The 54,684-nt window shown below is 64.0% G+C and carries 54 protein-coding genes and 1 pseudogene (2 of these 55 cut by a window edge); 20 read left to right on the forward strand and 35 right to left on the reverse strand.

The features are described 5' to 3' along the window. The 7 genes from JAB4_RS15720 to JAB4_RS15750 form a co-directional block, all read right to left on the reverse strand. Positions 1-137 carry the 5' end (the start) of a peptidase gene (locus tag JAB4_RS15720; protein ID WP_070218732.1) on the reverse strand. The gene continues 742 nt to the left of window position 1, outside the view, so only the first 137 of its 879 coding nucleotides appear in the window; the start codon lies at positions 135-137; its stop codon lies beyond the left edge, outside the window. 92 nt (positions 138-229) lie between these two features. Further along, positions 230-1,039 (reverse strand): transglutaminase family protein, encoded by an 810-nt coding sequence (locus JAB4_RS15725; protein ID WP_070218733.1) that lies wholly within the window; start codon positions 1,037-1,039, stop codon positions 230-232. After that, positions 1,039-1,983, reverse strand: coding sequence for an alpha-E domain-containing protein (locus tag JAB4_RS15730; RefSeq protein ID WP_070218734.1), 945 nt, complete (start codon positions 1,981-1,983; stop codon positions 1,039-1,041). The genes JAB4_RS15725 and JAB4_RS15730 overlap by 1 nt, the downstream gene beginning before the upstream one ends. After that, a complete protein-coding gene (locus JAB4_RS15735) occupies positions 1,977-3,446 on the reverse strand; it encodes a circularly permuted type 2 ATP-grasp protein (RefSeq protein WP_070218735.1) in 1,470 nt (489 codons plus the stop codon). The genes JAB4_RS15730 and JAB4_RS15735 overlap by 7 nt, the downstream gene beginning before the upstream one ends. A 170-nt stretch (positions 3,447-3,616) precedes the next feature. After that, entirely contained in the window at positions 3,617-4,744 is a 1,128-nt protein-coding gene (locus JAB4_RS15740) for a HAMP domain-containing sensor histidine kinase (protein ID WP_070218736.1), read from the reverse strand. Between the two features lie 83 nt (positions 4,745-4,827). Next, the gene (locus JAB4_RS15745) at positions 4,828-5,700 is read right to left on the reverse strand and encodes a hypothetical protein (protein WP_139143635.1); all 873 of its coding nucleotides are present in this window, start codon (positions 5,698-5,700) and stop codon (positions 4,828-4,830) included. Positions 5,701-5,785: 85 nt separating this feature from the next. Further along, positions 5,786-8,002, reverse strand: coding sequence for a TonB-dependent receptor (locus JAB4_RS15750; protein ID WP_070218738.1), 2,217 nt, complete (start codon positions 8,000-8,002; stop codon positions 5,786-5,788). Positions 8,003-8,235: 233 nt separating this feature from the next. On the opposite strand from JAB4_RS15750, the gene JAB4_RS15755 reads away from it, so the two are divergent. From JAB4_RS15755 to JAB4_RS15765, 3 genes are all read left to right on the forward strand, one after another. Then, the gene (locus JAB4_RS15755; RefSeq protein WP_070308429.1) at positions 8,236-8,907 is read left to right on the forward strand and encodes a hypothetical protein; all 672 of its coding nucleotides are present in this window, start codon (positions 8,236-8,238) and stop codon (positions 8,905-8,907) included. 364 nt (positions 8,908-9,271) lie between these two features. Further along, positions 9,272-10,225, forward strand: coding sequence for a 2-hydroxyacid dehydrogenase (locus JAB4_RS15760; protein WP_070218740.1), 954 nt, complete (start codon positions 9,272-9,274; stop codon positions 10,223-10,225). Between the two features lie 51 nt (positions 10,226-10,276). Then, positions 10,277-11,467 (forward strand): low temperature requirement protein A, encoded by a 1,191-nt coding sequence (locus JAB4_RS15765; protein WP_070218741.1) that lies wholly within the window; start codon positions 10,277-10,279, stop codon positions 11,465-11,467. A 13-nt stretch (positions 11,468-11,480) separates the two neighbouring features. Here the strand turns inward: JAB4_RS15765 and JAB4_RS15770 are convergent, their stop codons facing one another. After that, on the reverse strand, positions 11,481-12,011 hold the full coding sequence (locus JAB4_RS15770; RefSeq protein ID WP_070218742.1) for a GNAT family N-acetyltransferase: 531 nt from the start codon (positions 12,009-12,011) through the stop codon (positions 11,481-11,483). Positions 12,012-12,102: 91 nt separating this feature from the next. On the opposite strand from JAB4_RS15770, the gene JAB4_RS15775 reads away from it, so the two are divergent. After that, positions 12,103-12,675, forward strand: coding sequence for an XRE family transcriptional regulator (locus JAB4_RS15775; protein WP_070218743.1), 573 nt, complete (start codon positions 12,103-12,105; stop codon positions 12,673-12,675). Here the strand turns inward: JAB4_RS15775 and JAB4_RS15780 are convergent. Further along, positions 12,672-13,568, reverse strand: coding sequence for a LysR substrate-binding domain-containing protein (locus JAB4_RS15780; protein ID WP_070218744.1), 897 nt, complete (start codon positions 13,566-13,568; stop codon positions 12,672-12,674). The two genes, JAB4_RS15775 and JAB4_RS15780, sit on opposite strands and share 4 nt — an antisense overlap. Positions 13,569-13,631: 63 nt before the next feature. Between JAB4_RS15780 and JAB4_RS15785 the strand changes: the two genes are divergently transcribed. From JAB4_RS15785 to JAB4_RS15795, 3 genes are all read left to right on the forward strand, one after another. Next, complete coding sequence (locus tag JAB4_RS15785; RefSeq protein WP_070218745.1) at positions 13,632-15,128, forward strand: MFS transporter; 1,497 nt, start codon at positions 13,632-13,634, stop codon at positions 15,126-15,128. Between the two features lie 92 nt (positions 15,129-15,220). Then, a complete protein-coding gene (locus JAB4_RS15790) occupies positions 15,221-16,774 on the forward strand; it encodes an EAL domain-containing protein (protein ID WP_070218746.1) in 1,554 nt (517 codons plus the stop codon). Continuing rightward, positions 16,771-17,124, forward strand: a complete 354-nt coding sequence (locus tag JAB4_RS15795) for a hypothetical protein (protein WP_070218747.1) — start codon at positions 16,771-16,773, stop codon at positions 17,122-17,124. The genes JAB4_RS15790 and JAB4_RS15795 overlap by 4 nt, the downstream gene beginning before the upstream one ends. A 2-nt stretch (positions 17,125-17,126) precedes the next feature. On the opposite strand, the gene JAB4_RS15800 is transcribed toward JAB4_RS15795, so the two are convergent. From JAB4_RS15800 to JAB4_RS15810, 3 genes are all read right to left on the reverse strand, one after another. Then, positions 17,127-18,479, reverse strand: a complete 1,353-nt coding sequence (locus JAB4_RS15800; RefSeq protein ID WP_070218748.1) for a serine hydrolase domain-containing protein — start codon at positions 18,477-18,479, stop codon at positions 17,127-17,129. 102 nt (positions 18,480-18,581) lie between these two features. After that, positions 18,582-19,976 (reverse strand): serine hydrolase domain-containing protein, encoded by a 1,395-nt coding sequence (locus tag JAB4_RS15805; protein ID WP_070218749.1) that lies wholly within the window; start codon positions 19,974-19,976, stop codon positions 18,582-18,584. Positions 19,977-19,987: 11 nt separating this feature from the next. Beyond that, the gene (locus tag JAB4_RS15810) at positions 19,988-20,974 is read right to left on the reverse strand and encodes a DUF535 family protein (RefSeq protein ID WP_139143636.1); all 987 of its coding nucleotides are present in this window, start codon (positions 20,972-20,974) and stop codon (positions 19,988-19,990) included. Between the two features lie 191 nt (positions 20,975-21,165). Here JAB4_RS15810 and JAB4_RS15815 point away from each other — a divergent pair, with 191 nt between their 5' ends. Genes JAB4_RS15815 through JAB4_RS15830 form a run of 4 tightly spaced genes read left to right on the forward strand, consistent with a single transcriptional unit; the run spans position 21,166 to position 23,077 of the window. Further along, positions 21,166-21,774, forward strand: a complete 609-nt coding sequence (locus tag JAB4_RS15815; RefSeq protein WP_070218751.1) for a hypothetical protein — start codon at positions 21,166-21,168, stop codon at positions 21,772-21,774. Positions 21,775-21,803: 29 nt separating this feature from the next. Continuing rightward, on the forward strand, positions 21,804-22,238 hold the full coding sequence (locus tag JAB4_RS15820; protein WP_070218752.1) for a DUF1801 domain-containing protein: 435 nt from the start codon (positions 21,804-21,806) through the stop codon (positions 22,236-22,238). Continuing rightward, complete coding sequence (locus JAB4_RS15825) at positions 22,235-22,786, forward strand: hypothetical protein (RefSeq protein ID WP_070218753.1); 552 nt, start codon at positions 22,235-22,237, stop codon at positions 22,784-22,786. The genes JAB4_RS15820 and JAB4_RS15825 overlap by 4 nt, the downstream gene beginning before the upstream one ends. Positions 22,787-22,789: 3 nt before the next feature. Continuing rightward, a complete protein-coding gene (locus JAB4_RS15830) occupies positions 22,790-23,077 on the forward strand; it encodes a hypothetical protein (protein ID WP_070218754.1) in 288 nt (95 codons plus the stop codon). 383 nt (positions 23,078-23,460) lie between these two features. Here the strand turns inward: JAB4_RS15830 and JAB4_RS15835 are convergent, their stop codons facing one another. Continuing rightward, entirely contained in the window at positions 23,461-24,483 is a 1,023-nt protein-coding gene (locus JAB4_RS15835; RefSeq protein WP_254670434.1) for a DNA-binding protein, read from the reverse strand. Between the two features lie 221 nt (positions 24,484-24,704). On the opposite strand from JAB4_RS15835, the gene JAB4_RS15840 reads away from it, so the two are divergent. After that, complete coding sequence (locus JAB4_RS15840; protein ID WP_083287104.1) at positions 24,705-25,721, forward strand: site-specific integrase; 1,017 nt, start codon at positions 24,705-24,707, stop codon at positions 25,719-25,721. A gap of 67 nt (positions 25,722-25,788) precedes the next feature. On the opposite strand, the gene JAB4_RS15845 is transcribed toward JAB4_RS15840, so the two are convergent. The 4 genes from JAB4_RS15845 to JAB4_RS15860 form a co-directional block, all read right to left on the reverse strand. Continuing rightward, positions 25,789-26,160 (reverse strand): hypothetical protein, encoded by a 372-nt coding sequence (locus JAB4_RS15845; protein WP_070218757.1) that lies wholly within the window; start codon positions 26,158-26,160, stop codon positions 25,789-25,791. 82 nt (positions 26,161-26,242) lie between these two features. Then, on the reverse strand, positions 26,243-26,605 hold the full coding sequence (locus tag JAB4_RS15850) for a hypothetical protein (RefSeq protein ID WP_139143637.1): 363 nt from the start codon (positions 26,603-26,605) through the stop codon (positions 26,243-26,245). Between the two features lie 223 nt (positions 26,606-26,828). Continuing rightward, the gene (locus JAB4_RS15855; RefSeq protein WP_139143638.1) at positions 26,829-27,155 is read right to left on the reverse strand and encodes a hypothetical protein; all 327 of its coding nucleotides are present in this window, start codon (positions 27,153-27,155) and stop codon (positions 26,829-26,831) included. 89 nt (positions 27,156-27,244) lie between these two features. Next, a complete protein-coding gene (locus JAB4_RS15860) occupies positions 27,245-27,583 on the reverse strand; it encodes a hypothetical protein (protein ID WP_139143639.1) in 339 nt (112 codons plus the stop codon). 116 nt (positions 27,584-27,699) lie between these two features. On the opposite strand from JAB4_RS15860, the pseudogene JAB4_RS15865 reads away from it, so the two are divergent. After that, positions 27,700-27,896 (forward strand): annotated as a pseudogene (locus tag JAB4_RS15865) (IS30 family transposase); the annotation flags it as partial. A gap of 184 nt (positions 27,897-28,080) precedes the next feature. On the opposite strand, the gene JAB4_RS15870 reads toward JAB4_RS15865, so the two are convergent. The 3 genes from JAB4_RS15870 to JAB4_RS15880 are packed head-to-tail and all read right to left on the reverse strand — an operon-like array spanning position 28,081 to position 30,282. Next, entirely contained in the window at positions 28,081-28,533 is a 453-nt protein-coding gene (locus JAB4_RS15870) for a PaaI family thioesterase (protein WP_070218760.1), read from the reverse strand. Between the two features lie 33 nt (positions 28,534-28,566). Beyond that, positions 28,567-29,055, reverse strand: a complete 489-nt coding sequence (locus JAB4_RS15875) for a MarR family winged helix-turn-helix transcriptional regulator (RefSeq protein WP_083287105.1) — start codon at positions 29,053-29,055, stop codon at positions 28,567-28,569. Positions 29,056-29,100: 45 nt separating this feature from the next. Continuing rightward, positions 29,101-30,282, reverse strand: a complete 1,182-nt coding sequence (locus tag JAB4_RS15880) for a citrate synthase family protein (RefSeq protein ID WP_083287119.1) — start codon at positions 30,280-30,282, stop codon at positions 29,101-29,103. Between the two features lie 100 nt (positions 30,283-30,382). Between JAB4_RS15880 and JAB4_RS15885 the strand changes: the two genes are divergently transcribed. After that, a complete protein-coding gene (locus JAB4_RS15885; protein WP_070218762.1) occupies positions 30,383-30,925 on the forward strand; it encodes a GNAT family N-acetyltransferase in 543 nt (180 codons plus the stop codon). Positions 30,926-31,093: 168 nt separating this feature from the next. Here the strand turns inward: JAB4_RS15885 and JAB4_RS30945 are convergent, their stop codons facing one another. The 7 genes from JAB4_RS30945 to JAB4_RS15915 form a co-directional block, all read right to left on the reverse strand. Continuing rightward, the gene (locus JAB4_RS30945) at positions 31,094-31,225 is read right to left on the reverse strand and encodes a hypothetical protein (protein ID WP_265334662.1); all 132 of its coding nucleotides are present in this window, start codon (positions 31,223-31,225) and stop codon (positions 31,094-31,096) included. A gap of 4 nt (positions 31,226-31,229) precedes the next feature. After that, a complete protein-coding gene (locus JAB4_RS15890) occupies positions 31,230-32,393 on the reverse strand; it encodes an MFS transporter (protein ID WP_070218763.1) in 1,164 nt (387 codons plus the stop codon). Between the two features lie 90 nt (positions 32,394-32,483). Then, the gene (gene vioE / locus JAB4_RS15895) at positions 32,484-33,065 is read right to left on the reverse strand and encodes a violacein biosynthesis enzyme VioE (protein WP_070218764.1); all 582 of its coding nucleotides are present in this window, start codon (positions 33,063-33,065) and stop codon (positions 32,484-32,486) included. 9 nt (positions 33,066-33,074) lie between these two features. Further along, the gene (locus tag JAB4_RS15900) at positions 33,075-34,193 is read right to left on the reverse strand and encodes a tryptophan hydroxylase (protein ID WP_070218765.1); all 1,119 of its coding nucleotides are present in this window, start codon (positions 34,191-34,193) and stop codon (positions 33,075-33,077) included. Then, positions 34,193-35,482: an NAD(P)/FAD-dependent oxidoreductase gene (locus tag JAB4_RS15905; RefSeq protein WP_070218766.1), complete on the reverse strand. Its 1,290-nt coding sequence runs from the start codon at positions 35,480-35,482 to the stop codon at positions 34,193-34,195. Before JAB4_RS15905 ends, JAB4_RS15900 begins: the two co-directional genes overlap by 1 nt. 1 nt (position 35,483) lies before the next feature. Then, positions 35,484-38,498 (reverse strand): iminophenyl-pyruvate dimer synthase VioB, encoded by a 3,015-nt coding sequence (vioB, locus tag JAB4_RS15910; RefSeq protein ID WP_070218767.1) that lies wholly within the window; start codon positions 38,496-38,498, stop codon positions 35,484-35,486. Continuing rightward, complete coding sequence (locus JAB4_RS15915; RefSeq protein ID WP_070218768.1) at positions 38,495-39,802, reverse strand: FAD-dependent oxidoreductase; 1,308 nt, start codon at positions 39,800-39,802, stop codon at positions 38,495-38,497. The genes vioB and JAB4_RS15915 overlap by 4 nt, the downstream gene beginning before the upstream one ends. A 544-nt stretch (positions 39,803-40,346) precedes the next feature. On the opposite strand from JAB4_RS15915, the gene JAB4_RS15920 reads away from it, so the two are divergent. Then, on the forward strand, positions 40,347-41,408 hold the full coding sequence (locus tag JAB4_RS15920; RefSeq protein ID WP_070218769.1) for an FAD-binding oxidoreductase: 1,062 nt from the start codon (positions 40,347-40,349) through the stop codon (positions 41,406-41,408). Positions 41,409-41,411: 3 nt separating this feature from the next. Here the strand turns inward: JAB4_RS15920 and JAB4_RS15925 are convergent, their stop codons facing one another. The 3 genes from JAB4_RS15925 to JAB4_RS15935 form a co-directional block, all read right to left on the reverse strand. Next, entirely contained in the window at positions 41,412-41,870 is a 459-nt protein-coding gene (locus JAB4_RS15925) for a hypothetical protein (RefSeq protein ID WP_227741966.1), read from the reverse strand. A gap of 32 nt (positions 41,871-41,902) precedes the next feature. Next, positions 41,903-42,118 carry a DUF6434 domain-containing protein gene (locus JAB4_RS15930; RefSeq protein ID WP_070218770.1) on the reverse strand — a complete coding sequence of 72 codons (216 nt, stop codon included), beginning with the start codon at positions 42,116-42,118 and terminating at the stop codon, positions 41,903-41,905. 87 nt (positions 42,119-42,205) lie between these two features. Continuing rightward, entirely contained in the window at positions 42,206-43,087 is an 882-nt protein-coding gene (locus JAB4_RS15935) for a LysR family transcriptional regulator (RefSeq protein ID WP_070218771.1), read from the reverse strand. Between the two features lie 98 nt (positions 43,088-43,185). Between JAB4_RS15935 and JAB4_RS15940 the strand changes: the two genes are divergently transcribed. Continuing rightward, positions 43,186-43,770 (forward strand): GNAT family N-acetyltransferase, encoded by a 585-nt coding sequence (locus JAB4_RS15940; RefSeq protein ID WP_070218772.1) that lies wholly within the window; start codon positions 43,186-43,188, stop codon positions 43,768-43,770. Positions 43,771-43,898: 128 nt separating this feature from the next. Continuing rightward, positions 43,899-45,377 carry an MFS transporter gene (locus JAB4_RS15945; protein ID WP_275527855.1) on the forward strand — a complete coding sequence of 493 codons (1,479 nt, stop codon included), beginning with the start codon at positions 43,899-43,901 and terminating at the stop codon, positions 45,375-45,377. Between the two features lie 39 nt (positions 45,378-45,416). On the opposite strand, the gene JAB4_RS15950 is transcribed toward JAB4_RS15945, so the two are convergent. From JAB4_RS15950 to JAB4_RS15960, 3 genes are all read right to left on the reverse strand, one after another. Further along, complete coding sequence (locus JAB4_RS15950; protein WP_070218774.1) at positions 45,417-46,238, reverse strand: alpha/beta fold hydrolase; 822 nt, start codon at positions 46,236-46,238, stop codon at positions 45,417-45,419. Positions 46,239-46,347: 109 nt separating this feature from the next. After that, positions 46,348-47,100 carry a LytTR family DNA-binding domain-containing protein gene (locus tag JAB4_RS15955; RefSeq protein WP_070218775.1) on the reverse strand — a complete coding sequence of 251 codons (753 nt, stop codon included), beginning with the start codon at positions 47,098-47,100 and terminating at the stop codon, positions 46,348-46,350. Then, positions 47,097-48,248, reverse strand: coding sequence for a histidine kinase (locus JAB4_RS15960; RefSeq protein ID WP_070218776.1), 1,152 nt, complete (start codon positions 48,246-48,248; stop codon positions 47,097-47,099). The genes JAB4_RS15955 and JAB4_RS15960 overlap by 4 nt, the downstream gene beginning before the upstream one ends. Positions 48,249-48,393: 145 nt before the next feature. Here JAB4_RS15960 and JAB4_RS15965 point away from each other — a divergent pair, with 145 nt between their 5' ends. Continuing rightward, the gene (locus tag JAB4_RS15965) at positions 48,394-49,377 is read left to right on the forward strand and encodes a formylglycine-generating enzyme family protein (RefSeq protein WP_070218777.1); all 984 of its coding nucleotides are present in this window, start codon (positions 48,394-48,396) and stop codon (positions 49,375-49,377) included. A 32-nt stretch (positions 49,378-49,409) separates the two neighbouring features. Here JAB4_RS15965 and JAB4_RS15970 read toward each other — a convergent pair whose 3' ends face one another. Both JAB4_RS15970 and JAB4_RS15975 read right to left on the reverse strand, forming a co-directional pair. Further along, a complete protein-coding gene (locus JAB4_RS15970) occupies positions 49,410-50,852 on the reverse strand; it encodes an alpha/beta fold hydrolase (RefSeq protein ID WP_083287191.1) in 1,443 nt (480 codons plus the stop codon). 84 nt (positions 50,853-50,936) lie between these two features. Next, positions 50,937-53,216 (reverse strand): heavy metal translocating P-type ATPase, encoded by a 2,280-nt coding sequence (locus tag JAB4_RS15975; RefSeq protein WP_070218779.1) that lies wholly within the window; start codon positions 53,214-53,216, stop codon positions 50,937-50,939. A 100-nt stretch (positions 53,217-53,316) separates the two neighbouring features. On the opposite strand from JAB4_RS15975, the gene cadR reads away from it, so the two are divergent. Together cadR and JAB4_RS15985 are read left to right on the forward strand one after the other, a co-directional pair. Continuing rightward, positions 53,317-53,757, forward strand: a complete 441-nt coding sequence (cadR, locus tag JAB4_RS15980; protein ID WP_070218780.1) for a Cd(II)/Pb(II)-responsive transcriptional regulator — start codon at positions 53,317-53,319, stop codon at positions 53,755-53,757. A 3-nt stretch (positions 53,758-53,760) separates the two neighbouring features. Beyond that, positions 53,761-54,684, forward strand: partial view of a hypothetical protein gene (locus JAB4_RS15985; protein ID WP_139143677.1) — the 5' portion only. It continues 120 nt past the right edge of the window; the window shows 924 of its 1,044 coding nt (coding positions 1-924); the start codon lies at positions 53,761-53,763; its stop codon lies off the right edge, out of view.

Below are 54,684 nucleotides of genomic sequence, written 5' to 3' on the forward strand. Positions count from 1 at the left end.
ACCAGCATGCGGTCGCCCGGGTTCTCGAACACGCTCATCTTGCGGAAGGTGCCCACCTGGTCCACGCCGGCGTTGGTGCGGGAGTCGGACAGGAAGACCAGGCCTTCGTTCAGGCGCATGCCTATGCAATAAGTCATCGTCGTAAATCAAATCCAAAAGGGGGAGCATTCTACACCAGCCGGGGCTTGAGTCTCGGCCGCAAGCCCCGGCCAGCCTCATTCCTGCCTATTTACACGGGCACGATCTGTACATCCACGTGCAGCGTTTCCGTGCCGCCGCCCTGGCGCACGCCGCGCACGGGCGCCGCCGAATCGTAGTCGCGCCCGATGGCCAGGCGGCAATACGCATCCGTCATCAGCCGCGCGTGGGTCACGTCGATGCTGACCCAGCCTGCGAAATCCGTGTCTTCCGTCCAGGCGTCGACCCAGGCGTGGCTGGCCGCGTGGCCCGTCGTGCCTGGGTCGATGTAGCCGGACACATAACGGGCCGGGATACCCCAGGCGTGGCAGCAGGCGAGGAACAGATGGGCGTGGTCCTGGCACACGCCGCGCCCCAGTGCCAGGGCGTCGCCGGCCGTGGTGGTGACCATGGTGGCGCCGCTTTCATACGCCACCTTGCCGACGATGTGCTCGGCCAGGCGCAGCAGATGGCCCGTGCCGGCCGTCACGCGGCGGTCCGGCAGGCTGGCGGCCGCCAGCTCCACGATGGCAGGGTTGGCCTGCGTCAGCGGCGTCGGCATGGTAAACAACAGCGGGGACAGGGTATCGACCAGGTTCAGTCGTCCCTTGTGCGGGTAGATGGTTTCCACCACGCCCTGGGCGACCAGGCTCAGCGACTGATGGCTGCCGTTAATGGTCAGCATATGCGACAGGTTGCCGTAGGCATCCGTATAGGCGTGGCACTGGCCCGGCGTCGTGATTTGCCAGGACAGGGCCCGCTGCTGCGGCTCGATACGCGGCGTCAGGTGCAGCTGCTGGATAGTGTAGGCCAGCGGCGCACTGTAGGCGTAGCGGGTTTCGTGGCGGATGGTGAGCTGCATCAGGCCGCCAAGGGAACGAGGAAGTCGCGGCTGACCCGGTTGCCCAGCTCATAGATGTTTTCCAGAAACTCCGTCAGGGTCACGTGCAGGCCCGCCTTCATGATGTCGTCAATATGGCCGAATTTCAGTTCCGCATGCAGCTTGCCGGCGAACCGCTCCGTATCGGCCGACACGTCGTTGCGGATATGTTTCAGATTTTCCACCACGTCATCCATGCAGGCAAGGAGCGACCTGGGCATGTCGCCGCGCAGCATCAGCAATTCCGCCACGCGCGCCGGCGTGATCACGTCGCGGTAGACCTTGCGGTAGATTTCGAAGCCGGACACGGAGCGCAGCAGGGCGGCCCAGTAGTAAAAGTCGCGCTGGGTGATGTCTTTCGAGGTGTCGCGCGCGCCATGGAACTTCACGTCGAGGATGCGCGCCGTGTTGTCGGCCCGCTCGAGGAAGGTGCCCAGGCGAATGAAGTGGATGGCTTCGTCCTTGAGCATGGTGCCCAGGGTCACGCCGCGCGACAGATGCGAGCGGTATTTGACCCATTCGAAGAAGGCGCTGGGGTCCGTTTCCAGCAGATTGCTTTTCAGGCGCTTCTGCATGTCGAGCCAGGTGGCGTTCTGGATTTCCCACACTTCCGTCGTCAACGTCCCCCGCACGGCGCGGGCGTTTTCGCGCGCACCCGTCAGGCAGGCCAGGATGGACGAGGGGTTGTTCGGGTCGCGCACCATGAAGTCGAGCACGTCGCGCGTATGGAAGCGGCCATATTGGTGGTCGTACGCGCTTTGCAGCTCGGAAATGCCCAGAGTGGCGCGCCAGCCTTGCTCCGCGTCCTGCTCGGACTGCGGCAGCATGGACGTCTGCATGTTGACGTCGAGCATGCGCGCCGTATTTTCCGCCCGCTCCGTGTAGCGGGCCATCCAGAACAAATGATCGGCAGTGCGGCTCAGCATGTTTTCTCTCCTGCAAAAGCTGCTTTTTCTTCTGATAATGTGGCTTCCAGTACCCAGGTATCCTTGGTGCCGCCTCCCTGCGAGGAATTGACCACCAGCGAGCCTTCGCCCAGCGCCACGCGGGTCAGGCCGCCCGGTACCATGGAAATGGTCTTGCCCGACAGCACGAACGGGCGCAGATCGATGTGGCGCGGTGCGATGCCGGCATCGACATACGTGGGGCAGGCGGACAGGGCCAGGGTCGGCTGTGCGATGTAGCCGCCCGGATTGGCCAGCAGGCGCTGGCGGAAGTCCTCGATCTGCGCCAGGCTCGACGCCGGCCCCACCAGCATGCCGTAGCCGCCCGCGCCATGCACTTCCTTGACGACGAGTTTCGCCAGATTCGCCAGCACGTAGGACAGGTCGGCCGCCTTGCGGCACTGGTAGGTGGGCACGTTGTTGAGGATCGGTTCCTGCGACAGGTAGAATTTGATCATGTCCGGCACGAAGGGGTAGATCGACTTGTCGTCGGCCACGCCCGTGCCGATGGCGTTCGCGAGGGTGACTCTTCCCGCGCGGTAGACGGACAGCAGGCCCGGCACGCCCAGCGAGGAATCGGAGCGGAAGGCCAGCGGGTCGAGGAAATCGTCGTCGACGCGGCGATAAATGACGTCGACGCGTTTGGGCCCGCGCGTGGTGCGCATGTAGACGGAATTGTCGTTGACAAACAAATCCTTGCCTTCGACCAGTTCCACGCCCATCTGCTGGGCCAGGAAAGCGTGCTCGAAGTAGGCGGAGTTGTACATGCCGGGCGTCATGACGACGACCGTCGGGTCATCGACGCCCATGGGCGCGACGGAGCGCAGGTTGTCGAGCAGCATGTCCGGGTAATGGTCGACGGGCGCGATGCGGTTGCGCGCGAACAGTTCCGGGAACAGCCGCATCATCATCTTGCGGTCTTCCAGCATGTAGGATACGCCGGACGGCACCCGCAGATTGTCTTCCAGTACATAGAATTCGCCCTGGCCCGCGCGCACGATGTCGACGCCGGCGATGTGCGCATAGATGTCGGAAGCGACGGCAATGCCCTGCATTTCCGGGCGGTACTGGGCATTCTTGTAGATTTGCTCGGCGGGAATGATGCCCGCCTTGATGATGTTTTGCTCATGATAGATATCATGGATGAACATGTTCAAGGCTTGCACGCGCTGCACCAGGCCCGTCTGCATCTGCGCCCATTCGGCGGCGGGGATGATGCGGGGGATGGTATCGAACGGAATCAGGCGTTCCGTGCCGGCATCGTCGCCGTAGACGGCAAACGTGATGCCGACGCGGCGGAACGTCAGGTCGGCTTCGGCCCGCTTGCGGGCGATGGTCTCGGGCGATTGCTGTTCCAGCCAGTTGTTGAATTCACGATAGTGTTCACGTACCTTGCTGTCCGTCCCCACGTCATCTGCAGTCATTTCATTGAAAAAATTTGCCATGTTGTGATTTCCCTTGAGCCGTGTCTGACTATAGCTCAGCAGGAAGCGTGCCAATGGCGCACACCCGAAAGTATGTAAAAAATGACCACTTTTGTGGCGTAAAACCGTCATCCGCACCGCTTTGGTGCGCTACGGCAGCGATTTTGCCGGCAGATGGGGCGTAGCTGCGATCAGGTGCCTGGCGTGACGAAGGGCCGGCAATCGATCGGCAGGTCGATGGTAAACGTGGTGCCCGTTTCCGGCGCACTGTCGACCAGCGCGCTGCCGCCGTGGCTTTCCGCCACGTTTTGCACGAAGGGCAGGCCGATACCCCAGCCGGGCGCGTTGCCTTCGTGCTCGCGGCGCAGGTATTCGAAGATGCGCTGCGTCTGGTCTTGCGCGATATTGCTGCCCGTGTTGTGCACGCTCAAGATCATGCGTTCGCGCAAACTGTCGATATGAATATGGATGGGACCGTCGTCGCCATACTTGACGGCATTGACGACGAGGTTTTCCAGGGCACGGCGCAGCGAATTTTCGCACCACCAGCCCGTCACGGAGGTGCCGCTGACCACGCATTTGCCCGGATGGCCGATATTGACGCTGTCGGCAACCTGCCGTGCCAGCGGCAGTACGTCGAGGCGCCGCAGGACGAGGGGCAGCTTTTGTCCCCGGTGGTAGCTGAGCGTATCGAGCAATTCCTGGATCATGTCGTCGAGGCGCTTGCCGTGCTCGATAATTTTCAGCGCCAGCGCCGCCACGTCCGGCTGTTGCGCGCGCCGCTGCAGCAGCTGTGCACTGTTGAGCATGACGGACAGGGGATTGCGCATGTCGTGCGACAGCCCGGCGGCGATGCGGCGCTGAAAACTTTCGTGCATGGCGGTAAATTCCAGGATGGCTTCGCGGATGCCCGTATCGATCGAGGCATTGATCACCTTCCAGTCCTTTCGCCGCAGCGGCACGCCCGCCTCCAGCGCGGCGGCGGCGAAGCAGTCGCGGAAAATCTGGTATTCCTGAATTACCTGTTCCGGGCCATAACTGGTCATGCGCGCCCGTTCGTTGCCATGCACGGCAGGCGCGTTGGTGTTGCTGGTGGCGTCGTCGCGCGGGTAGCCTGGCGTGAGCGCTTCGGCCAGGTTGTCGAAGAAGGCGGGCAAGGTGTTGATGAGGATGGGCGTGAGCAAGGCATCGGCGCCGCGTACCTTGGCGCGCACCTCGTGCTCCCACTGCGTCAGCACGGCATCGCGCATGCTGAAGATGCGCCGCGTGCGGGCGGGCATGTCCAGCGCAAGCATTTTCTGGTCAGAGGCATAGGTCATCGCGGCTCCCCATCGACATCCCGGCATCCGCGCGATGCAAGGCGGGAGCTAAAGTATCCTCCAAATCGGCGCGCAGGTGGCGTTCAATTTGACGCGTGGGCGCCCGTCATGACGGCGCTCAAATGGCTGAGGGCCGCATCCCATTGCTCCAGCGAAAAGTTTTGCGGGTCGTCATGACCGTTCGCAAAGCCCGTATCGAGCACGGCGTGGAAGGCGGGAATCAGCCACGTGCCCTTGCGCACGCTGGCGGCGATATACAGCAGGGCCAGGCGGTCGTATTGGGCCGGCGTAAAGCCGGGATCGGGCGCCAGGCCATCGTTGCCCTTGCCGCCGCCGGGCACGGAGTTGCGCGGCTGCACCAGTTCCACGTGCAGGAACAGACCCGTCAGCGACGGCTTGTCCTTTTCCAGCTTGCTGGCATAGCCGGCCGTGCCAAAGTCGCGCACGGCCAGGGAATCGCCGAGGCGGTTCACGTAGACATGGCCCTTCGGACCGCCGCCGAGCGCCGGATTGCGCAAGTTGAAATCGTTGAAATCCCAGCTGGCGTCGTTGATGTGATCGGGAATGGTTTCGTTGAGAAAATTCGGGTAGCTGGTGTCGTGGATGACGAAATAGCGGGCCATGGGCGCGGCCAGCCGGCCCACGGCGCGCGACAGCGGTGCATCGACGGCGCCGCCCGCGTCCGCCTCGGCGATGCCTTGTTCCGCCAGCCAGGCGCGCAGGGCGACGGGGGCGATGCCCGTGCGCTGGCCGACGTGGGCGGCAAGAAAGGCCGGCAGCGGCGCACTGTCGCCCAGACGCGCATACAGTTTCACGGGGCGCAGCAGACACATGGCTTGCGCCCGCGCATCGCCCTTGAAACCGCTTTTCCAGGCCGCGTAAGGGCAGGCGGCCTGCTTTTGGGCAGCGGCGGGCAGGGACAGGCAGAGCAATAACAGGAGGGCAGGGAGTTTCATGCGGGCATTGTCGCCCATATCCGGCCGTTGGCACAGGCGCGCACGCGAAGCGGCCCGGGGAAGGGGCAGCTTCGCGTCGGTCCGGTTAAAACGCCACGCTGCCCGATACGACGAAGGTGCGCGGCGCTGCCAGCACGAGGCTGCCCGCGTCGAACGAGGAGACGGCCGAGGCCCAGTAGCTGCGGTCGGCCACGTTGTCGATGCGCGCGCGCAAGGTCACGTCATGGCCCGCCACCTGCGTCAGGTAGCGCGCGCCGATGTCGACGCGGGTCCAGGACGGCAACTGTTTGCTGTTGGCCAGATCCGCATACTGCGTCGAGGTGTAGACGGTGCGGGCATTCAGGCTCAAGCCTGGCGCGTCGGGCACGTCCCATTCGCCGCCCACGCTGAGCTGTGTTTTTGGCGCGCCGATGGCGTTCTTGCCATTGTTGGCCGGCTTGTCCGTCTTGCGCTGTTCCGTATCGAGCCAGGTCAGGCCGCCCAGCAGGCGCACGCCCGCCATCGGCGTGCCGAAGACGGACAGTTCCAGGCCCTGGTTGCGCTGTTCGCCCGACAAGGTGGCGCGCGAGCCGACCACGGCCGGCAAGGGCTTGGCGGTCGAGAACAGCGCGGCGCTCATGCCCAGCCTGCCGCCGTCATATTTGACGCCGATTTCCTTCTGCTTCGACTTGTAGGGCGAGAAGACTTCGCCCTTGTTGCTCAGTGGCACGTCGTTCTGGCCATCGAAATAGGTACCGCTGGCAACGGGGCCCTTGACCAGCGCCTCGATGTAGTTGGCGTAGACCGACACGTTCTTGCCGGCCTTGTAGACGATGCCGGCCACGGGCGTCGTGGCGCTCTTGTCATAGCTGGAATATTGCACAGCCGTGCCATAGGCATATGCCGCATCGCGGATCTGCTGGCGGCGCAGGCCCACGGTCAGCAGCAGCCGGTCGTCGAGGAAGGCCATGGTATCGGCCACGGCGTAGCTGTTGAGGATAGTCTTTTGCGTCAGGCGCGGGTCGCTCATCACGCCGCCCGAGTTCGCGGGCACGGTGGGCGGCATGGCCACGTCCAGCGGATGGTAGATATTCGTCGGCAAGCCCGCGTAATCGCTGATCGCATACGCATTTTTCGCCTCGTTCCAGTGCCCGGACCAGCTGGCCACCAGGGTGTGGCGGACGGCGCCGGTATGGAGCTTGCCGCGCACGCCCAGTTCGCCCGTGCGGATTTCCTGCTTGCGGGCATTGTCGAAGCGGTACACGCTGGCATCGCCATTGAGCGCGCTCAACGTCGGTTGGGCCAGGCTGTTCGCTTCCTTCGTCGAGCGGCTGCCGAACGCGGCCCAGGCTACGACATCCTTGGCGAGGTCGACTTCGGCGCGTGCCGTGCCGAACACGTCATGCTCCTTCGAATAGCTCCATGGCTGGGCAAAGTTCTTCGACGCATCGGGTGCGCCTGGCAAGGCCGTCAGGCTGCCCGTGTTGATGGAAGGGCGCGGCGCCGTCAAATCGAAATTCTGGTAGCCAGCGTCGGCCGACAGGCGGTAGCCGCGGCCCCGGTAGTCGAGGCCGACCGAGAACATGCCCACGTCGTGGTCTTCGCGCTGGATGCCGGTTTCGCCCTGGCGCTTGGCGGCATTCACGCGCACGCCGAATTCCTGCTGCTCGCCAAAGCGGCGCGCCACGTCGATGGCCGCGTAGGCGTGGCCGCCCGATTCCACGCCCACGGTCAATTCCGTCAGCGGCGTGTTGCCGGCGCGCTTGGGCATCAGGTTGATGGCGCCGCCGATGCCGCTGCCGCCCGGCGCCGCGCCGTTGAGGAAGGCGCTGGCGCCGCGGAACACTTCCACGCGCTCGAGTAATTCCGGCGAGACATATTGACGAGGCAGGACGCCGTACAGGCCGTTGTACGCCACGTCGTCCGAATCGAGGGCGAAGCCGCGGATCACATACACTTCCTGGAAGTTGCCGTAACCGCGAGACATGCGCACCGCGCCATCGCTTTGCAGCAAGTCGCCCACGCTGCGCGCTTGCTGGTCGGCAATGAATTGCTGTGTATAACTGGTGCTGCCGAATGGCGAGTCCATCATGTCCACGGCACCGAGGATGCCCATGCGCCCGCCGCGCGCCACCTGGCCACCCGCATACGCTTTCGACAGTCCTTGCGCCGACGCGTCGGCCGAGGCATTGACGACTACCGTGGGCATGGTTGGCGCGTCGCCGGCCGCTGCTGCGGTGCTGGTTTGCGCGTGGGCGGCGGCGCTGGCCAGCAGGAAGGCGGCCAGGGCGAACGGGGTAGGGACGAGGTGGAAGGTGCGCATGGAGTTATCTGGATATTAATGAGAATGATTATCATTATATTCCAGCGCGGTGCGGCGCGTGGGAAAGTGTGAGAAAGCGATGAAAAAGTCGTCATTTGTGCAACATCCGATACCCCAGGGTGCCGGAATCTGGCGAGAAAAGGCGCGCCAGGCGATACCTTGTGGATTTATTAATGCCTATGGTCAAGTTTCGCTAAAATAAGCCATCGCGCCCGGCGCCCACAGGAAACCGCATGCCATTGCACCGCCATCTACAGTCCGCTTCCATGCGCCTACGGGGCGGCTTGAGCTTCAAAGGCGCGGCCGTCGCGCTGATCCTGGCCATGCATGTGCTGGGCCTGTATTTCCTCCTGCTGCCGGCGCGGCAGCTCAAGCAATATACGGAAGTGGCCTTCATGACCTTGCTGCCGCCCCGGCCCGCGCCGCAGGCGCCGCCGATGGCCATGCCGCCACCCATGCCGATTCCCGTGCCGCGCGCGCGGGCTCAGGTTCCGTCCGTCGTGCCTGACATGCCGCCCGTGACAGCAGAAGCCATCACCATGCCCACCGAGGAATTGTCCGTCGCGCCCCCGAACGCACCAGCTGGCCCCGATTTGCGCACGCGCGCCAGGCTGGCTGCGGGCGCCGCCGACAAGGCTTTGCGCGGCGAACTCAAGCAACAACAGCCTTGGCTGGCCGCGGCCGACCTCACAGGCGACAGCGCGTTCCAGAAACAGGTCGCCTCCGCCTGGCGCGGCGGCCCCGTCATCCGCGTAGAGGAATACCTGACGGCCGATGGGCGTCCCGCCACGCGCGTCGTCAACCCCGGCGGTGCCACGTGCTTTGGCATGGATGCGAACCCGGGCGCGGGCGCCGACCCGTTCAAGACGGGCGGCAAGATCAAACGCGTGCCTTGCCCTGGTTGAGCCGGATTGAATGCTATGTAGGTCAGATTAGCGCAGCGTAATCTGACAGTCTGCGTGGCGGCGCTTGTCGGCTTACGCCCTGCGGGCTAAGCCGACCTACGGCGGAATCGGGTCGCCCGACGCTGGCAAAGACCAGTTGTAGGTCAGATTAGCGCAGCGTAATCTGACAGGTTGCGTGGGAGCGCTTGTCGGCTTGCGCCCTGCGGGCTAAGCCGACCTACGGCGGAATCGGGCAGCCTGACGCAGGCAAAGACCGCGCGGCGTGCAGGGTTTTAGGGGGCGTATTAGGGTATGCCATCCCCGGCTGGGCCTCAAATATGCTAAGTTGCGTCTGCAAATCTTGTCGACACGACCCAGGACGCCCATGCCACCCGAACTCCTCATCCTCGCCCCCAGTCCCTCGGCTGCCGTCAACGCGCAGCTGGAACAGCAATATACCTGCCACCATGCCTGGCAAGTGCCGGCGGATGAACGCCGCGCCTGGCTGGCCGAGCGGGCGCCGGCCATCCGCGCCGTCGTCACGACGGGCGCGCTGGGCTTGAACGCCGCCGACATGGGCCTGCTGCCCGCATTGGAAATCGTCGCCGTCAATGGCGTGGGCCTCGATGGCGTGGCGCTCGACGTGGCGCGCGAGCGCGGCATTGCCGTTACCACCACGCCGAACGTGCTGACGGACGACGTGGCCGACATGGCGCTGGCCTTGCTGCTGGCCAGCGCGCGGCATGTCGTGGCACTCGACCGTTTCGTGCGCGATGGGGGCTGGGAACGCCGCGAGGCCATCGCCCCCGCATCTACCTTGCGCGGCAAGACGGCCGGCATCTTCGGTTTCGGCCAGATCGGGCAAGCCATCGCGCTGCGCCTGGCCGCCTTCGGCATCCATGTGCGCTACTTCCAGCCGCGCGCCATTGCCGGCACCGACGTGCCGCGCGCGGAGTCCTTGCTGGCCCTGGCGCAGGAAAGCGATTATTTGATCGTCTGCGCGCCTGGCACGCCGGCCACGCGCAAGATCGTCGACCGCACCGTGCTCGACGCGCTGGGGCCGCAAGGCACCCTGATCAATATCGCCCGTGGCGCCCTGATCGACGAAGACGCCCTGATCGCCGCCTTGCAGGATGGCCACCTGGGCGCGGCCGGCCTCGACGTGTTTGCGGACGAACCGCGCGTGCCAAACGCCTTGCGCGCCTTGCCCAACGTCGTGCTCACGCCGCACGTGGGCAGCCTGACCGTGGAAACACGCCATGCGATGGGTCAACTGGTCGTCGATAACCTGGCCGCCCACTTCGCCGGCTTGCCCTTGTTGACGCCAGTAAAGTTATAAATACCCACCCGGGACGTACCGTTTTAATCAAGCATGAATGAAAGAGTAGCTATGGAATTAAGTAAATCGCTGTTGCGCACGCGGGGCGGGCTGGACAGCGGCAAGGTGGGCATGATCGAGCTGTTCTTCGATCTCGTGTTCGTGTTTGCCGTGACGCAGCTGTCGCACGGCTTGCTGGCGCACCTGAGCGCCGTGGGCTGGCTGCAGACGGGCTTGCTGCTGATGGCCGTCTGGTGGGTGTGGATCTTCACCTCGTGGATCACCAACTGGCTCGACCCCGAGCGCATTCCCGTGCGCATCAGCCTGTTTGCGCTGATGCTGGGCGGGCTGATCATGTCGGCCTCGATACCGGAAGCGTTCGGCACGCGGGGCCTGGGCTTTGCGGGCGCCTACGTCGCCATGCAGGTGGGCCGGCCCCTGTTCGCCTGGTGGGCCGTGCGCCATGAAGCGCTGGCGCGCCGCCGCAATTTCCAGCGCATCGCCTTGTGGGCCGTGCTCTCCGGCATCTTCTGGATCGCCGGCGGCATCGCGTCGCCCGAGCAGCGCATCTTCTGGTGGGCCGCGGCCCTGCTGATCGACCTGGCCGGACCATGGATGCTGTTCGGCATGCCGGGCCTGGGCCGCTCGACGACGGCCGACTGGGACGTCGATGGCAGCCACATGGCCGAACGCTGCGGCCTGTTCGTCATCATCGCCCTGGGCGAATCCTTGCTGGTGACGGGCGCCACGTTCGCGGGCCTGGAATGGACGGCCGGCAACTGGCTGAGCTTCTTGTCTGCTCTGGTCGGCAGCATCGCCATGTGGTGGATTTATTTCGACACGGGCGCCGAAGCGGGCCACCACCGCATCGCCCACTCGAAGGACCCGGGCCGCATCGCCCGCAAGGCTTACACGTATATCCACGTGCTGATCGTGGGCGGCGTGATCGTCAGTGCCGTGGCCGATGAACTGGCCCTCGTGCATCCGGATGAAGCAAGCTTCGCCGGCATCAGCGCCTTGCTGGGCGGCCCGATCCTGTATCTGCTGGGCAATGCGCTATTTAAATGGGTCAGCAGCGACCGCACCGCGCCGCCGCTGTCGCATCTGCTGGGCATTTTGATCATCCTGGCGCTGATCCCGATGGCCTACGGCCGCCTGTATTCGCCCTTGATCCTGGCCTGCATCACGAGCTGCGTGCTGGTACTGGTGGCCGTGTGGGAGCACATGGCGCTGCGCCGCCCGCCGCCGGAGATCGATCCCTGATGCCGGCCTGACCTTATCCGGCCGGCGCGATGTCGTCCGGATCGCTGCGCGCATCGAGTTGCAGCTGTAAAAACGCCAGGTCCAGCCAGGCGCCGAACTTGGTGCCCACCTGGCGCATCAAACCCACTTCCTCGAAGCCCAGCTGCTTGTGCAGGGCGATCGAGCCGGCATTGCCCGCCTCGATGCCCGCCACCATCACATGCTTGCCCAGGCCGCGCGCCCGCATAATCAGTTCCCCCATCAAGGCCTTGCCGACCCCGGCGCCGCGGCGATCGGCGCGCACATACACGGAATGCTCGACCGTATGGCGGAAACCCTCGAACGGGCGCCAGTCGCCGAACGAGGCGTAGCCAGCCACCTTTTCCTCTGCATCGATGGCGACGAGCACGGGATAGCCGGCCCGCTCGCGATCGGCCAGCCAGGCGGCGCGGTTGGCCGCATCGACTGTCCGTTCATTCCAGATGGCCAGGGTATGGCTGACGGCATCGTTGTAGATGGCCGTGATGGCCTCGATATCGCCCGCGTGGGCATCGCGTATGCGCATGTTGATCTCCTTGCTAGTAGTCTACTATAATGGACAAATAATAGTGTGCCGCCCACGCCTTGTCCAATAAAATCCGAATGGAACCCGATATATGTCCACTAAACCAGACGAATTGAACCAGCGCATCGGGGCCCGGGTGCGCCTCGAGCGGGAAAGCCTGGGCTGGTCGCTGACGGACCTGGCGGCCCGTTCGGGCGTGTCGCGCGCGATGGTGCACAAGGTGGAACGCGGCGATTGCAGCCCCACGGCCACCTTGCTGGCGCGCCTGTCGGGCGCCTTCGGCCTGAGCATGTCCGAACTGATCGCCCGCGCGGAAATGCGCGAGGGACGCTTGCTGCGCAAGCTTGAGCAGCCCGTGTGGGTCGACCCGCAGAGCGGCTATGTGCGGCGCCACGTGTCGCCCGCGTCCGACATGCCGCTCGACCTCGTGCACATTACCTTGCCGCCGGGCGCCGTGGTGGCCATGCCGGCCGCCGCCTACGTGGCGCGGCGCCAGCTGATCTGGGCGCTCAGCGGCAGCCTCGTCTTCATCGAAGGCGAGACCCGCCACGTGCTGGACGAGGGCGATTGTCTGGAACTGGGTCCGCCGGCCGACTGCGTATTCCGCAATGAAACGGCCACCGCTTGCACCTACGCCGTGGCCGTCCTGAAGAACCGAGGCTAAGCCAGCGCCGCCGAGCGCAGCTGGGCGATGAAGGCGCGCGCGGCGGGCGCCTGTTCGTGGCGGCGGAAGGCCACGGCGATTTCCGAGCTGATCTGCGGCGCCGCCAGTTCGCGGAACACCACGCCGGGCAATTGCACGCTGGCCATCACGGAGTGGGGCACGATGGCGCAGCCCACGCCCAGCGACACTTCCGTCAGCACGGCCACCAGGCTGCCCGGGCGCGACACCACCTGCGCCGCAAAGCCGCCGCGCCGGCTTACCTCCAATGTTCCCAATTCCTGTTCCGGCACGATGAACGCCTGCTGCGCCAGCGCGGCCGGTGAAGCCGCGTTGACCCCAGCGAGCGGGCTGTCGGCCTGCACGGCCAGCACGAAGCGGTCGCGCAGCAAGATTACGCTGTCGATTCCTTCCGGCAAGTGCAGGGGCGGGCGCACGAAGGCCAGGTCGACTCTGCCCTGGTCCAGCAAGCCGGGCAGGGCATCCATCGCGTATTCGCGCGCGCCGATGCGGATGCCGGGGTGGCTGGCGCGAAACTGCGCAAACTGTCCCTGCAGCACGCCGGCATAGGCGGCCGAAGCCACGTAGCCGATTTCCAGCCGTCCCAGTTCGCCCCGTCCCGCCCGGCGCGCCACGTCCTGCGCCTGCGCCAGCTGCTCCAGCGCGCGCGCCGCTTCCAGCACGAACAGTTCTCCGGCCGCCGTCAGGGACACGGCGCGCTTGCTGCGCTGGAACAGGCGCGTGCCCAGCAGTTGCTCCGTTTCCTGCACCTGCTTGGTCAGCGCGGGCGGCGAAATGCCGAGTTCCGCCGCCGCCCGCGCGAAGTGCAGGCTGTGCGCCACGGCCAGCACGCAGCGGAAATGCCGCAATTCCATGTCTTTGTCTGTATTCACCATGGGTAAATTATAAGGCGCTTGTCTTATAACAGGAAATAACAGCAGCCTGCTTAAAATACAGGCATGAAGAATACCAACTGGACCCTCTATACCTGCTCGGGCGTGTGCGCGCTGATCATGCTCGACACCAACGTCGTCGCCGTCTCGCTGCCGTCGATCGCCCGCTCGCTCAACGCCAGCTTCGTCGACGTGGAATGGGTGGTCAGCGCCTACATGCTGGCGTTCGCCTCGTTTTTGTTGCCGGCCGGCAGCGTCGCCGACCGCCTGGGACGGCGCAAGGTCATGCTGTATGGCCTGGCCGTGTTCGCGCTGGCGTCCTTGCTGTGCGGCCTGGCGTGGACGCCGTTCGTGCTCAACGTGGCGCGCGCCATCAAGGGACTCGGTGCCGCGCTGCTGCTGACGTCCGCGCTGGCCGTTATCGGCCACACGTTTCACGCGGAAAAGGAAAGGGCACGGGCCTGGTCCGTGTGGGGCGCCGCCATGGGCGTGGCCATGACGGTGGCGCCGCTCTTGGGCGGCCTCGTTACGAGCGCCATCAACTGGCGCTGGATTTTCTACCTGAACCTGCCCGTCGTCGCCATCCTGATGTGGCTGGTAGGCAGGCACGTGGACGAGTCGAAGGACGCTTCCAACGCCAGTTTTGATCCATTGGGCGCGCTGCTGTTTTCCGCCGGCCTGTTCTGCATCATCTGGGGTTTGATCGACGCCAGCGTGGCCGGCTGGTCCAGCCATGCCACCATGCTGCGCTTTGCGGCGGGCGCCGCGCTGCTGGTAGTGTTCGTGCTGGTGGAACGGCGCCAGCGCGCGCCCATGGTCGATTTATCGCTGTTTGGCCGGCGCGTGTTCGTCGGCGCCGTGCTGGGCATGTTCGGCTACGCCATCGCCGCGCAAGTGATGATGACGTTTTTGCCGCTGTACCTACAGAACGCCTTCGGCTTTTCCGCCGTGCTGGCCGGCTGCGCCATGCTGCCGTTCGCCGTCGCCATGGTGGTGTTGTCAAGGCTGGCGCCGCGCGCCATGCGGGTGCTGGACGACCGCGGCATATTGGTGACGGGCTTGCTGATCGTCGCCGTGGGCAACGTCGCCACGGCGCTGGCCGCCGCCAGCCTGCAGTACGGCTGGGTGGCAGCCGGCATGGTCGTCACGGGCGCGGGCGCAGGATTACTCAACGGCACGACCCAGAAGGCCATCCTCGCCTGCATCCCCCGCGAACGCACGGGCATGGGCTCGGGCATCAGCACCACCACGCGCTTTGTCGGCATCGTGCTGGCCGTCGGCGCGCTGGGCGCCGTGCTGGCCATGCGCACGGCCGCCTCGTTCGAGAAACTGGCGTGGCTGCACGGCTTGAAAGCCTCGCCCGAGATGATAGGGCGCATCGTGGCCGGCAACGCGGCCGACGCTTTCGGCCAGCTGCCGCCCGCGCTGCAAGCCGTGGCGCAGGAAGCGGCGCGCCACGCCTTCATCGATGGCTTTGCCAGCGTGCTGTATCTGGCTGGCGGGCTGGCGGCCGTGGCGGCGGCGCTGGTGTTCGTGCTGGCCAGGCCGCTGGAAAAAGTGTAACTGTTCAGTAATATGCGCGTGCGCCGCCCGCACTTGTAATATGATGCCATCGAGAAATACATGGCAATCATATAACTATCGCAGGGAGTAGCATGCGCAGAAAACGCATTATCGTGACCAGCGTGCTGGTCGCCGTCATCGGCGTGGCCGCCCCCCTGAGCCTGGCCTTCTATTTGTCGTCCGTGCGCGCCGAGCAGGGCGAGCAGGAACGCCTGCGCCTGCTGGCCGGCTACGCGCTCGAGCGCGCCCACCGTTCCATCGCGTCGGCCGGGCTCGCCCTGCGCAGCGCCGATGCGCTGGACCTGGCGCCGTGCTCGGAGGCGCATATCCTGCAGTTGCGCCGCATCACCATCACCACGCGCAGCATCGACGATATCGGCTACGTGGAAAATGGCTTGCTCAAATGCACGTCCACGGGCATCGAAGAAGCGCGCATCGCCGTCACCCCTGCCGGTTTCACGCTGGCCAACGGCATGGGCATCGATTTCAACCTGCGGCCCGTCGTCAGCGGCGGCAAGCGCATGGTGGGGCTGTCCCACCGCGCCTACAAGGTGCTGATTGATCCCGTGCGCTTTTCCGACGTCATCGTCGACAGCGACATCCAGATGGCCGTGGCCATCGGCAAGCAGGGCGTGCTCGACACCCTCCATCATCCCGACCCGGCCGTGGTGCAGGCCCTGCTCGCCGGCCAGCCAGCGGCGGACGGCCACATCCATGCGACGCTGTACCGCGACGGCTTGACGGCCGTCATGATCGAGCCGCGCAGCAAGCTCAACGACAGGCTGCGGCGCGAACAGCTGCTGCTCTTGCCGCTGGGCCTGCTGATGGCCGCCTTCATCGTCGGCATCGTCGTGTGGCTGTCGCGCCGCCGGCTGTCCTTGCGCGGCGAACTGGAAACGGCGGTCGAGCGGCGCGAATTCTTTGTCCATTATCAGCCGATCATCGCGCTCGACACGGGCGTGTGCGTGGGCGCCGAGGCGCTGATACGCTGGCGCCGTCCCGAAGGCAGCATGATACGGCCCGACCTGTTCATCCCCGTGGCCGAGGAAAGCGACCTCATCCTGCCCATCACGGACCAGGTGATCGCCTGCGTCATCGCCGACATGCGCGCCGCGCTGCTGGCCGACCGCGAACTGCACATCGCCATCAACCTGTGCGCGAGCGACATCGAAACGGGCAGGGTGCTCGACGTGCTCGAACGCGCGCTGGCCGGCACGGGCATCGAGGCACAGCAGATCTGGCTGGAGGCGACGGAACGGGGCTTCATCAACGTGGAAGCGGCCCGCGCCACCATCGAAAAAGCCAGGGCACGGGGCCACGCCGTGGCCATCGACGACTTCGGCACCGGTTATTCCAGCCTGTCGAGCCTGCAAAACCTGCCGCTCGACGCCCTCAAAATCGATAAATCCTTCGTCGACACCATCGGCACGGATGCGGCCACCAGCAGCGTCACGCCGCACATCATCGACATGGCCCGCACCCTGAACATGCTGATCGTGGCCGAAGGCATCGAAACGCAGCAGCAAGCCGATTATTTGTTGGAACGCAAGGTCGAATTCGGCCAGGGCTGGCTATTTGCCAAGGCGCTGCCGGCCTTGGACTTCCTCGCCTTTTACGCAAGCCGCCGCCTGCCATCGCCCACATGAAACAGCCACGCTTTCCCTATTCCCTGCAACCGCTGCGCGTGCCGGGCGGCTGGCACATCACCGTCAACACCCTGTTCGAGGTCGAGCCTGGCCCGGATACCATGCAATGGTTCAGCAGCGCATTGCTGCTGTGGGGCAGTTGCCGCGACAGCGGTTACTGCTTCAATTCGCATTTCGAGCCGGAAGATGATCCGCAGGGCGAATTCGTGCTGGAAATGGGCAAGGTGGCATACGACCGCCACGGCAAGATCGTCCAGGGCAGCGACGCCTTCCTCGGTGAATTTCGCACGCGCAGCAAGGCGCAATTCGTCGCCCGGGTCGAGCAATTCATGCAGGACCCGGCAGCCTAGGGTTACTGCTTGCGCGGCAACACCACGTCCTGCCCGCCTTGCGTGAGCACGGCGCCGGCGATCTTGCCCGCGGCATCGCGCGTAAAGGCCAGGTCCGCCTCGATGGCGCGGAAGAAAAATTGATCTTTCGCGCTGGCAAACAAGGGGGCTGAGCCGACGCCCGTGCCTGCCGCTTCCAGTCCCTGCTTGCCCAGGGTCACCGTCAACGTGAAATCCTTGTCCAATGGATACTCGCCCACGTACTCGGCCAGCGCGGCGCGCGGCAATTCGATGGCGGCCGGCGGCTTTTTCAGCGGCGGCAAGGGCGTGCCGGGCAGCAGGGCGGACAAGCCCAGCGCGTCGATATCGCGCGCCGCGTTCGTCAACACCACCACGCCCCGCTTGCCGTCCGTCGTGAACGCCGCATAGCTGGTGTAGCCGCCCGTCTGGCCGCTGTGCCAGGCGTAGCTTTGACCCTGCCGCTGCTCCAGCAGCCATGCCAGGCCGATTTTCGTCTCGCTGTCCGGTGCCAGCTGCCGCTGCGGCTTGAGCGCCAGCGCATACGGGCGCAGCGGCTTGAACATGTACGCTTGCAGGTAGGCAACCATGTCGCGCGCGCTCGAATATACGCCGCCGGCTGGCGCCACCACGTTCAAATCCCAGGCGGGTGTCGGCTCGCCCGACAGCAAATGGCCGGGCGCCAGGCGCGCCAGCATGCCATGCGTGGGCGTGTTCGACGTCGAGCGCATGCCCAGCGGCACGGCGATGCGCTTTTGCAGCAGCGCTTCATAGCTGATGCCGGCCTGTGCGGCCAGGGCCGTGCCCAGCACGGCATAGCCGATGTTCGAGTAGTCAAATTTGGTGCCCGGCGCGCGGGGCAGATGGTAGGCGGCGAGAAACTGCCGCTGCTTCGCTTCCGTGTAGTCCGCATACGGATTGGCGGGGTCCTTGGGCGCGAAATTGTCGGGCAGGCGCGGCAGCGAGGAATAATGCGTGGCCAGGTCGAGCAGGCTGATCTGCTTGCCGTCGAAGGCCGGCATGGTGTACCCAGGCAATACTGCCGTCACCGGCGCGTCGAGTTTGACCTTGCCTTCGACGACGGCGTCGGCCAGCAGCAAGGCCGTCATGGTCTTGGTGACGGAACCGATCTGGTAGACGGTGTCGGCGCCCGGCTTGGTATTCTTGCCTGCATGCACGCTGCCAAAGCCGTAGACGGCGCTGGTCTTGCCGTCGATCACGGCGATGACGATGCTGGGGAGCATGCCCGTGCGCGTGAGTTCCTCGGCGCGCTGGCGCACGGCGTCGTCCAGGACGGGCGCGGCCAGGGCGGCGCCGCCGAGCAGGCAAAGGGGGAGAAGGGCGAAAGTGGGTGTCATGGGAACCTTGTCCAGGGTGGGCTGTATGCACGCCGGCACCTGGATAAGGTGGCTGGCATGCCCTGGGAAGCATACGGCGCCAACATGAAGGGCGCCTGAGTTTTATGCTACTTTTACCGCTTTGCTAAGGTTTGCGCTTGCCCGGCATGGCCTGGCCGTTCTGGTGCAGGACGACGCCCGTGATGGCACCCTGGGCGTCGCGCTGGAATACCAGTTGCGCTTCGACCACCTTGTAAAAGAAGGTGTCCTTCGCGCTGGCATATACGGGCGCTTCGGGCTGGCCCGTGGCGCCACCAGCAAGCCGTCGGGACCCTGGCGCACGCTGAGGACAAACGTGGGCGCCAGCGCATACTGGCCCGCATATTGCGCCAGTTCGGACGGGGCGATGGCGATTTCCTTCGGCGCCGGGGCATTCGGCGGCGGCAGGCTGCCGGGCAGCAGCACGCCCACGCCCAGGGCGTCGACGTCGCGCGCCGTGCTGCTCAGTACCACCACGCCCCGCTTGCCGTCCAGCGTGGAACCGGCAAAGCTGGCATAGCCGCCCGTCTGCCCGTTATGCCAGGCGAAAGGCTGGCCCTTGACCTGGTCGAGCATCCACGCCAGGCCGATCTTTTTCACGCCGTCGCCATCGCCTTCGCCGACGAGTACCCGGCGCGGCTGCACGGCCAGTTGCTGTGCTGGACTGGCCGCTCGCATGTACGATTGCATGTAGGCAATCATGTCGCGCGCGCTGGAGCGCACGGCGCCGGCCCCCGCGATGGCCTGGAAATCCCAGTTCGCGGCCGGCTTGCCATCGGCCAGGTGGCCGGGCGCCAGCCGCGCGCGCAGGGCGGGCGTCGTCACTGCCGAGCTGCTGGCCATGCCCAGCGGCCGGAAAATGCGCGCTTGCAGCAGTTCTTCGTAAGACATATTGGCTTGCGTGGCCAGGGCCGTGCCCAGCAAGCCATACGCGAGGTTCGAGTATTCATACGCGGCGCCCGGCGCGCGCGCCAGCGCATGGCCGGCCAAAAAGGTGCGCAGCTGCGCCTCGCCATAGCCGGCGTAAGGATTGGCCATGTCCGCCGGCGCCAGGTTGGCGGGCAGGCGGGGCAAGCCGGAAAAGTGCGTGGCCAGCTGGCCCACGGTAATTTTCTGGCCCGTCAGCGCGGGGATGGCGTAGGCGGGCAGCAGTTCGGCCACCGGTTGATCCAGTTGCGCTTTGCCCGCCACGACGGCGTCGGCCAGCAGCAAGCCCGTCATGGTTTTCGTCACGGAGCCGATTTCATACACGGTGTCGGCATCGGGCACGCCCTGGTCGCCGGGCCGCACGCGGCCAAAGCCGTACACGGCGCTGTCCTTGCCGTCGATCACGGCGATGACCAGGCTCGCATGCTTGCCGTCACGCACCAATGTTTCCGCCCGTTCCCGCATGGCCGCGTCGAGGGTGGGCGCGGCCAAGGCGGCACCGCCGGACAGGGACAGGAGGGGCAGCAGCAGGGTGCGTAAGCGTGGAGGCATCGTCGATTCCGTCAGGAAAGTGATTGGTGGGAATACAGCATAACAGCATCACTGGCAAGATAGCCGTTTTGGCAAGATGGTGCGGCGATCATGGCCGCCAGCTGCGCGCGCATGTCGGCGGCCATGCCGAGCAGCAATTCACCGCGCCGGCGCGCATCGGCCCGTTTCTTCGATGGCACCCCGGCCAGATCCGGCACGCGGTAAGCCGCGCAGGGCAAGTGATAATTGCCGTCGCGCATGCGCAAGGCATGCAATTCCTGCCACGCCAGGTCGTAATCGGCGGCGATATGGCGCCGCCGGCGCGCATTCAGGGCGATGCGGTTGTCGTTGCTGATCAAGAACAGGTTGGTGCAGGCAAAAAAATCGCCAAAGTCGCGCAATGCCGTCACCATCAGGTTTTTCGGACGACAACCGTGCAGCGCCCGCGTGGCGTCCTTGACGGCCAGCTTGCCCGCTTCCGAGCGCAAGCCTTGCAGCGCGCCCAGCTGCAGCGAGACGCCATCGGCGCGCGGCACGAACAGAAAGCTGGCCAGGTACAGGGGCAGGCCGTCGCGCGTCAGGCGCAGGCACAGTTCGCCCTCGCGGTAGCTGTCGTGGATGGCCGTCAGCTGCAAACGGTGTTGCGCCCCATCCTTGCCGTCGAACGCGGCCAGCACCACGGGTTCGCGCGCGGCCCGTTCGACCAGCGCACGCGCACCCGCTTGCCACAGGAAGCGGTAATGTCCTTCCAGCAAGGCCAGGCGATCCGCGCAACCGAGCCGGCGCGACGCGTATGGGCGGTAAATCTTGAAGCGCAGGCAGGGATGCAGCTGCGCCAGCGAGTTCAAGCCCGGCATGCTGCCGAGGAAGGCGTGCCAACGCGTGCGCTGGCGGGGAAAGAAGAGCGCGCCCAAGGCCGCTTTCAGGCGGTGGCCGCTGGCGGAATATAGTGGCACTGCGGGTGGCGTGGCGGGCGGCACGGCGGCGCCGTGGTGCAAGGTCAAAGCGATGTCATTCATGGTTCTGCCGGAAAATGGCAGGCGCTGCACAATGAGAGCCTTGCCAATTTGAATGCTACGCGGGCCAGGTGAATTTCATATTAAGAAGCTATTCCCACGGGTATTTAGAGGATGGAAACTAAACATTTGCCTTTTGGCAACGTGGCCGGTTATGCTCGCGTCACTGTGACCCGATGAAATGATTGCACCCCATGAAACTCCGCCATTTGCTTGCCATCCCCGTGCTGCTCGCCGCGCAGGCCGCCCACGCCCAGGACCGCACGGCCGATCTTCTGGCGCCGCTGGCGCAATGCATCAACCGCAGCGAGTTCCAGTTCAAAACGCAGGACCGCTTGCCGGCCAGCGCGACCACGCGCGTCGTCAAGATGGCGGCGGGGGAGCGCCGGGTCTCGACGGCCGATGGCTACCGGCTGATGCTGTTCCGCAAGAGCAGCTTGCCCCTCGCGAATCTGAAGATCGAGCGCAGCGCCGCAGGCCAGTTTGCCGCCGACCGCGAGACCATCGTGGCGCAAATGCAGGAGATGTCGGCCAGCAGCAAGCCGCCGCATCAGGTGCCGCTGGAAACGGACGCGCGCCAGGGCGTGGAAGTGCTAGGATTGAATAACGCCAGCATCGCGAAGACACCGGGCATTATCAGTTTCTATACGCTGCTGCATGCCGCCAGCGGCACGGTCGCCAGCGCCTACGTGCTGAACCAGCCGGCCGACCCGCGCGACTTTGCCACGGACGCCCAATACCAGGCCTTGCGCGACCAATTCATTGCTTCGCTTGCCAACTGCATGGCCGATCCTGCGCAGTAAGACAAGCGCACAGGAAGGAGACGTGAACCATGAAAAAAGCCGCAACAAGTACGCCGCCCGCCGGGGAAGCGGCAGGCACCGAACCGGCAGCCAGCCAGATCGACGCGAAAATCGCCTCGCTGGCGGACTGGCGCGGCAAGACCCTGGCCGCCGTGCGCGCGCTGATCCACCAGGCGGACCCGGACGTGGTCGAAGAAGTCAAATGGCGCGGCGTGCCCGTCTGGTCGCATGCGGGCATGATTTGCACGGGCGAAACGTATAAACTGGCCGTGAAACTCACCTTCGCCAAGGGCGCCGTCTTGCCCGATCCGGCCGGCCTGTTCAATTCCAGCCTGGACGGCAACACGCGCCGGGCCATCGACATCCACGAAGGCGAGCATCTCGATACCGCGGCGTTCAAGGCGTTGATACGCGCCGCCGTGGCCGCAAATACGGCGCCAAAACCAAAACGGACGAACACTTGAGACATTATCTGTATATCTGGCACGACCCGGCCGCGCGCATGCTGGTCGCCTCCGGCATCGAATTCAACGATGTCATCCCCGCGCTCCTGGACGCGGACGGCATCGTGCTGCGCAAGGGCAGCGCCGGGACGCCCAGGAAACCTGCCGGCTACCAGACCCTGGCGCGGCAGCAATTGCCAGCGCTGGCGCATGAAGATATCCATGCCTGGGGCAGCCACGCCTGGGCCGATTGGCAGGGCGCGCCGCCGGCCCCCGGCGATGCGGACGTGGCCGCGATGCTTGACCATCGTGGCGCGCTCACGCCGCCTGCCGCCTTGCGCAGCCGCTTTCTCGCCTTTGCGCACGACGACGGCTGGTACCTAAAACTGTTGTATGCGGCATGGGACGACGCGGCGGCCTTGCTTGCCGGCGCCATCGCGCCAACCTTGGGCGCGCTCGACATGGACGCGCTGCAACGGGGAGGCGAAGGTTATTGGCTGCAGGATGGCGCGGTCCAGGCCGAGCTGAAAACCCACGATATCGACAGCGTGCTGAACCGCCGTTTGTAGCCCATGAAAACGCCACAAGAAAAGAAACACCTCAGTTACGCCAAAGACCGCCGCAATACTTATGACGAAAACAGTAAATCCTCGCGCAAGGCGATTCACGCCGCCAAGGCACGGGCGAATCGCATGGAGAGACATACGCAAGAGCAACTATTGGCGTCCACCCTGAAAGCGGACGACGCCGAGCAGTTGGCAGCGGTCGAGAATCGCGTGCGTGCCACGCCGCCCAGGCGATGGCGCAAGTTTCCCGATACGGCGCTCGGCCTGGTGCTGGCGCGCCGCCGGCCTGCTTGATACTGGCGGCACGGTTTGGTCTCGGCGGCATCCAGGAAAAGATGTAAAAAGCGGGGCACAGGGCGGCTTTGCCGCAGCAGCGGCACCAGGGCAGCCTGGATGGCGTCCTCGAGCGCATCCTGGCGGACGTCGACGCCACGGTGTCCGCGATGGCTGTCCAGTGCGACGGTGCCCGTTTGAAATTGCAGCTCCCGGCGGCGGAAGATGTCTCATTGCTCAGTTGCCAGCGCCAGCAGCGTCGCGTTGATCGGTGTCAAGGTGAAATGCTGTGCGTACTCGTCCCGTCGGCCGTCATCTGGCAGGCGAAATACTGGGGCAAGCCTTGAGCGCTGGCCAGGCCCGTTCCGCGACCGTCATAGAGATCCCATACCATGTAGACAAGCTCAAACAGCGCGTTTCTCCTGGCTATCCATGAGCAGGGCCAGCCTGGCCGCCATGCCGGCATTGTCGCGCAGCAAGGTATCGCGTTCCAGCGTCAGCGCTTCGGCGCGCTGCTGCGCTGCCTGGCTATTTTCCGCCAGCATGTCGAGCTGTCTGTCCTGTGCAGCCAGCGCCACCTTGGCGTCGTTCAGCGCCAGCAAGGCCGTGTCCAGCTTGGCCAGCAGGGCGTCGGCCGAGGCGGCCGCCTGCAAATATTGAAATTCAAACTGGTCGCGCTCGGGACGCACGGTGGCCAGCGCCTCGCGGTCGGCGGCCGCTTCATCAGCCAGGCGCGCGTGTTCGGCCTGCAGCTGCGCCAACCGCATGTCCTGCTGCACCAGGGTCGCCTGCTGGCCTTGCAGGCGCTGCTGCAGCTGCGCGTTATCCTGCTCCAGACGGCTGATCCGTTGCTGCGCCTGCGCCCGTTCCTCGCTGCGCTGGATCGCGGCCGCTTCCTGGTAATGGTCGAACTGCGAGCGCACCTGCGCCAGCTGGCGGTTCAGGGCCGCGATTTCCTCGCCCCGGTCGGCCAGGCGCTGCGTCAGGCCCGCATTGTCGCTGTGCAAGGTCGCCAGCGTGACGGCGCGGAAATGGTGTTCTTCCTTCAGTTGCGCCAGCGCATGCTGGGTGGCGCGCAATTCCTGGGTGAGGGCGGCGCGCGCCTCCGTCAGTTTTAATCGTTCGCTTTCCGTCTTCTTGAGTTTTTCCAGCGCCGCGTCCAGTTCGGCGCGGTTCTGCTGCATGCCCTTTTCCAGTTGCTGCGCCACGTCGCGCTGCTGCTTTTCATAGACGCCGCGCATCGCTTCCATCAGTTCGGCCGGCAAGCCTGACTCCGTTTTCACGGCGCCCGCGCCCTGAAACTCTTCCTTCCAGCGCTTGAGCAAGGGTGCGATGGTGCTCTTGCTGCCCGTGCTGCCCAGCGCTTCGCGCACATTGTCGACCGTGGGATTGCGCCCATCGGCAGTGACGATTTGGGCTGCTTTCATAACATCAGAGTACAGAATGCCGGTCCGGGCCATGAAATCACCTATGAGCGAAATTTAGTAACGTATTACATGATACGTAATATCGCATAATATTACGATATAAATTTTCATCGTTTTTGAAAAATATAAAGCACGATAAGATCGCTTATCGCGTGTTATAGGGGTGCTTTGCATGCTATTCTGTGTGTCTCCCAGTACAAAATCCCGATTTCGCCGCCGCCATGCCCGATTTGCCTGTCCCGAAACGCCGTATCGCCGTGCCCAAAAACGCCGCCTTGGCTCCCGTGCCGTTACGCGGCGCCCTCGTCGATGCCGAGCTGGCCGCGCGCCACCAGGCCTTTTTAGCCGCGGCCACGTCCGACAACACGCGCCGCACCTACCGTTCCGCCATCCGCCACTTCCAGGCCTGGGGCGGGACGCTGCCCGCCGACGAGTCCACCGTCATCCGCTACCTGATGGCCTATGCGGACAGCCTGAACGCGCGCACCCTGGCCCTGCGCCTGACGGCGCTGTCGCAATGGCATATGTACCAGGGCTTTGCCGATCCCGCGTCCACGCCCACCGTGCGCAAGACCCTGGCCGGCATCGCGCGCCTGCACGGCAAGCCGAAAAAGAAGGCGAGGGCGCTGCCGCTGGAAGACCTGGAGTTGATCGTCGCCAGGCTGGCCGCCCTGGGCACCAACAAGGCCTTGCGCGACAGCGCCTTGCTGCAGCTGGGCTTTTTTGGCGCTTTCCGCCGCAGCGAACTGGTGAGTTTGAAGCTGGAAGACATCCGCTGGGAGCCGCAAGGCCTGGTGATCACCTTGCCCCGTTCGAAAACGGATCAACTGGGGGAAGGCATCGTCAAGGCGATCCCGTTCGGCGACGGCATCTGCTGCCCGGCCACGGCCCTGCGCGCCTGGCTGGGCGTGGCGGGCATCGCCGCCGGGCCGCTCTTGCGCACCGTCAACCAGTGGGGCCATGTGGGAGGAAAAGGATTGCACGCGAGCAGCATCAACACGATATTGGAAGGCTGCGCCCGGCTGGCCGGGCTCGATTACGTGCCGGAACTATCGAGCCACAGCCTGCGCCGCGGCATGGCCACCAGCGCGCACCGCGCCGGCGCCGATTTCCAGGCCATCAAGCGCCAGGGCGGCTGGCGCCACGACGGCACCGTGCATGGCTATATAGAAGAGGCGGGGCGTTTCGAGGAAAATGCGGCGGGGAGTTTGTTGAAGGGGAAGAAGGCGGCGGGCTGAGGGCATCCGGCAAGACCTTGCAGTGCGCCTTCAGCGGACATCCATGCGGGCGCAGCGCCCTGGGGGATTACGCAGGGGCTACGTCGACACGCTCAATTTCCAGCTCAGTGGCGGAGCTTAATTGCGCCGCAATAAGAGCGCTCAGATCCACGTCAGCACCGCCGTCGGATACGTCCGCGCAGGTATCGATAATTAGCTGAAAACAGTTGTCGCGTATCTCCCGCGTATCTATATCCGGCGGTGGAGGCGCCAACAGAGCGATTTCCAGTCCAAGCGCGAAGGCGCGATACGCCGGATATTCTTCGTATTTCCCTTCCTCGTCAGGCGAGAACCTGATGCCAAGTGCCTCGGCCAGAACGACAACCGTGGCTTCGAATGGTAACGTTGGCCGAATGTTCAGACAAGCCGTAAAGTAGCTTCCGCTTTGACAATTTCGCATGCAACCTCTGGTGTAAATTTAAAATAGATGATCTCTTGTCACGTCAGGTTTGGACGTCCGCTCCTGGCCGGAAGAAGCCACCTCAAATGCCATACTTGTTGTGAACGGCGGCCTCAAGCTCAGCCTGCGCCAAGCCTCCTTGCTGCCAAAACGCAAAAAAATACTCTGATGTTTCGGCAGAAGCGTCCATATCCATAGGATGCAAGACGCATATGGCAGTTCTTATTTTCAAAACGTCTGGCTCGTCCGATTGATCGCGCCCTTCACTTGCTCGCCAGAGGCGTACGCGCTCAGCAATGACTTCCTCAGCCGTCGCCGCGCCGGTGATGAATCGATTCGCCACAGCGGCGACTGACTTAGCAGCCTCAGGCAATTGTAAAATCACTCTTCCTATCGCCTCAATCATGAGTTGCTGAGCTAAAAATTGCTCGACAGGGTCATCCAAGTCCACCGCAGATGCGATAGCATCAAAAAGTATCTTATTAAGGTATTGTAATCACATTTTGTTTTAACTTTTACAAGTTCGAGTCTCTTGTGAACGTCTGGATTTGGCCGGAGCCGGCATCACAGTTTCTGATATAGAAATGTTGGGCACGTTCCCGCCCCATCTTTGCTAAATTTAACCACCTGAGTCAGCGCAGCGGCGACGTCATGATACTCGGTCAGGGTCAACACCTTGTCTTGGTCGGTATCACGCTCACAGGACAAGCAGCGTTGGATTCGTAGCGCAGAACATGCAACAACGCTTGCAAAAACATATCTGGGCTTGGCCAAAGATATGCACGCTTACGGTCAAGTGTCGGCAGCAGAGCAATCACTTTTCCCTCACCGTCGCCACACTTCACAAGCTTGCCAAGCAAAGTCTCGCCCACATAACAAAGCAATTCGTCAGTCTCTCCGAAGGACGTGACAAACGGCTGTATCGAAATAGTTTCTACTTGTGCCTGAATACGTAGCCAAAATGAATCCGGTGAGAATGCGAACGTTGAGGTCATTACAAATCTGATGAGGTTAAAGTAAGGTACTGGCTGTCTGCTTGTGGCCGGGTACCGACCGAGACATAAAATCCTCCTGCAGCACAATTTCACGCGCAAGAAAATACGTAGCTACGTGAACGCTTCATAAAACCCGCTGCAAGAGGAGCGACGCCATTCGGATTTGTAACAAACTCAAATTTTCTTGGGCAGATTCGCGCAGCTTCGCGTTGCGCGTGAATGAATATGCGCTGCTCAATTGAACCCTCAGTTTCAGCTAGCGCCGGTGATGCTGTCACTACCAACATATGTTTGCCATTACCGAGAGCTTCATGCTCTGCTTCTACACCACCGGTAATGCCAACTGACCCGGTATCTTCTGTAAGTGCGGCATGAGAACAGCCGCCGAATAAAGATATAAAAGCAAGCATGAGGAGCGAATTTTTCATCTTTTCTTATACCTGATGTATTCAATCGTAGATTGCGAGAGGCAGCTTCTGGTTGCGGATTCAATCGGTGGTCGCAACACTCTAACCTAAACGCCTAGGTTACAGGAGTGTTGAAGATGAAACAGAAACCACGAATTTATTATACCGAGAGCCAGAAGGCCTTGATGTGGGAATGCTGGAAGCAAGGCGACTCCCTGCAGATGATAGCCCAGCTATTTGATCGGAATACTCGTCGATACAGCGGATTCTGGCTGAGTCTGGTGGCATACGGCCAGCGCCGCGATGCAGTTCCCGACTGGCGCTGACGCTGGCCGGGCCAGCTATACAGCCTACCATCTTCTGCTGGATATCCCAGCTTGCAGCCGACGGGCCGTCCGTCCGCTTCCGCGATGAGCACCAGCGCGCTGGCGGGCAGCCGTTCCTGCAACTGCGCCGCTGGTCGAATTCGGGTATTGCCTGCAGCACATGCCAGGCTTTCGCGATGCTGCCGGGCCGTATCACGCGGCCGCTTGTTCCCGGGGACGGATGATCATGCAGGTGGCCGTCGCGTGCGCGTACACTTTGCCGGCTTCGTCGCGGATCGTGCCTTCGGAAATGACCAGGTTGCGGCCCGCATTGATGACCTTGCCTTCCGCAAAGACCGTCACGTTGAAGGGCAGGGGGCGGCACATCTTGATGTTCAGGTCCGTCGTGCCATAGCTTTCGCCGGCCGGCAAGACCGTGTGCGTGGCGCAGCCCGTGACCGTGTCGAGCACGGTGGCGGCGAAACCGCCGTGCACGCCGCCCATGGGATTCGTATGGTTTTCATTCGCCGTGGCCGTGAAGATCACGCGGCCGGGCTCGATCGTGTGAGCATCCATGGGCATGGTCTTGGAAATGCCGGGCCGGGGGAACAGGCCTTGCGCGAACGCTTGCATCAGTTGCAAACCTGTCATGTCTTTCGGGTGCATGGGTAACTCCTGTGGTGGTGATGGGGGGATGAATCAGACGTCCTGCGTAAAACGCAGGCGCGAGGCGTGCAGCAGGAAGCGGGCGACGATGGCCAGTTCTTCCTCGCTGAAACCGGCTTTCAGTTGTTCATTCAGGCTGTCGAGCAGGGGCAGGGCATGGGCCAGCACCTCGCCGCCCTTGGCCGACATGTGCAGGGTGCCGGCGCGCGCGTCGAGCGCCGACTGGCCCCGCACGATCAGGCCGTTTTCTTCCATGCGCGCCACCAGGCCCGTTACGGCCGAGTTTTTCAGCTGCAATGCCCGCCCCAGATCCTTCAATTGGCAGCCTTCCTCGCCCTTCAGGGCAAACAGGGCGACCACTTGCGTGCCGGAAAAGCCCAGTTCGCTGGTGAAAACCGCATCAGCCGAGCGGAACAGGTTCTGCCGGGCCAGGTTGAGCAGATTGAACAGGCGCGGCGAACGCTCGCCCAGCTGGCAGGCGGCATCGGGAAGGTCTGGCTGGGGGGAGGTATTGGTACGCATGCGAAGTATACTACTACGTATGCGTAATAAATCAAGCGACTATTTTCAGTCGCGCTGGTGGCGCCCCACGTAGCGTGCGCGTGGCCGTATCAGTGCCGCGCTGGAGGCTTGCTCGGCGGCATGTGCTATCCAGCCGGCCGAGCGGGCCAGCGCAAACACCACCATGCCCGCGCCCTTGGGCCAGCCGAACGCCAGTTCCATGGCGGCCAGCGCCAGGTCGGCATTCGGGCGGGCATTGAGCCGTTTGCTCGCCGTGGCGCAGACGGACAGAATGGCGGACAGATGGGGGTGTCCGGGCGATAGCACCGACAAGCGGTCCAGCAGATACGCGGCGCGCGGGTCGCCGTCTGGATACAGCGGATGGCCAAAGCCGGCAAATTCCGGTGCGATGGTCTTGTAATACTGGCCGATGGCGGCCCTGGCGTCCGGTGCGGCCAGCGCCTGCGTCAACATGCACCGGGCCGCCGCGCTGCCGCCGCCGTGCTTGTCGCCGCACAAGGCACCTAACCCGGCCATCAGCGCGGCGGGCAGGCTGGCGCCCGTCGAAGCGACGCAGCGTACGGCAAAGGTCGAGGCATTCAATTCGTGGTCGGCCAGCAGCACGAGGGCCGCGCGCAGCAATTCCGTTTGCTGCGCATCGGCATGCCACGCCCAGGCCAGCTGCAGGTGCAGCGGCAAGGCGGACGGCGCCGTCTGCAGCAGGGCGGCGGCCAGGATGCGCATCTGGGCGGGACCGGATGACAGCATGCTTGCAGGCAGATTCGCGGACGTGGACGCCAGCATGGCCAGGGCGAGCATGGCGCGCGCCAGCGGCGGCGCGTCCGGCGCGCTGGCCAGTCCTGGCGGCAGGGCCGGGGCGTCCTGCTGAAAATAGTCGCTAAGGTTATCGTCCCACAGCAGGCCGGCAGTCGCTTCCAGTGTCGCGGACTCGGCCAATGCCGTCGCATCGCAGCCCCGGTACAGCAATCGTCCATCGAGAATGTGGGAAATGCGCGTCTCCAGCACGGGCAAGCCCCAGTGCATGGCGGCCACGGCCGTCTGGCCGCCGCGCTTGGCGTCGTTCTTGCGGGCCGCCAGGCGCAGCACGTCTTCCTGCGGATAGCGCTTGCGGCGCGATGCACCGTTGCTGACGGAGGCCAGCAAGCCCCGGCTCACATAGGAATACAGGGTGGGCAGGCTGACGTTCAAGAGGCGCGCGGCCTCGGCAGCGGACAGATCGTTGTTCATGGCGGCCATTGTAGCGGCTGTCACTTTATATTGATTGATGGAATCAAGATTGACGGACCGGGCGGCGCGTCACTAGACTCATGCCTTTCCAGGAGTCTCCATGAGCACACACACCATTCGCACCCTGCGCCCCGATGACGCCGCGCCCTTGCTGGCCTTCGAGCAAGCCAACCGGGCCTGGTTCGAGCGCCATATCGACCGCCGCCCCGACGATTTTTACAGCCTCGACGGCATTCATGCCCACGTCGCGCAATTCCTGGACCAGCACGCACAGGGCCGCATGCACCCCTGCATCATCGTCGATGAACACGGACAATTGATCGGGCGCGCCAACCTCAAGGATATCGACGGGCAGACGCAAACGGCCGAAGTCGGCTATCGCATCGGCGCGCAGCAAGCGGCCAAGGGCCTGGCCACGGCAGCGCTGCGCCATCTGATTGATATGGCGCAAAACGAATGGCAGCTGGCCAGCCTGTGCGCCTACGCCATCGACGGCAATGCGGCGTCGATCCGCGTGCTGGAGCGCTGCGGTTTCGTGCAGGGAATGGCCGTGCCCGATATCGCCATCGTGGAAGGCAAAGTTGTCGATGGCCATGCCTATGCACTGCAGTTGCGCTCGGCTGGGGTAGACTCTGCCAGGTAATAGATAAGCAACATTGACAGATATGAATCATGAGGACCCAAAACGCGCAGTACGCATTGGCATCGTCGGCGCGTCGCTCGCCTACCACCGGGCCAGCAAGGGCCACAAGTCACCGTGGTCGAGGCAGGCGGCATCGCGTCCGGCGTGACGGGGACCTGATTTGCCTGGCTAGCACCACAGTTGCGGCAAACGCCGGAACAGGCTGTCCACGAGCCGGAGCAGGGCGCCATCGACGCCGTTGCCGCAACCCACGCCTTGCTGGCAGCGGCCGGGACGTTCGGCGCCACTGTCCGCACGCATACCGTTAATGCGACAGCACCGAATCGCGCGACCTGTGCCCGAGGTAAGGCAGCAAGCTGATTAATCCAAGCACTGCCAGCGCGACGCCGACCCACAGTGGGGAGCGCAAGCCGTAGCCGGCGGCAATGCCGAGGCCGCCGAGCCATGAGCCGGCGCCCAGGCCGATGTTGATGATGGAGGTATGGACGGTGTTGACCAGCGGCCCGGGATGAGCGGTCTTCATCACGCGGGCGATGATGGCGGGATTCATCGACATGCCCACGAGGCCTGTGACGACCAGCAAGGCGACGCTGATGGCCTTGTCGTGCGCAAAGACCGCGAACAGTGCCAGACTGATGCTCAGGATGACCATGCCCCATACCATGATGGGCGTGGTGTAGCGGTCCGCATAACGGCCGACCACGCCATTGCCTACCACGTTCGCGATGCCATAGACGCCCAGCAGCCAGGGGATCGAAGACACTGGAAAGCCGGTAATTTCCGTCAGGATGGCCGCAAAGTAGCTGAACGCCGCGAAAATCGCACCGATGATGAGGCCGCTGCTGGCATACGCTGCCCACAGGTGGCGGTTGCGGAACTCCCCCAGTTCCTTGCCGAGGCTGACGATTTCGGACGGCTTGGCGCGCGGCACCAGCACGGTGATCAGTGCCAGGCACAAGAGCGCCAGCAGTACCACCAGCCAGAAGCTGGCGCGCCACCCCAGGTGCTGGTCGATGAGCGTGGCGACCGGCACGCCGACCACCGAAGCGAGCATGAGGCCGCCGATCACGACGGCGGCGGCGCGTCCGCGCGCGTTGGGGTTGACGATGTCGGCACAAATGGCCAGGGACAAGCCAAAGCAGGTGGCGGCCGCCACGCCCGTGACCACGCGTGCAATGGCCAGCATGTCATAGCTGGTGGCCGACGCGGCGACGGATTGGGCAAGGATATAAAAGCCCAGCAGCCACAGCAGTCCCTTCTTGTTCGGCACGCGCAGTTTGAGCAAGGCAATGGTGCTCAGCGGCCCGCCGACGACCATGCCCATGGCATAGAGCGAGATCAGGTAGCCGATCCGTGTCACCGGTTCGTCCATGGCCAGGGCCAGCGACGGCATCATGCCCGCCACCATGAATTCGGATGTCGTTAACGAAAAGATCGTCAACCCCAGAATGTAAACAACCAGCGGCATAGCAATATCCTTCGAGATTAATAACTAAAACACTCGCCAGGCGCGCGTGCGCCCGGGCCGTATGGGGCTCGGGCGCGCGCCACATCCTGGTCAGGTGTTGCAAGACGTAAAGACGCTATCCGGAATGTCGCCGACTAGCAGGTTGGGGAAGTCGCGTACCGAAAGGTGCTGCGGATCATTGCCGGTGACCATGCGCAGCAGGCGGTTGCCGCCGGTCTCCAGGTAAAAGACCGATGGCGGCTTGCCCGCACGCTCGACTACCCAGGCGTCCGCCTCCTGGCCCAGCACGGTGTGGCGGCCGTCGTGACGCGCGCCGCCGTCCAGCAGCACGGCTTGCGGCAGGAACAAGTCATGGAACGGCGTGACCTCGTCGGCCAGCGCCGTGCCCTGCAGCTGCTCGCCAGTTGCCTCCGCCTGCCTTGCGTAGGCCACTTTCTGCTTGCGGCTTTGTTCGCGCCTGGCATCGCCGATTTCCGACATCCACAGCAGGTGCCCATGTTCCTTTTCCGACCAGGGATTGAACAGGCCATCGATGCGGCAGATGTTGCGCGCATAGTCGAACCAGCAATAGCCGGACGTGACCTGATCGTCCTCCTGCATCGGTGTCCAGTAGGAGATATAGGCGCTGCTCCATTGCAGCGGCAGCAGCGGCGGGGCGAGGTGTGTCGGCATGGCAGCTCCCTAGCGGCCCAGCGCGTAGCCGAGGCTGGCCATCAGCGCTTCCTGCAGCGACGGCAAGTCCTTGCGTCGCGCGTCGAAGCTGGCGGTCAGCTCTTCATTGCTCAGTCCGATACGCTCGCCCACGCTCTCAAACCACAGACGGCTGCTGTTGGCGTGGTCCTTGAACAATTGCATCAGGGGCACGGCGCGCGCGTTGAAGCTGTCCAGGGCGGCCGCCGTGCCGGCTTCGGTATGGAGGATCTTGACCAGCAGCAGGGCTGCCACCACCGCCATGGTGGTGCCATGGCCGATGGAAAAATGCCCCGATTGCAGCGCATCGCCGAGCAGCACGAACTTGCCGTCGCAGGCCCGGCCGCGGCTGAGAGTCATGAAGTTGCGCCAGCCCTGGCCCGGTTGGCTCTGCAACCCGTGCTCACCGAGTTCGGGCTTGAAGGTTTGGGCGATATACGCGGCGGCGTCGCGTTCGGACAGCGCCTCCAGCCCCGCCTTGGCGTACGTTTCTTCGCTGCATTCGACGATAAAGGTGCTCATCGTGTCCGAGTATTTATAGGCATGGCCGATGAAAATCCCTTGGTCATTGCTGCGGAACACCAGGTTCATCTGGTCGAACAGCTGGGTGGTGCCATACCAGATGTATTTGTTGCGGCCGAAATCGATGTGCGGCGCCAGCGCGGGCGGCAAGTCCAGCGATTTGTAGTTGACGCCATTCGACACCACCACCAGGTCGTACTCGGCTTCCAGCTGCGCCTTGTCCGCCGGCGGCGTTTCATAGCGGATGGCGATGCCGGCCGCCACGCACTTGGCGCGCAAGGCCTGCACCAGGGCCTGGCGTCCCACGCCGCACAGGGTCACACCGGTGCTCATCAGGTTGGGCTGGTCGTGATGCACGAGCTTGAATTCTTCCAGGAACTGGGGATTGAGCCGTTCCGGCTGCTCCAGGTAGGAGAGCGGATTGGCAGGATGGCGCGGCGGCCGTCCCGGCAGCACCACGCCCCAGCCCAGCACTTCTTCCGGGGTATTTTTTTCCGTAATGCTGATATCCCAGCCCGGTTGAGCCTGTTTCATCTGACTGGCAAAGATCAGTCCTGCGGGTCCTGCGCCGATAACGAGAATGTTCATTAATTTACCCTTCCAAGTTTGTACCAAACGTTTTGTTTCTTCTGGATTTGCTGCAGTTCATCGTAGGGAACCGATGTGAAGTACAGTTTCTCCGCCATGTCTGGCGGATAAACACGGGGGAATTTCTTGTGCATGTAGCGCGTGTAGCGCGTCTGCAGGAAGAAAATCAGATTCGGATTGCTCAGTGCTTCATAGTTGGCGATCGCCATGTCCTGCATGGCGTCGGCCTGCACCTTGCGCTGCTGCGTGAATTCGGACAGGGCGGGGCCCAGGGCATTGCCGTGCTTTTCCAGCAGGGAAACGAAGACGTGGACGTCTTCCAGCGCCATGTTCATGCCCTGCCCGAGGAAGGGGGCGGTGGCATGCGCCGCATCGCCGATCAGCAGGATATTGGCCTTGTAGTGGAAGGTGCTGGAGCGGACATTGATGAGGTCGTTACTGGGCAGCGTCATGAACTGCTCCAGCATCTCCTTGCGGTGCTCCGGCGGCAGGCTGCCGAAGTAGCGGCTGAAGAAGTCGGCCATGGCTTCGCGGTTCAGCGTGCCCAGGCTCGGTGTGCCGGTGTAGGGCAGGCACAGGGCAAAGCTGATGCTGCCGTCCGGAATGGTGGCCGCGCGGCCGGCAAACAGCCCCTTGGAATCCATGCCGAAGAAGTACAGCAAATCCTTCCTGAAACCCAAGTCCGCCGCGTTCGGCAACACCAAGGTTTTGTAGCCATGGCGGAAGTAACTCTGCCTGAACTCAAAGCGGCGCACGCCGCTTTGCATGGCGCGCCGTACCGCGGAATGGGCGCCGTCTGCGCCAATGATCAGGTCGCCATCCAGCTGCCGTACGGCGCCGTCCGGGGCCTGAATCAGTACGCTCTTTCTTTCCAGGTCGACATCCAGGCATTTATGCTCAAAGTAATACTTCACCTCGTGCTTGACGGCATGCCGGTTCAGCAGGCGCTGGAAGGCCGTGCGATCCAGCGACAGGGGAAACAGGCCTTCGAGCGGGGTCAGCTCGCGTATGCGGTGCCGGCCGCCCACGCTGAACGCCATGCCGACGATGGGCTCGCCGCACTGGTCGAGCTCCTGTTTATTGATGCCGGCTCCCAGGACGGCCTTGATGCCGCGCACGGTCATGCTCACGCCGATGGCGCGCGAGTTGACCGGGTCGGCGTTTGCGGCATTCTCCAGCAGCGGATCGCCGCGTTTTTCGACAACGTGGACATCGTGTCCCCGTTGCGCCAGATAAATGGCGCTGAGGCTACCTGCCAGGCCTCCGCCGACGATAATGATTTTATGCATTTCAGGCCTCTCTTGACATCTTTCCCCGAGATAAATCGGTAAGTTGCTGATTGAAAAACTCCAACATTTCTATCGGCGCCATGCCGATGACATCGCTCTCAAGGCTGCGCGCGTACTGCGCCAGCGCCAGGCATTTCTGCGCCAGCATGTCGCAGCCCAGGCTGTAGTCGCTGCTGACCCGGCTGCCGACCGGCTCGGGCACGGGCGGTCCCGCGTGGCGGCCGGGCAAGCCGGACGGCATGTTCATCAGGGCCGCCGACAGGGGGCGCAACAGGCCGGTCATGATGTCGATCGAGGCGTTCATCAGGCGCGAGCGGCGCAGGCTGCCCAGCGGCTGCTGCGCGAAATGGTGCGCCATCAGCAGGAAGGTCAGTTCGTAGCACCCCTGATACAGCCGCATCAGCGCGCGCGCCTTCGGGTCGGTCACCACGCTGCAGTCCGCGCGCGCTTCCAGCACGGGATTCTTCAGCGCCGGCAGGGCCGGCTCGAACGGCTTGTCGCAGGCTGAAAACTTGCCGGCGACGGCACGCAGGCGGTGGAAATGGGACGAGGCGAAATGTGGCGAATCGACAGCCACGCCTTCTCCCTGCTCGGTGACGAAGTCGATGGCGAACAGCGCGCTGTCGCGGTCGGACACCTCCAGCTGGTAGCCGGGATAGGCGCGGTTGGTCAGTTCTTTCAGGAACAGGTGGTGTTCGCCGCCGCGCTTGCCGCCGCCGCTCTCGAACAGGCCGGGCAGCTCGGCCACGGCCTGGCGGATCGCCGTATAGAAGGTCGCGATGGATTTGCCCGGCGTGGGAATATAGTCGGGCCATTCGAAACGCACGAAGCGGGCCAGCACGTGTTCGGAAAATGGCTCGAAAGCAAATTCCGTGTCCAGGCCGAAACGCTGGCGCGCCTGCTGGCCCAGCACCGGGGTGCCGCTAAAAAACGGTTCGCCCAGCGCCATCAACACATTGTTGACTAATAAGTAGTGAATCATTTCTTCATGGGCGATTTCCAGCAGCGCGCCGCGCGTACCGCTGTTGCGGCGCCGGTCTTCGCCGCCGCAGGCCAGTTCCAGCTCGGCCGGCAGCCAGCGGCCGGCCCGCACCAGCGCCGCCCCCTGCGCGTAATTGGGAATCGAATACGCGGCATACAGGTATTGCAGCATCAGCGACAATTCCAGGTCGATGGCCTTCTTCAGCTCGTCGATCAGCTCCGCCTTGCCGCCGATGACATGCTGTGCCGCCGGTTGCGGCAGCGCCGCCTTGGCCTTTGCCTCGACCTGCGTCAGGTATTTGAGGAACAGGCGCGACTTCGGCAGCGACAGTTCGCGGGTGCTGGGCATGTAATAGCTCTTGTCGCGGTTCTGCGGATCGCACATCTGCCACATCAGGCGCGAATACGTTTCGCACTTGCACTGGTCCGCCAGGCTGAAGACCTTGTCCGACATGAAGGGGTACACGAGCTCGTAGTAGCTCATCACATGCCGGTAGAGGAAGGCGTAGTCGACCTGTTCGGCCGGTACGTCGTCGAGGTCCCAGTCGTCAGGCAGCACGCGCACGCCGAGGTACTGTTTGTCGTTGCCGGTCCCCAGCACGATCCTGGTCGCGCCCGGCTGGCGGCCCGTCAGGGTCAGCGCCGTATAGCCATGCCCGAGCGGCGACGGCTGCTGCTGCACGGCCAGCAGCGCACCGTCCTCGGCCTGCGCCGAAAGGTCTGCGGGTGCCGCCAGCGCGCCGCGGAAGCGGCTTTGTACGGTGATCGTCTGCGGAAATTGCTCGTGCTTTTTCCGGTTCGGCGCTTCCAGGTACAGCTGGTTGCTGTCCGATTGCAGCACCCAGTCGGCTTCTTCCCACTGCGCCTGTGCGCTGCCCAGGCTGAGCGAACCCGAGGCGGCGGCATGTTGCAGCGGCACATCGAAGACGCCGTGATGGCGCCAATAGTCGCGGTACAGCTGCTCGGGAATCCGGGCCAGCAAGGTGCCGGCGCCGTCATGCAGCAACAGCTCGCCCAGCGCCTGCTTGCCGCCCAGGGCATGCGTCGGATGCTGTTCCGAGACGGCGCCCGTGCCGCGCGTGGTGAACGGAATGGCGGTCGGCATGTTGAACGAGACGCGGTCCGCATGTACTTTTACCAGCACCGGCCCCAGGCTGCCCTGGCGCGGCTGCAGCAGGCGGCCGGCCGGATAGGTGGCCAGCTCGTCGCGCCGCCACAGGCCGATGCTGCCGGCCAGGTCGTAGAACACGGGCGAGTCGGGTTTTTGCGGCGTGGACATATTGAACAGGCAATACTGCACCGTCAGTCCCAGCACCTCGTCGTCGGCCAGGGCTTGCTGCAAGGCATGCATGCTGGCCGGCAGCGGCAGGTCCGCATTGAACAGGAAATGCGGGTCCCCCTTTGCCACGGAAAACTGGAACAGCCTGGAGCGGCCGAATTCATCATCCAGGAAATGCCCGCTGCGTTCCGTGATATGGCCGCTGCCGAGCCAGCGCACCGAATGCGCCTGCGCGATGTCGGCGGTGAACAAGGTGGGCGTGTTTGGCGTGGCCAGTTTGTCGCTCAAGGTGAACTGGCCGGCGTAGATCAGCGTGGTGTCCGGCTGGGCCGGGTTGTTGTCGATCCACCTGGCGCGGTTGAGCGTCGTACGCAGATACTCGTTGTAGTGGCCCCACAGCGCCAGCTTGGCGCCCACCAGCGCGTCTTGCGTATCGACCTCGCCATCGCGCAGCTGGACGCCCGTGATCCTCGCGTTCTCCCACGAGAAATGATTGTTGCCGCAAAAGTTATAGCCCGCCGCCTGGCTGAAGATGCCGTCCGGATCGGGCTTGCCCTCCGCATTGAAACGGGGGGCAAGCTGTTTCAGGTGCGCATGGAATTCAGCCGGCGGCCGGCTCAGGTCGACAGCTTCGCCCGCCATCGATACCGCATTCGTGGCGATATCGATGTTGCCATGCGTATTGCGATTCCCGGTCGGCACATTGGCGCGGGCAAAACCCCGAAAATGCAGGCGGGGGAAGTCAAGTAGGCTCATGCGCGCTCGGTCGAGGTAGTGATGAAGGTATCGTTGGCGGCGGCGACGTCTTCCAGCTGATCTAGCCGTTGCAGCAACAGGCCGCTGGCTTGCTGGGCACTGATCAGGCTGCCTTCCATCCAGCCGCAATGCGCGGTATACGCATCCGAACAGGAAATGATGCCGTCCCGGTGCAGCAGGACGGCCGGGTGCTCGGCTTCCGGCTCCACGCAAAACTCGACGCCATGGGGCCAGAACTTGTGAAAGTGCGCCTTGATCTGTGGCAGCGGCTGACCGTCGAGCGGCAGCACTTCTTCCAGGTGGCTGCGGACACGCTCCAGGTACACGTCTTCACCGAGCTCGAGGCTGTCCCGCCAGTAGGCGGCGCTTTTGCTGTCGGTATAGAACAGCACATATTTGTCGCTCTTGAAGTAGATCTTGCGCAGGGGATTTGCCGCCATCAGCACCTTGTCGGTCAGCCCGAGCGCGTCCCACCAGGCCGTGTCGAACGTCAGGAAGCCCTTGAACAGGGGCAGCGAGTCGTACCGGAACGGACTCCAGGCGTGCGGGAAATCCAGGTTCAGGCGCGGCATGGCGGACGGCGGGATGGCCATCACCAGATGGCGTGTGCGGTGCATCTGCGTGTCGCCGTGGTGGCTGAAGGCGAGCACATGCTCGGCGCCGGATTTTTCAACGGACAGCAGGCGGTGTTCGAGCCGGAATTCCACCCCGGCGGCCTGGGCCTGGTGCTGCAACTGGCACAGCAACGCGTGGTAGCCGTCGGTCGCATAGTGCCACTGGTTGGCGGCGTTTTCCGTAAAATGCTGCGTTTCCGGGTGCTTCTTGATGATGTCGTAGGCCATGGCCGCCGACACCATCGGCAGCAGCAATGCGTCATAGCCGGTCGCCTTGATGATGTGGGTGGCCTTGGCGGCGCCCAGGTAATGGCTGACGAACGCGAGGAAGGAGTCATTCGGATGCTCTTTCAGCATCGGGCTCAGGTCATCCAGTGTTGCCTTCAGCTCTTCCAGCACGCTATCGTGGGAGATGACTTCGGTGAACGGGTAGACCGCATGCGGCAATCCGCTACCCTGCATGAGTTGCTGGAAATGCGGATGCAGCTGCGGCGAGTAGCGGGCGGCGCCCAGTTCGGCGATTTCCTCGCCATCTATTTTCCGCGACTGGATGCGGCCGCCGACGGTGGCGTTCAGGTCGAAGACCCGGATGCGCAGCTTCCTGCCGGCAGCGCCGTCGATCAGCCGATTGGCGCAAGTCAGGCCGCCTATGCCGGCGCCGATGATGCAAATATCAGAATACGTGCTCATACGAAATCCTTTTTAACGTTCATTAAAAAAGCTGCAAAATCGTTAGCAAAAGTTTCCCACGCCCGTGCAGGCAAGAGAGGGGGAACGCTGGGTGTTACCGCACTTGGCGAGCGTTATCGGCTGGGAAATGAAGAGCCTGGCGAGAACTGGCGTTGCGTCTGGTATGGTCGATTCTTGGCAGCAGAGTTTCTGTTTCAAATCAAAGATGGCACCGACAATAGCCCGGGTATCGGGCTGTCAGTTTGATAAATATCAATGTAGTTGTCGTCTGCAAGGCGCGCGCTGATCAAGCGCGAATGTTGCTACGCTCATCGAAAACAGGAGGCACCATGTCCGAATTCATCGACTTATTGCAATGCTCCGCCATGGCCACTACGCTGCTGGTGGCGTCGCTGGTGGGTTCGCGCACGGCTGCGCGGCGCCTTGCCGGGTTCTAGATATCGCCATCGTGGAAGGCAAGGTTGTCGATGGCCATGCCTATGCGCTGGAGTTGCGGCGCCCGTGGTAGACTCGGTCTTGTGATAAATAAGCAAAGTTGTCAACTATGAATCAAAGTGCTCCAGAACGCGTCGTCGTCGTCGTCATCGGCGCCGGCATCGTCGGCGCGTCGCTCGCCTACCACTTGGCCAGCAAGGGCGCACAAGTCACCGTGGTCGAGGCGGGCGCCATCGCGTCCGGCGTGACGGGCACCTCGTTTGCGTGGATTAACACCTCCTGCGCGGGGATTGATCCCATCGCGGCCCTGCGCGGCGGCGCCATCGCAGCCTACCGGAAGCTGGAATCGCAGGTGCCGGGCTTGACGATGCGCTGGCACGGCGCCTTGTCGTATGGCACGCAGGATGGGCGTGTGTCGCCCGAATCCATCTTGATTGACCGCTCGCGCATCGCCCAGCTTGAACCGCAGCTGCGGCAGCCGCCGGAACAGGCTATCTACGAACCGGAGCAGGGCGCGCTCGACGCCGTTGCCGCCACGCACGCCTTGCTGGCGGCGGCCCAGGCGCTCGGTGCAACGGTCCGCACGCACACGCCCGTGCTGCGTTTTACCGTCCGGGACGCACAGGTGACGGGCGTGGAAACGGCCGCGGGCCTCATCGAGGCTGATATGGTCGTGCTGGCGGCGGGCACAAGCACTGCTTCGCTGGCGGAAAAGCTGGGCGCCAGCCTGCCGATCCACGCCTCGCCCGCCATCTTCCTGCGCTACCAGGCGCCGCAGGGCCTCGTGCGCGGCATCATTTCCAGCCATGCAATGGAAGTGCGGCAAGCCGAGGACGGGACCATGCTGGCAGCGGAAGACTATCTGGACGACGCGCCGGAAAACCAGCCCGCCGCCATCGCGCTACGCACGGCCAGCGCGATTAGGGCAGAACTGGCGGGCGCCGAAGCCATTGTGCCGGAATTCGCCGGCATCGGCTTGCGCCCCATGCCCGCAGACGGCGTACCCGTCATCGGCTATCTGCAAAATATCAAAGGAGTGTACGTATGCGCCATGCATCCGGGCGTGGTGCTGGCCGCCATCGTGGGCCAGCTGGCCAGCGGGGAGATTGTCACTGGCGAGCCAGCGCCGGCCCTGGAGGCTTGCCGGCCCGCGCGTTTTCAGGCGCGCTGATTCCTAGGGCACAGGCGCCACGAACACGGGCAGCACGAACGGCGCCGGCTCCTGCGCATCGCCGTCCTCCGACGGGGCCTGCATGAAATCCTCATTGCGCCAGTCGCCGTTGACCACGCGCTCGGCGATCAGCGCCAGATCCTGCGTTTCGCGCAGTTCGCAGCGAAACGGCAGCCGCCCATGCGAGCGCGACACCAGGCTGAAGCGCAACTGCCGGCATTGCGCATCGTGCCAGCAATAGAACAGCATATCCTCGCCAGCGAGGGCACTGCGGCGCGCCGCGATCACCTTGCCGATGAAGGCGACGATATCGGCCGCATGGATCTGCGGTGTTTCCTCGTCAGTGGGCGAAAAGCTCCACATATTGGTCCTGGCTTCGTGGTTGATGTCGTCGGGATCAATCTCCACAGGATCGTCTTTGGCCATGGCGAGCCAGTTGCTGAACACCGTTGATAGCGTCATGTCAATCTTTCTATTTTCGTGCGTGCAAGCGGCTAGCGGGCAATGCGGTGGCGGCGTAGCCACTCATCGGCAACATCGCCCATGGTTTTCGCGGCGCCGTCGCGTATCCAGGCCATGAAATCGCGCTGGAACGTAAATTGCGGTCCGCATTGGGCAAGCAGGAAGCGCCTGACGTTCTGCGTATTCCTGTAGTGCACATCAACGACAGTGTGGCGGGAAATAATGCCGCCGTGCCAATCGAATTCCATGCTGTATTTCCTTTGCTGTATTACCTTGAATGGCCAGAGCGTGCCATTCTAGATCATGGGCAACAGTTCAGCGACCGTCCAACTGTCTCACCCCCTAGGCCCATCCGCCAACAACTCCGCCAGCCTGGTCGTCAGCCACAAACTCGTCTCGCTCAGCTTCTTCCCATGTATCGACAGCCGCCGCACCGGTAGCCTGGATAAAGCCAGCGCAGGGCAGGGCACTTCCTGCAGATAGCCCTTGTAATTGTCGTAATTGGCGATATTCAGCGGCAAAATCGCCCAGCCCAGCTCGTCCGCGACCATTTCCGCGATGCTGTAAAAACTGTCGGAGAACCACACAGCGGGGCTGAAGGCCTGTTCGCGATTCAGCTCGGAATCCATGATCAGCTGGCGGTAGCGGGTCAGCTCGTTGCGGCTCACTTCCTGGCCGTGCGCCATCGGGTGGCCCTTGGCCACGAACACGCCTTGCGCCACGCTGCCGATGTGCTGCTGCTCCAGCACGGGAGAAATCGGGCCGCGGTCGAAGTGAAAAGCCACGTCGGCTTGCTGCTGCTCCACGTATTGCGCCACTTCCGACGCCGTGGCGTTGAGCATCACCAGTTCCAGCGCCGGGTAGCGCGCCGCCAGTTCCTTGACCAGGGTGCCGATGGCCAGGTAGGGCAGGGCTTCGTCCAGGGCCAGGGTCAGCTGCGCTTCGGGCGCCTCGCTCAGCAGCTGGGCGCGCAGCTGCAAGCGCTCGGCCTGGCGCAGCAGTTCGCACGCTTCGAGGTGCATCACCTTGCCCGCCTCCGTCAGCACGGCGCTGCGGCGCGAACGGTCGAACAGTTCCACGCCGAATTCCGCTTCCAGCAGCCCGATCGAGGTGCTGACCACTGATTGCGCGCGGCCCAGCCGGCGCGCCGCGCCCGAGAAAGAACCGGCCGCGACGGCCGCTTCGAAGTAACGCATTTGTTCCAAAGTCCATTGCATCGTATCCACCTATCTGTTTTACAGATGGATTTTAACTTGAATGCCATTCAGGGACGACATAAAATGGTATTTACCAATTCAACAACACGAGATTCGCAATGAGAAACGCCCAAGCCCATACCCCCGCCATCCGCTTCAGCTGGTGTCACGATACCAGCGCCGAAGATACACTGTGCAAGCTCTACCTTGACAACGTCAGCGCCGACTATATCTCCCATTCGGAGCTGCAGGGCGAACGGGCCGATGCGCCCGGCAACTGGCGCGCGGACTTGCCTGAAGTGATACGCGGCGAAATCCGCGCCGCCCTGTCGCACGGCTGGGCGCATGGCGATTCGACCCTGCTGGCCGTCGCCACTGCCGGTGACGCCATCGTCGGCATGGCCTTGGTGTCCATCGATACGCGCCAGCGCGCCTCGAAATCGTTCGCCGCGCTGGACGACCTGGTCTTGCTGCCTTCCGTACGCGGCAGCGGCATCGGCAGCTTGCTGGTGGAGTGGGTGGCCGACGAGCTGCGCAGCCACGGCATCGCCCGTTTGTTCCTCGAATGCGGCGCGCACAACTTGAAAGCACAACAATTCTTCCAGGGCCGCGGCTTCAAGCAAGTGTCCGTCGTCATGCTGCGCGAGCTCGATGCGCCGGCAGTGTCGGCCGCCGTGGATGACAAGGATGGCGACCGTGGCTGACGCCCGCCGCCCCCGACAAGGCCAGGCCCGTGGCAGCCTGGAACGTAAATATTTGCGCAGCACCAGATTTATCCAAACCGATAGTTGTTAAAAGTTACACTAAAATCCATGAGTTGTTTATGCATCCAATGAAAAAATGGCTGACGCTGGCCATCGTCTCCAGCGCCCTGTTCCTGATCGTGGTCGACATGACCGTGCTCTACACCGCCTTGCCCGCGCTGACGCGCGACTTGCAGGCCACTTCCTCGCAAAAACTGTGGATCATCAACGTCTACGCGCTGGTCGTTTCCGGTCTGTTGCCCGGCCTCGGCACCCTCGGGGACCGCTTGAGCCACAAACCCGTTTTCCTCGCCGGCCTGGCCGTGTTCGGCATCGCCTCGCTGTGCGCCGCGTTTTCGCCGGCTGCAGAATGGCTGATCTTTGCCCGCGTGCTGCTGGCCATCGGCGCCGCGCTGATGATGCCGGCCACCTTGTCCATCATCCGCCTGACCTTTACGGATAACCGCGAGCGCTCGTTCGCCATCGGCGTGTGGGCGGCCATCGCCTCGGGCGGCGCCGCGTTCGGCCCGGTGCTCGGTGGTTTCTTGATGGAACATTACTGGTGGGGTTCCGTTTTCCTGATCAACGTGCCCATCGTGCTGCTGACCCTGGTCTTGGCCACTGTCATCCTGCCGAAACGGGCCGGTAACCGCGACAAGCCATGGGACTTGAAGGGCTCGCTGCAAGTCATGATGGGTTTGCTTGGTGGCGTGTATGCGATCAAGGAGCTGGGCAAGTCGCAGCCCTCGTATGCGCTGGCCGCCGCCTCGTTCGCCGTGGGCGCCTTCTTCATGCTCAAATTCGTCCGTCGCCAGAAGCGCCAAGCCCGGCCGCTGATCGACTTCGCCCTGTTCCGCGAACTGCCGTTTTCCAGCGCAGTGGCCGCCGCCATGGTGGCGTCCGCCGCCCTGATCGGCATGGAACTGGCGCTGAGCCAGCACATGCAGCTGGTGCGGGAACTGTCGCCGTTGGAAGCGGGTCTGCTGCTGTTGCCGCTGCCGCTGGCATCCGTGTTTGCCGGTCCGTTGACGGGTTTCATGCTGCCGCGTGCCGACAAGGCCAAGGTCTTGTGGGGTTCGCTGTTGCTGTCCGGTATAGGTATGGCATCGTATCTGGTGCTGCATGACGCCGCCGTCTCGGCGCAAGTGGCCAGCCTGATGATCCTGGGCCTGGGCCTGGGCGCCGTCATGACGGCCGCATCGAGCGCCGTGATGCTCAACGTGGCTCCCCAGCAAGCCGGCATGGCCGCCTCGATCGAGGAGGTGTCGTACGAGCTGGGCGCCGTGATCGGCGTGACGGTGCTGGGCACCATCATGTCGGCCGTCTACAGCGCCACCCTGGTGATCCCGGAAAGCGCGGGCCTGCTGCCGAACGCCCATGACACCTTGGACGCGGCGCTGCTGGCCGCCGAGCAATTGCCGGCCGAACTGGGCTTGCAAGTGTCGGAACTGGCCCGTTCGGCCTTCGACAAGGCATTTATTGTCGTGCTGGCAACGGCTTCCGCCATCCTGATGGCGGCCGCCGCCACCATCCGCCACCTGCATCTGCGGGCACGCCGCGCGGCCTGATCGCAAGCAACTGACCGCAAAGACCGGCACCAGCCGGCCTCATTGCCCGGCGACCGTCTTCCCGCCGGGGCCGGGCAACACCTGCCGGATCGCTGCCTCGACGATGTCGGGCGTCGTCAATGCCATCTGGTGGCTGGAATCGGCCACCATCCTGACCGCCTGCGGGTACAGCGCGTTGACGCCGTCGCGGGTGGTTTTATCCATCCTGAACGCGCCAAAGTCGACGGCGATCGCCGTGCTGGAGACGGGCCGGTTTTCCAGGCGTACCACGGGCTTGTCGATGTCAGGCAGGCTCAACACCATCTTGCCCGTCGCATCGATCTGTTCGATTTCGCGCCAGACGGCGCGTGAAAAGGCCAACTGGCCCACGATGCGCGTCAGCAATGGGAAATCCTGTACCGGCGTCACCATGCGCGGATACAGCGCATCGACCAGCACCAGGGCCTTGACTTCCTCAGGGTAAGTGCGGGCAAACAGCTGCAGGTACAGGCCGCCCAGCGAATGGCCGACCAGCACATAGGGCGGATGCAAGCCCTTGAAGCGCAGCACGGCGCGCAGCTCCTCGACGATGGTGCGGCCGTCGCGCGGCGCGGCGGCCGCTTCGCTGTTGCCATAGCCGGGCCGGTGATACGCGAACACGGAGGTGTCCAATGCCAGCCGCTCGGGCACCACGCCCCATTTGTCCAGCGTTGCGCGCGAACCATTCTCGAACACCACCACGTCCCGCGAGGTGGGATGGCGCAGGATCAGCGATTCCACCAGGCGCCCGTCGACCTTGTCGATGACGGGGGCGGGCTGGGTGGCAAGGGCGGGCTGGGCGGTGGCGGCACACAGTAAACATATCGGCAATAGCTTGAACATGGGCGTCTCCGGCAATAAAAATGCCAGCATGGCCAACGGCGACGCCCGCCGCACGGGCCTTGTGACGAATCGACAGCCAGGGCGACGGAAGGCAAGCGGGCAGGACGCGCTACATGGCCCGGAACAGGTGGACGAAGGCGCGGCTCACGGGCAGCTCGCCCGCGTGGCCGCGCATGCGCACGAATAAACGGCTGGCGTCGTCGCGGCGCGTGCCGTCCAGCCAGGCCAGATTGATCAGGGTAGAGCGGTGCACTTGCCAGAACTGTTCCGGATCAAGCTGGGCGGCCAGCTCCATGATGGGCGTGCGGATCAGGAATTCGCCATCCACGCTGGCGACGACCGTGTACTTGTCGTCGGCATGGAAAAAGCGCACCTTGGCCACGTCGAGGTGGTGCGTGCGCTCGCCCCTGGACGCGAGGATGTAGCGCAGCCGGGGGCGGGCAGGTCCGGGCGCGGCCGTCAGTTGCTGCAGCGCCAGTGCCATGGCCGCACTGGCGGGCGGCAAGGGCGCCACCGACCGCAAGCGCGCCACGGTACGGGCCAGCCTTTCGGTGGTAACGGGTTTCAATACGTAATCGAGCGCCGCCTGCTCAAAGGCTTGCAGGGCAAACTCGTCGAAGGCGGTGACGAACACCACGCGGGTAGGGCCTTCGATGCCTTGCGCCACCTCAAGGCCGGACAGCCCCGGCATCTGGATATCGAGAAAGGCGATATCGGGTTCCAGCTCGGCGATGCAGGCGGCGGCCTCGACGCCATTGCGCGCCATATGAATGATCTGCAAGTCCGGCCACAGGGCCAGCAGCTGGTCGCGCAAGTAGAGCGCCAGGTGCGGTTCATCGTCCGCGATCAGGGCGCGCGTCATGCGGCCTCCACTGGTCCTGCGCTGGCGGCGCGCTGGTACGGCAGCTCCAGCACGGCTTCGGTGCCATGCTCGCGCCCGCGCAGGACCAGGCTGGCCTGCGCGCCGAACTGGGCCTGCAGGCGCGAGCGCAGATTTGCCAGCGCCATGCCGCTGCCCGGACGCGGTGGCTTGCCTGGGGCCGTCAAGCCCATGCCGTCGTCAAGCACGCGGATTTCAAGACGGCCCGCGCGCACCTCGGCATGCACGACGACGCTGCCGCCGTCCAACATGGGCGCCAGTCCGTGCACGATGGCATTTTCCACCAGCGGCTGCAGCATCAGCGTGGGCATGCTGGCCAGGCACGCTTGCGCGCTGGCGTCGATGCGGAAACGCAGGCGCTCGTCCATGCGGATCTGCAGCAGGCACAAATACTGGCTGGCCATGTCGAGTTCCGCTTCCAGCGTGCTGTCGCCCTGGCGCAGCTGCGACAGGCTGGCGCGCAGGTAGCCGGAAAACGTTTCCAGCATGCGTTTCGCGCGCGGCGGATCGTAGTCCATCAGGCTCTGGATGTTGGCCAGGGTGTTGAACAGCAGGTGCGGCTCGATCTGCCCCTGCAGCAGGCGCAGGCGCGCCTCCGTCACCTCGCTTTGCAGCTGCTGCTGGCGCAGGCGCGAGCGCCACCAGGCCCAGTTGGCGCCCATGACAAACAGGATGAAGACGGCAAACTTGGTCAGCGCGGCAGGCAGGGAGACGAACATGCCCCACAGCTTGAAACCCACCAGTATCGGGACGATGGTGAAGCCGATGCTCATGCCGAGGATGATGGCGGCCAGGGACAGCGCGCCCAGGCCCATGCCGGCGCGGATGTCGCGCACATGCGACATGCGCTCGACGAGCGGCGTCGGCAGCCAGCGCCCGGCCAGGCGCAGCACGCCGAACAGGGTATGCACGATGCACAGGCAGATGCCGATATTCGGCAGCAGCGAGGCCCACCACCAGTGCGGCCGGTCGACCCGGCCGAAGATGGCGACCACGGCCATCAGGCCCAGTGCCAGGGCGATGCCGATCAGGGAGATGAGCAGCAGGCGGGTGAGGGTGGGCACTTCGTGCCGGGGGCGCAGTTCCCATAGGGAGCGCCAGCCCTGCAGCAGGGTCGTTTGTCTGGTCATGGGCGTAGTGTAGCGGCCGCTTGTCTTGTTGACCAGAACATGGCTTGCCGTTCGTCGGCCCCATTGTCGATTCGTCGCATGCGCCCGGCCATCCGCTGGCCCGGCTGTCAATCTGTGTTCTCACCCACCGATTACCAGGAGCCACATGAAGCACAGCATTATTTCCCTTGCCTGCGCCATCTTTTGCAGCGCCCAGGCAGCCGCCGCGGCCATCCTCCCTCCCATGGCCCGCATCCCCGCCGGTGTGTTTACCATGGGCAGCACGGAGCCGCGTATCGGCGATGGCAGCCATAATCCGGCCGAGGGGCCGCCCCACGAAGTGCGCGTGGCCGCATTCCGACTGGCAAAATACGAGACGACGGTGGCGCAGTTCCGGCAATTTGTTGCCGCCACCGGCTATCGGGCGGCTGGCGAATGCTGGGATTTCGACCGCACTGACGGCATCGCGCTCAAGGAGTCGGGCTGGGACGCCCCCGCGCATGCGCCAACGGACTTCCACCCCGTCATGTGCGTGAGCTGGAACGATGCGACGGCCTATGTGCAATGGCTGGCGCGGGAAACGGGCCGCCCATTCCGCCTGCCCAGCGAGGCGGAATGGGAATACGCGGCGCGCGCCGGCACCAGCACGAAATACGCGTCCGGCGATGTTCCTGAACAATTGTGTAGCTACGCCAACATGAAAGACCGGCGTTTCAAGGCCGCGGCCTGGCGCGATCACGGCCTCGACATGCTCGTCACTGATTGCGACGATGGCGCCGAGTACACGGCTGTCGTGGGCAGCTATGCGCCCAACGGCTACGGCTTGCACGACATGATGGGCAACGTGGCGGAATGGGTGGCCGATTGCCAGCATCCCGACTACCGGGGTGCGCCCGCCAATGGATCGGCCTGGCGCAGCGGCTGCGAGGTGGAAGGCGACTATTTTATGACACGCGGCGGCAGCTATTCGTCCTCGCGCCAGGTGCTGCGCAGCGCCGCGCGCGGACATGGCGGACGCGGCAATGCCAGCAGCCTGGGCGAAGGCTTCCGCATCGCCGAAGACCTGGGTAGCTGCACGGCCAGCCAGTGCGTCGATGGCGACGCCACTTTTGTCGCGGCGCTGACAGCGGCGCGACAAGCACGAGACTGATGGCTTGCTCAGCGCAGCAACGGCCGTGGGAACTACAGCGTGCAATCCTGTGCCTGCTTGCCGGCAATAAAGCGGGTAGTGGCTTGCTCGAAACAGGCGGGCGCCGTCCACAGGACGAAATGCGGGGCATTCTGCACGGTGGCCAAGGCCACCTTGCCGGCCTTGCTTTGCGTCAAAGCCTGCACTTGCGCCTGCGCGCCAGCGTACGGCGTCTTCGGATCCAGCGTTCCCTGCAGCACCAGGGTCGGCGGCACTTTTGCCGGCAAGGCGCCGAAATAGGCGTCGCGCGGGTAGGTGGGCAAGCCGCCGCCCAGCAGGATGCGGGGCAGGGGACTGGTCAACAGCAAGTCCGCCTCTTCGCGCTCGAGGTCGGCGGCCGTCCAGCCGGGGCGCAACGAGGGCTGCAGATTGTTTTCCGAATTGCTGATGATGCTGACCAGCGGAATCGACAGCGGCGACTGGGGATAGCTGCCCAGGCTGGCTGCCGCTTCCGTCAACGTGGCGCGCACGGCGGCCAGTTCCGTCTCGCCGCCCTGGTCCAGGTCGTGCAGCAGATACGGGATGCGGGCGCGGGCGGCCGGCACGTCGAGCATGCCGCCGAGGAAGTTTTTCAGGTTCTTGCCGGGAATCTTCGCCAGCAGGGCGGGGGCGGCCTGCGCCTTGTCCAGCACGCGGCGGTACAAGGCTTCGGCCGGCTCGCCCAATGCCGCATGGCAAGCCGCATCCGCGTCGCAACGGGCCAGCACCTGCATGCCGACCTGGTTGACCACGTGCGAACGCTGGCTCAAGTCCCAGCGCGCATCCGTTTGCGGTGGCACCAACGAATCGAAAATCACGCCCTGGACGGGCAGCGGTCCCAGCTGCAAGGTGCGCAAGACCAGCTGCGTGCCGTACGACACACTGTATACATACACGGGCGGCTGCTTGTGCTTGCTCCGTTCGCCCTCGATCAAGGCTTTCAAGTCACGCGCGGCCGTGGTGATGGAAAACTGGCCCGCGTATTCCGGCGTCAAGTTGATGCCCTTGAAGCAGCTGGCCCATTCGGCGCCGGCCAGCGCGCGGCCGCCGGGACTTTGTTCCGATTCCTCCACCTTGCACAGGCGCGACGAGTGGCCCGTGCCCCGATGGTCGGGGATGAGGAATTCAAAGCCGGGAAAGCTGCGGCGCAGGGTGGGCAGCAGACTGTAGAACGAGGCGCCCGATTCGCCGGGGCCGCCCGCCACCAGCCACAGCGTACCCTTGGCAGGCTTGCCGGCAGGCACATCGGCGGCAAACTTGCGCACGAAGACGTGCATGGCATCCGCGTCGCCGACGGCGCGGCCCTGGACATCGTAGCTTTCCGGTACGTTCAAGCCCGAACACAGGCTGCCGGGCACGGCCATGTCGGAGCAGGGGGTGAAGAACATCGGTTCGGCGTGCAGGGAGGCGCCAGCCAGCAGGGTGGCCAGCAGGGTCAAACGGGGCAGTAAGGTCATCGGCTACTTTGGCGGCGGTGGGAGCAGCCGCCAAAGTAGCGTTTTTTACACCAATTGTCCAGATGGGAATATTTCTGTCCGGGACTATGTTTGCTTGTTATTGCGCAACAGGCGCAAGCCATTGGCCACCACCAGCAGGCTGGCGCCCACGTCGGCAAACACGGCCATCCACAGGGTCGCCATGCCGGCCAGGGCCAGGCCGAAGAACACGGCCTTGATGCCGATGGCAAAGCTGATGTTTTGCACGAGGATGCTGCGCGTGCGCTGGCTCAGGCTGATGAATTCGGGCAATTTCCCCAGTTCATCGTCCATCAGGGCCACGTCCGCCGTTTCGATGGCCGTGTCGCTGCCGGCCGCGCCCATGGCAAAGCCGATGTCCGCCTGCGCCAGGGCCGGGGCGTCGTTGACGCCGTCGCCCAGCATGGCCACCACGCCGAACTCTTGCTGCAAGGCCTTGATTTCATCGAGCTTGTTTTCTGGCAGCAATTCCGCCTTGACCAGGCTCACGCCCACCTCGGCCGCGATGCGCTGCGCCGTCAGCAGATTGTCTCCCGTCAGCATGACGGTCGTCACGCCCAGCGCATTCAGGCGGGCAATGGCGGACGCCGCCGTCGGACGCAGCACGTCGGCCACGGCGATCACGCCCAGCGCACCGGCCGGGGTGGCCAGCACCATGGCCGTGTAGGCTTGCTGTTCCAGCCGCGCCAAAATCGCTTGCAGTGCCGGCGTCAGCACGTTCAACTCCGTCATCAGGCGCGCATTGCCCAAGTAATATGTCTGGCCATCGATATTGCCTTGCACGCCGCGTCCATGCAGGGCGGCAAACTGGGTGACGGGCAAGTGGCTGCCGGCGGGCGGACCCGCCTTGACGATGGCGGCGGCCAGCGGGTGGGCCGAGTTGGCGTCCAGGCTGGCGGCCAGCAGCAGGATGGCGTCGCGGTCGCTGCCCTCCAGGGCCACCACGTCCGTGACGGCCGGCTTGCCCATTGTCAAGGTGCCCGTCTTGTCGACGGCGATGGCCTTGATCCGATAACCCGTTTCCAGGAATTGTCCGCCTTTCACTAAAATGCCGCGCCGCGCGGCCGCTGTCAGGCCGCTGACCACCGTGACGGGCGTGGAAATGACGAGTGCGCACGGGCAGGCGATCACCAGCATCACCAGCGCCTTATACACCCAGGCCATGAAGGGCTGGCCCAGCAGCAAAGGCGGCAGCACGGCCACGAGGATGGCGAACACGACCACGGCGGGCGTGTAGTAGCGGGCGAAATTGTCGACAAAGCGCTGCGTGGGCGCCTGCTTGCCCTGGGTTTCCTCGATCACCTTGACGATCTTGGCCAGGGTGCTGTTGCCGCTGTTGGCCGTTACGGTGACGTCGAGCAAGCCCCGTTCATTGATGGTGCCCGCATACACGACGTCGCCCACGGCCTTGTCCACCGGCATGCTTTCACCGGTGATCGGCGCCTGGTTGACGGACGATTCGCCGCTGGCCACGACGCCATCGAGGGCGATGCGCTCGCCCGGTTTCACGCGCATGGTCGCGCCGATGGCCACGGTGGCGACGGATACTTGCTGCCAGGCGCCGCTGGCGTCGGCGACGGTCGCCGAGTCGGGCGCCAGCTGCATCAGACTGTGCACGGCGTTGCGCGCGCGGTTCAGGGACAAGCCCTCGATCAGCTCGGCGATGGCGAACAGGAAGATGACCATGGCCGCTTCCGGCCACTGGCCGATGGCGATGGCGCCGAAAACCGCCAGGCTCATCAGGAAGTTGATGTTCAGGGTGAAGGTTTTCAGGGCAATCCAGCCCTTTTTCAGGGTCGGCCAGCCGCCCGTGGCGATCGACAGCAGGGCCAGGGCGATGACGAGGGGCGAACTGTCTTCATGCGTGGTCCACGCCAGCGCTTCGGCGCCGGCAGCAGCCAGACCGGAAACGACCAGCAAACCTTTTTGCAGGCCGGACAGGCTGCCTTCGTCCGGGTCGCGCGCGACGGCCGCGTCCGCTTCCATGGGAATCGCCTGCATGCCGATGCCGTGCAGGGCCGCTTCCACCGTGGCCAGCGAGGGCAGGGTGTGGTGCACGTCGAGCACGCGGTTCATCAGGTTGAAATCGAGGCCCACGACGCCCGCCATATTCGCCAGCTTGTTGCGGATCAAGCGTTCTTCCGTGGGGCAATCCATGTTGGCGATGCGGTATTTGGCCGTGCTCGCGCCCGCGATGGCCGCGCTGGGCAGCGCGGGACCAGACGGAGCGGCAGGCGTGGACGAGCACACATGCTGGCTGGAACAGCAACTGGCCGCCTTGGATGCATGCTGATGCTCATGGTCGTGCTTGTGCTCGTGGGTATGATCGTGGCTATCGTGCGGCATCGCATTCGTCCTTCCGGTTTCGTGTATGCTTCCATTAGAAACCCTGTAGCCGCTACAGGGTCAAGCGGAATTTGCACGAAAGAATGAAAAAGGGGATGCCATGCGTATCGGAGAACTGGCCAAACGGACAGATTGTGACGTGGAAACCGTGCGTTACTATGAAAAGGCGGGCTTGCTGCAGGAACCGGGGCGCAACAGCGCCGGCTACCGCGAATACCGCGAAGAACACCAGGAACGGCTGCAATTCATCCGCCATTGCCGCTCCTTGCAGATCGGCTTGACCGATATCCGCGCCTTGCTGGAATTTAAGAACAATCCGGCCGAAGGCTGCCAGAGCGTCAACGAATTGCTCGACCACCATATCCTGCGCATCGCCGAGCAGATGGCAAATTTGCAAACCCTGCAGCAGCAGCTGGTGACCTTGCGCCACCAGTGCGACCAGCCGCAGCCATCGCAAGACTGCGCGATCCTGCAAAACCTGTCCGAGGCGGCCAGCGGCCACGACTGCGCCTGCCATACCGAACTCCCACAATCCCATTGATTCATGCTGAAACTGTTACCTGCAAGAGCTTTATTCACCTTGTCCCTGCTGTCGCCGCTGAGCCATGCGGCAGATATTCCCGCCGCCGCCGGCCACTACCTGACCCTGTACGCCGCCCCCGGCGTGCCGCAAGACGATGATCCGTACACCTGGAGCACGGTGGGCGGCAAGCAACTGACAAAGGGCGTGACCAAGGCGGACGGCCGAGCCTATCTCAAGGCAGAAGAGGGCGAAGAGACGTATGTCCTGGAAACGGTCAGCATGCGCTGGACGTTCACGGTGCCGGCTCGCTGCTGGCAAGAAGCGCCTGCCGCCTTCCAGTCATGCCTGAAACTCAAGCAAAGCGCCAGCCAATACGATATCCAGCACGATGCGGAAAAACAGGCCAGAGAGAAAGATCAACAGGCCAAGGCGGTAGCCTACGAGCTGGCGGTGCGGGCCAACGACGATGCGCTGGCCTGGCTGGGCAAATTGCCGCCGCAGTGGTCCGTACAGGAACACGCCAGGCGCCTGCTGGCCATCGGCGACAAGATCGAGCGGCATATCGCCAGCGGCTTGCGGCAAGGCGGCCCCGATGCGCGCCAGTTTGTCTGCAAGGCGCCCACGGCCTACGGCGCGTTGCCGCAGCAGCAAGCCGTGCTGGCCTATCAGCTGCAGCCGCGGCCCGTGCCGCACGCCGGTGCCGCCTGGGACCAGCTGCTTGCGGCTGCCGCGCAGGGCAACTGGATGGCGCGCCTGGAAGTGTATGAGGCGCTGGCGGAGCGCAAGGTGAGCGAACTGAGCTATGTGGAGCAGGCGCGCCTGGTGCAATTGATGGAATGGCTGCAGCAACGCGAAATCGCCGGCCTGTACAGCTTTTTCAGCGCCCGTACCCTTGGCGATGGTGCCACGCAAGACCGCGTGGCACGCCTGGCCGCCATGCAGGGC

Source organism: Janthinobacterium sp. HH102 (genome assembly GCF_001758625.2).
Taxonomy (GTDB): domain Bacteria; phylum Pseudomonadota; class Gammaproteobacteria; order Burkholderiales; family Burkholderiaceae_D; genus Janthinobacterium.

Excerpts from the sequence above, each read along its gene's own strand:
- JAB4_RS15725 (WP_070218733.1), bottom strand. The coding sequence starts at position 1,039 with ATGCAGCTCACCATCCGCCACGAAACCCGCTACGCCTACAGTGCGCCG.
- JAB4_RS15730 (WP_070218734.1), bottom strand. The coding sequence starts at position 1,983 with ATGCTGAGCCGCACTGCCGATCATTTGTTCTGGATGGCCCGCTACACG.
- JAB4_RS15735 (WP_070218735.1), bottom strand. The coding sequence starts at position 3,446 with ATGGCAAATTTTTTCAATGAAATGACTGCAGATGACGTGGGGACGGAC.
- JAB4_RS15740 (WP_070218736.1), bottom strand. The coding sequence starts at position 4,744 with ATGACCTATGCCTCTGACCAGAAAATGCTTGCGCTGGACATGCCCGCC.
- JAB4_RS15745 (WP_139143635.1), bottom strand. The coding sequence starts at position 5,700 with ATGAAACTCCCTGCCCTCCTGTTATTGCTCTGCCTGTCCCTGCCCGCC.
- JAB4_RS15750 (WP_070218738.1), bottom strand. The coding sequence starts at position 8,002 with ATGCGCACCTTCCACCTCGTCCCTACCCCGTTCGCCCTGGCCGCCTTC.
- JAB4_RS15755 (WP_070308429.1), top strand. The coding sequence starts at position 8,236 with ATGCCATTGCACCGCCATCTACAGTCCGCTTCCATGCGCCTACGGGGC.
- JAB4_RS15760 (WP_070218740.1), top strand. The coding sequence starts at position 9,272 with ATGCCACCCGAACTCCTCATCCTCGCCCCCAGTCCCTCGGCTGCCGTC.
- JAB4_RS15765 (WP_070218741.1), top strand. The coding sequence starts at position 10,277 with ATGGAATTAAGTAAATCGCTGTTGCGCACGCGGGGCGGGCTGGACAGC.
- JAB4_RS15770 (WP_070218742.1), bottom strand. The coding sequence starts at position 12,011 with ATGCGCATACGCGATGCCCACGCGGGCGATATCGAGGCCATCACGGCC.
- JAB4_RS15775 (WP_070218743.1), top strand. The coding sequence starts at position 12,103 with ATGTCCACTAAACCAGACGAATTGAACCAGCGCATCGGGGCCCGGGTG.
- JAB4_RS15780 (WP_070218744.1), bottom strand. The coding sequence starts at position 13,568 with ATGGTGAATACAGACAAAGACATGGAATTGCGGCATTTCCGCTGCGTG.
- JAB4_RS15785 (WP_070218745.1), top strand. The coding sequence starts at position 13,632 with ATGAAGAATACCAACTGGACCCTCTATACCTGCTCGGGCGTGTGCGCG.
- JAB4_RS15790 (WP_070218746.1), top strand. The coding sequence starts at position 15,221 with ATGCGCAGAAAACGCATTATCGTGACCAGCGTGCTGGTCGCCGTCATC.
- JAB4_RS15795 (WP_070218747.1), top strand. The coding sequence starts at position 16,771 with ATGAAACAGCCACGCTTTCCCTATTCCCTGCAACCGCTGCGCGTGCCG.
- JAB4_RS15800 (WP_070218748.1), bottom strand. The coding sequence starts at position 18,479 with ATGACACCCACTTTCGCCCTTCTCCCCCTTTGCCTGCTCGGCGGCGCC.
- JAB4_RS15805 (WP_070218749.1), bottom strand. The coding sequence starts at position 19,976 with ATGCCTCCACGCTTACGCACCCTGCTGCTGCCCCTCCTGTCCCTGTCC.
- JAB4_RS15810 (WP_139143636.1), bottom strand. The coding sequence starts at position 20,974 with ATGAATGACATCGCTTTGACCTTGCACCACGGCGCCGCCGTGCCGCCC.
- JAB4_RS15815 (WP_070218751.1), top strand. The coding sequence starts at position 21,166 with ATGAAACTCCGCCATTTGCTTGCCATCCCCGTGCTGCTCGCCGCGCAG.
- JAB4_RS15820 (WP_070218752.1), top strand. The coding sequence starts at position 21,804 with ATGAAAAAAGCCGCAACAAGTACGCCGCCCGCCGGGGAAGCGGCAGGC.
- JAB4_RS15830 (WP_070218754.1), top strand. The coding sequence starts at position 22,790 with ATGAAAACGCCACAAGAAAAGAAACACCTCAGTTACGCCAAAGACCGC.
- JAB4_RS15835 (WP_254670434.1), bottom strand. The coding sequence starts at position 24,483 with ATGAAAGCAGCCCAAATCGTCACTGCCGATGGGCGCAATCCCACGGTC.
- JAB4_RS15840 (WP_083287104.1), top strand. The coding sequence starts at position 24,705 with ATGCCCGATTTGCCTGTCCCGAAACGCCGTATCGCCGTGCCCAAAAAC.
- JAB4_RS15845 (WP_070218757.1), bottom strand. The coding sequence starts at position 26,160 with ATGCGAAATTGTCAAAGCGGAAGCTACTTTACGGCTTGTCTGAACATT.
- JAB4_RS15855 (WP_139143638.1), bottom strand. The coding sequence starts at position 27,155 with ATGACCTCAACGTTCGCATTCTCACCGGATTCATTTTGGCTACGTATT.
- JAB4_RS15860 (WP_139143639.1), bottom strand. The coding sequence starts at position 27,583 with ATGAAAAATTCGCTCCTCATGCTTGCTTTTATATCTTTATTCGGCGGC.
- JAB4_RS15870 (WP_070218760.1), bottom strand. The coding sequence starts at position 28,533 with ATGCACCCGAAAGACATGACAGGTTTGCAACTGATGCAAGCGTTCGCG.
- JAB4_RS15875 (WP_083287105.1), bottom strand. The coding sequence starts at position 29,055 with ATGCGTACCAATACCTCCCCCCAGCCAGACCTTCCCGATGCCGCCTGC.
- JAB4_RS15880 (WP_083287119.1), bottom strand. The coding sequence starts at position 30,282 with ATGAACAACGATCTGTCCGCTGCCGAGGCCGCGCGCCTCTTGAACGTC.
- JAB4_RS15885 (WP_070218762.1), top strand. The coding sequence starts at position 30,383 with ATGAGCACACACACCATTCGCACCCTGCGCCCCGATGACGCCGCGCCC.
- JAB4_RS30945 (WP_265334662.1), bottom strand. The coding sequence starts at position 31,225 with ATGCGTGCGGACAGTGGCGCCGAACGTCCCGGCCGCTGCCAGCAAGGC.
- JAB4_RS15890 (WP_070218763.1), bottom strand. The coding sequence starts at position 32,393 with ATGCCGCTGGTTGTTTACATTCTGGGGTTGACGATCTTTTCGTTAACG.
- vioE (WP_070218764.1), bottom strand. The coding sequence starts at position 33,065 with ATGCCGACACACCTCGCCCCGCCGCTGCTGCCGCTGCAATGGAGCAGC.
- JAB4_RS15900 (WP_070218765.1), bottom strand. The coding sequence starts at position 34,193 with ATGAACATTCTCGTTATCGGCGCAGGACCCGCAGGACTGATCTTTGCC.
- JAB4_RS15905 (WP_070218766.1), bottom strand. The coding sequence starts at position 35,482 with ATGCATAAAATCATTATCGTCGGCGGAGGCCTGGCAGGTAGCCTCAGC.
- vioB (WP_070218767.1), bottom strand. The coding sequence starts at position 38,498 with ATGAGCCTACTTGACTTCCCCCGCCTGCATTTTCGGGGTTTTGCCCGC.
- JAB4_RS15915 (WP_070218768.1), bottom strand. The coding sequence starts at position 39,802 with ATGAGCACGTATTCTGATATTTGCATCATCGGCGCCGGCATAGGCGGC.
- JAB4_RS15920 (WP_070218769.1), top strand. The coding sequence starts at position 40,347 with ATGAATCAAAGTGCTCCAGAACGCGTCGTCGTCGTCGTCATCGGCGCC.
- JAB4_RS15925 (WP_227741966.1), bottom strand. The coding sequence starts at position 41,870 with ATGACGCTATCAACGGTGTTCAGCAACTGGCTCGCCATGGCCAAAGAC.
- JAB4_RS15930 (WP_070218770.1), bottom strand. The coding sequence starts at position 42,118 with ATGGAATTCGATTGGCACGGCGGCATTATTTCCCGCCACACTGTCGTT.
- JAB4_RS15935 (WP_070218771.1), bottom strand. The coding sequence starts at position 43,087 with ATGCAATGGACTTTGGAACAAATGCGTTACTTCGAAGCGGCCGTCGCG.
- JAB4_RS15940 (WP_070218772.1), top strand. The coding sequence starts at position 43,186 with ATGAGAAACGCCCAAGCCCATACCCCCGCCATCCGCTTCAGCTGGTGT.
- JAB4_RS15945 (WP_275527855.1), top strand. The coding sequence starts at position 43,899 with ATGAAAAAATGGCTGACGCTGGCCATCGTCTCCAGCGCCCTGTTCCTG.
- JAB4_RS15950 (WP_070218774.1), bottom strand. The coding sequence starts at position 46,238 with ATGTTCAAGCTATTGCCGATATGTTTACTGTGTGCCGCCACCGCCCAG.
- JAB4_RS15955 (WP_070218775.1), bottom strand. The coding sequence starts at position 47,100 with ATGACGCGCGCCCTGATCGCGGACGATGAACCGCACCTGGCGCTCTAC.
- JAB4_RS15960 (WP_070218776.1), bottom strand. The coding sequence starts at position 48,248 with ATGACCAGACAAACGACCCTGCTGCAGGGCTGGCGCTCCCTATGGGAA.
- JAB4_RS15965 (WP_070218777.1), top strand. The coding sequence starts at position 48,394 with ATGAAGCACAGCATTATTTCCCTTGCCTGCGCCATCTTTTGCAGCGCC.
- JAB4_RS15970 (WP_083287191.1), bottom strand. The coding sequence starts at position 50,852 with ATGACCTTACTGCCCCGTTTGACCCTGCTGGCCACCCTGCTGGCTGGC.
- JAB4_RS15975 (WP_070218779.1), bottom strand. The coding sequence starts at position 53,216 with ATGCCGCACGATAGCCACGATCATACCCACGAGCACAAGCACGACCAT.
- cadR (WP_070218780.1), top strand. The coding sequence starts at position 53,317 with ATGCGTATCGGAGAACTGGCCAAACGGACAGATTGTGACGTGGAAACC.